The sequence below is a fragment of the Synechococcus sp. MU1643 genome (assembly GCF_020514095.1).
GTDB lineage: Bacteria > Cyanobacteriota > Cyanobacteriia > PCC-6307 > Cyanobiaceae > Parasynechococcus.
This window is the reverse complement of sequence record NZ_VTKY01000002.1, coordinates 56,446-112,624: the sequence shown is the minus strand read 5'-3', so window position 1 is coordinate 112,624 and position 56,179 is coordinate 56,446. Positions and strand designations below refer to the sequence as shown.

At 60.3% G+C, this 56,179-nt stretch carries 56 protein-coding genes (2 of these 56 running past the window's edge); 34 read left to right on the top strand and 22 right to left on the bottom strand.

The genetic code is table 11. The features are described 5' to 3' along the window. Together FZX09_RS04775 and purU are read right to left on the bottom strand one after the other, a co-directional pair. Window positions 1–251: the start of an O-antigen ligase gene (locus FZX09_RS04775; protein ID WP_226400620.1), read on the bottom strand. The gene continues 1,030 nt to the left of window position 1, outside the view; the window shows 251 of its 1,281 coding nt (coding positions 1–251); its start codon is at window positions 249–251; its stop codon lies beyond the left edge, outside the window. Next, window positions 248–1,102 (bottom strand): formyltetrahydrofolate deformylase, encoded by an 855-nt coding sequence (gene purU, locus FZX09_RS04770; protein WP_226400618.1) that lies wholly within the window; start codon window positions 1,100–1,102, stop codon window positions 248–250. Before purU ends, FZX09_RS04775 begins: the two co-directional genes overlap by 4 nt. Before the next feature lie 74 nt (window positions 1,103–1,176). Between purU and psbQ the strand changes: the two genes are divergently transcribed. Next, the gene (gene psbQ / locus FZX09_RS04765; protein WP_226400616.1) at window positions 1,177–1,626 is read left to right on the top strand and encodes a photosystem II protein PsbQ; all 450 of its coding nucleotides are present in this window, start codon (window positions 1,177–1,179) and stop codon (window positions 1,624–1,626) included. A 14-nt stretch (window positions 1,627–1,640) separates the two neighbouring features. Beyond that, window positions 1,641–2,693, top strand: a complete 1,053-nt coding sequence (locus FZX09_RS04760) for an FAD-dependent oxidoreductase (RefSeq protein ID WP_226400614.1) — start codon at window positions 1,641–1,643, stop codon at window positions 2,691–2,693. Window positions 2,694–2,737: 44 nt separating this feature from the next. On the opposite strand, the gene dnaK is transcribed toward FZX09_RS04760, so the two are convergent. After that, entirely contained in the window at window positions 2,738–4,633 is a 1,896-nt protein-coding gene (gene dnaK, locus FZX09_RS04755) for a molecular chaperone DnaK (RefSeq protein ID WP_226400612.1), read from the bottom strand. Between the two features lie 116 nt (window positions 4,634–4,749). On the opposite strand from dnaK, the gene FZX09_RS04750 reads away from it, so the two are divergent. The 4 genes from FZX09_RS04750 (at window position 4,750) to FZX09_RS04735 (ending at window position 6,964) form a co-directional block, all read left to right on the top strand. Then, window positions 4,750–5,619 carry a shikimate dehydrogenase gene (locus FZX09_RS04750; protein WP_226401090.1) on the top strand — a complete coding sequence of 290 codons (870 nt, stop codon included), beginning with the start codon at window positions 4,750–4,752 and terminating at the stop codon, window positions 5,617–5,619. Window positions 5,620–5,644: 25 nt separating this feature from the next. Next, entirely contained in the window at window positions 5,645–6,121 is a 477-nt protein-coding gene (locus FZX09_RS04745; protein ID WP_226400610.1) for a Tic20 family protein, read from the top strand. Window positions 6,122–6,202: 81 nt separating this feature from the next. Further along, window positions 6,203–6,577 (top strand): 30S ribosomal protein S6, encoded by a 375-nt coding sequence (gene rpsF, locus FZX09_RS04740; protein ID WP_226400605.1) that lies wholly within the window; start codon window positions 6,203–6,205, stop codon window positions 6,575–6,577. A 231-nt stretch (window positions 6,578–6,808) separates the two neighbouring features. Further along, complete coding sequence (locus FZX09_RS04735) at window positions 6,809–6,964, top strand: hypothetical protein (RefSeq protein WP_226400604.1); 156 nt, start codon at window positions 6,809–6,811, stop codon at window positions 6,962–6,964. Here FZX09_RS04735 and FZX09_RS04730 read toward each other — a convergent pair. Together FZX09_RS04730 and FZX09_RS04725 are read right to left on the bottom strand one after the other, a co-directional pair. After that, complete coding sequence (locus tag FZX09_RS04730; protein WP_226400603.1) at window positions 6,956–8,167, bottom strand: argininosuccinate synthase; 1,212 nt, start codon at window positions 8,165–8,167, stop codon at window positions 6,956–6,958. The genes FZX09_RS04735 and FZX09_RS04730 overlap by 9 nt on opposite strands. After that, the gene (locus FZX09_RS04725; protein WP_226400602.1) at window positions 8,167–8,307 is read right to left on the bottom strand and encodes a hypothetical protein; all 141 of its coding nucleotides are present in this window, start codon (window positions 8,305–8,307) and stop codon (window positions 8,167–8,169) included. Before FZX09_RS04725 ends, FZX09_RS04730 begins: the two co-directional genes overlap by 1 nt. 152 nt (window positions 8,308–8,459) lie before the next feature. Here FZX09_RS04725 and FZX09_RS04720 point away from each other — a divergent pair, with 152 nt between their 5' ends. The 4 genes from FZX09_RS04720 (at window position 8,460) to FZX09_RS04705 (ending at window position 10,618) form a co-directional block, all read left to right on the top strand. Then, window positions 8,460–8,729: a DUF3134 domain-containing protein gene (locus FZX09_RS04720; protein ID WP_006850710.1), complete on the top strand. Its 270-nt coding sequence runs from the start codon at window positions 8,460–8,462 to the stop codon at window positions 8,727–8,729. A 137-nt stretch (window positions 8,730–8,866) separates the two neighbouring features. After that, window positions 8,867–9,901: a phospho-N-acetylmuramoyl-pentapeptide-transferase gene (gene mraY / locus FZX09_RS04715; RefSeq protein WP_226400600.1), complete on the top strand. Its 1,035-nt coding sequence runs from the start codon at window positions 8,867–8,869 to the stop codon at window positions 9,899–9,901. A 301-nt stretch (window positions 9,902–10,202) separates the two neighbouring features. Next, complete coding sequence (locus FZX09_RS04710) at window positions 10,203–10,451, top strand: hypothetical protein (RefSeq protein ID WP_226400598.1); 249 nt, start codon at window positions 10,203–10,205, stop codon at window positions 10,449–10,451. After that, window positions 10,451–10,618 carry a hypothetical protein gene (locus FZX09_RS04705; RefSeq protein WP_006851462.1) on the top strand — a complete coding sequence of 56 codons (168 nt, stop codon included), beginning with the start codon at window positions 10,451–10,453 and terminating at the stop codon, window positions 10,616–10,618. Before FZX09_RS04710 ends, FZX09_RS04705 begins: the two co-directional genes overlap by 1 nt. A 4-nt stretch (window positions 10,619–10,622) precedes the next feature. Here the strand turns inward: FZX09_RS04705 and FZX09_RS04700 are convergent, their stop codons facing one another. After that, entirely contained in the window at window positions 10,623–11,045 is a 423-nt protein-coding gene (locus FZX09_RS04700) for a M23 family metallopeptidase (RefSeq protein WP_226400596.1), read from the bottom strand. A 228-nt stretch (window positions 11,046–11,273) separates the two neighbouring features. Between FZX09_RS04700 and purT the strand changes: the two genes are divergently transcribed. Beyond that, complete coding sequence (purT, locus tag FZX09_RS04695; RefSeq protein WP_226400594.1) at window positions 11,274–12,452, top strand: formate-dependent phosphoribosylglycinamide formyltransferase; 1,179 nt, start codon at window positions 11,274–11,276, stop codon at window positions 12,450–12,452. Here the strand turns inward: purT and FZX09_RS04690 are convergent. The 4 genes from FZX09_RS04690 to recN all read right to left on the bottom strand — a co-directional run bounded on the left by FZX09_RS04690 (window position 12,438) and on the right by recN (window position 20,232). Beyond that, window positions 12,438–14,561: an HAD family hydrolase gene (locus FZX09_RS04690; protein WP_226401089.1), complete on the bottom strand. Its 2,124-nt coding sequence runs from the start codon at window positions 14,559–14,561 to the stop codon at window positions 12,438–12,440. The two genes, purT and FZX09_RS04690, sit on opposite strands and share 15 nt — an antisense overlap. A 206-nt stretch (window positions 14,562–14,767) precedes the next feature. Continuing rightward, a complete protein-coding gene (locus FZX09_RS04685) occupies window positions 14,768–15,544 on the bottom strand; it encodes a hypothetical protein (RefSeq protein WP_226400592.1) in 777 nt (258 codons plus the stop codon). Further along, on the bottom strand, window positions 15,541–18,504 hold the full coding sequence (gene uvrA, locus FZX09_RS04680; protein WP_226400590.1) for an excinuclease ABC subunit UvrA: 2,964 nt from the start codon (window positions 18,502–18,504) through the stop codon (window positions 15,541–15,543). Before uvrA ends, FZX09_RS04685 begins: the two co-directional genes overlap by 4 nt. 45 nt (window positions 18,505–18,549) lie before the next feature. Beyond that, window positions 18,550–20,232 carry a DNA repair protein RecN gene (gene recN / locus FZX09_RS04675; RefSeq protein WP_226400588.1) on the bottom strand — a complete coding sequence of 561 codons (1,683 nt, stop codon included), beginning with the start codon at window positions 20,230–20,232 and terminating at the stop codon, window positions 18,550–18,552. Between the two features lie 77 nt (window positions 20,233–20,309). Between recN and FZX09_RS04670 the strand changes: the two genes are divergently transcribed. The 7 genes from FZX09_RS04670 to purF all read left to right on the top strand — a co-directional run bounded on the left by FZX09_RS04670 (window position 20,310) and on the right by purF (window position 30,155). After that, on the top strand, window positions 20,310–22,169 hold the full coding sequence (locus FZX09_RS04670; protein ID WP_226400586.1) for an AarF/ABC1/UbiB kinase family protein: 1,860 nt from the start codon (window positions 20,310–20,312) through the stop codon (window positions 22,167–22,169). 24 nt (window positions 22,170–22,193) lie between these two features. Continuing rightward, complete coding sequence (locus tag FZX09_RS04665; RefSeq protein ID WP_226400584.1) at window positions 22,194–22,781, top strand: alpha/beta hydrolase; 588 nt, start codon at window positions 22,194–22,196, stop codon at window positions 22,779–22,781. Between the two features lie 102 nt (window positions 22,782–22,883). Next, window positions 22,884–23,942, top strand: a complete 1,059-nt coding sequence (thrC, locus tag FZX09_RS04660) for a threonine synthase (protein WP_226401088.1) — start codon at window positions 22,884–22,886, stop codon at window positions 23,940–23,942. Between the two features lie 435 nt (window positions 23,943–24,377). Beyond that, on the top strand, window positions 24,378–25,535 hold the full coding sequence (gene dnaN, locus FZX09_RS04655) for a DNA polymerase III subunit beta (RefSeq protein ID WP_226400581.1): 1,158 nt from the start codon (window positions 24,378–24,380) through the stop codon (window positions 25,533–25,535). Between the two features lies 1 nt (window position 25,536). Next, window positions 25,537–26,289 (top strand): RNA methyltransferase, encoded by a 753-nt coding sequence (locus FZX09_RS04650; protein ID WP_226400579.1) that lies wholly within the window; start codon window positions 25,537–25,539, stop codon window positions 26,287–26,289. 40 nt (window positions 26,290–26,329) lie between these two features. Then, window positions 26,330–28,636: a phosphoribosylformylglycinamidine synthase subunit PurL gene (gene purL / locus FZX09_RS04645; RefSeq protein ID WP_226400577.1), complete on the top strand. Its 2,307-nt coding sequence runs from the start codon at window positions 26,330–26,332 to the stop codon at window positions 28,634–28,636. Between the two features lie 61 nt (window positions 28,637–28,697). After that, window positions 28,698–30,155 carry an amidophosphoribosyltransferase gene (purF, locus tag FZX09_RS04640; RefSeq protein WP_226400575.1) on the top strand — a complete coding sequence of 486 codons (1,458 nt, stop codon included), beginning with the start codon at window positions 28,698–28,700 and terminating at the stop codon, window positions 30,153–30,155. Window positions 30,156–30,162: 7 nt separating this feature from the next. On the opposite strand, the gene FZX09_RS04635 is transcribed toward purF, so the two are convergent. Genes FZX09_RS04635 through queG form a run of 3 tightly spaced genes read right to left on the bottom strand, consistent with a single transcriptional unit; the run spans window position 30,163 to window position 34,543 of the window. Then, complete coding sequence (locus FZX09_RS04635) at window positions 30,163–32,631, bottom strand: DNA topoisomerase (ATP-hydrolyzing) subunit A (RefSeq protein WP_226400573.1); 2,469 nt, start codon at window positions 32,629–32,631, stop codon at window positions 30,163–30,165. Between the two features lie 45 nt (window positions 32,632–32,676). Continuing rightward, complete coding sequence (locus tag FZX09_RS04630) at window positions 32,677–33,558, bottom strand: tetratricopeptide repeat protein (RefSeq protein ID WP_226400571.1); 882 nt, start codon at window positions 33,556–33,558, stop codon at window positions 32,677–32,679. A 19-nt stretch (window positions 33,559–33,577) separates the two neighbouring features. Beyond that, complete coding sequence (gene queG / locus FZX09_RS04625) at window positions 33,578–34,543, bottom strand: tRNA epoxyqueuosine(34) reductase QueG (protein ID WP_226400569.1); 966 nt, start codon at window positions 34,541–34,543, stop codon at window positions 33,578–33,580. A 36-nt stretch (window positions 34,544–34,579) separates the two neighbouring features. Between queG and FZX09_RS04620 the strand changes: the two genes are divergently transcribed. The 7 genes from FZX09_RS04620 to FZX09_RS04590 all read left to right on the top strand — a co-directional run bounded on the left by FZX09_RS04620 (window position 34,580) and on the right by FZX09_RS04590 (window position 41,621). Beyond that, a complete protein-coding gene (locus FZX09_RS04620; protein WP_226400567.1) occupies window positions 34,580–35,227 on the top strand; it encodes an HpsJ family protein in 648 nt (215 codons plus the stop codon). A 50-nt stretch (window positions 35,228–35,277) separates the two neighbouring features. Then, window positions 35,278–36,012 (top strand): DUF502 domain-containing protein, encoded by a 735-nt coding sequence (locus FZX09_RS04615; RefSeq protein WP_226400565.1) that lies wholly within the window; start codon window positions 35,278–35,280, stop codon window positions 36,010–36,012. A 3-nt stretch (window positions 36,013–36,015) separates the two neighbouring features. Beyond that, window positions 36,016–36,651 carry a transcription antitermination factor NusB gene (gene nusB, locus FZX09_RS04610; RefSeq protein WP_226400563.1) on the top strand — a complete coding sequence of 212 codons (636 nt, stop codon included), beginning with the start codon at window positions 36,016–36,018 and terminating at the stop codon, window positions 36,649–36,651. After that, window positions 36,651–38,141, top strand: coding sequence for a signal recognition particle-docking protein FtsY (ftsY, locus tag FZX09_RS04605; RefSeq protein WP_226400561.1), 1,491 nt, complete (start codon window positions 36,651–36,653; stop codon window positions 38,139–38,141). The genes nusB and ftsY overlap by 1 nt, the downstream gene beginning before the upstream one ends. Window positions 38,142–38,176: 35 nt before the next feature. After that, window positions 38,177–39,589: a PP2C family protein-serine/threonine phosphatase gene (locus FZX09_RS04600; RefSeq protein ID WP_226400559.1), complete on the top strand. Its 1,413-nt coding sequence runs from the start codon at window positions 38,177–38,179 to the stop codon at window positions 39,587–39,589. A 28-nt stretch (window positions 39,590–39,617) separates the two neighbouring features. Further along, on the top strand, window positions 39,618–41,036 hold the full coding sequence (gene argH, locus FZX09_RS04595) for an argininosuccinate lyase (RefSeq protein WP_226400557.1): 1,419 nt from the start codon (window positions 39,618–39,620) through the stop codon (window positions 41,034–41,036). Between the two features lie 126 nt (window positions 41,037–41,162). Next, entirely contained in the window at window positions 41,163–41,621 is a 459-nt protein-coding gene (locus tag FZX09_RS04590; protein WP_226400555.1) for an RNA-binding protein, read from the top strand. Window positions 41,622–41,634: 13 nt separating this feature from the next. Here the strand turns inward: FZX09_RS04590 and dusA are convergent, their stop codons facing one another. After that, a complete protein-coding gene (gene dusA, locus FZX09_RS04585) occupies window positions 41,635–42,630 on the bottom strand; it encodes a tRNA dihydrouridine(20/20a) synthase DusA (RefSeq protein WP_226400553.1) in 996 nt (331 codons plus the stop codon). A gap of 40 nt (window positions 42,631–42,670) precedes the next feature. On the opposite strand from dusA, the gene msrB reads away from it, so the two are divergent. Both msrB and FZX09_RS04575 read left to right on the top strand, forming a co-directional pair. Next, complete coding sequence (gene msrB, locus FZX09_RS04580) at window positions 42,671–43,174, top strand: peptide-methionine (R)-S-oxide reductase MsrB (protein WP_226400551.1); 504 nt, start codon at window positions 42,671–42,673, stop codon at window positions 43,172–43,174. Continuing rightward, window positions 43,146–44,414, top strand: a complete 1,269-nt coding sequence (locus FZX09_RS04575) for an NAD(P)/FAD-dependent oxidoreductase (protein ID WP_226400549.1) — start codon at window positions 43,146–43,148, stop codon at window positions 44,412–44,414. Before msrB ends, FZX09_RS04575 begins: the two co-directional genes overlap by 29 nt. Here the strand turns inward: FZX09_RS04575 and FZX09_RS04570 are convergent. After that, window positions 44,389–44,556 (bottom strand): general secretion pathway protein GspE, encoded by a 168-nt coding sequence (locus FZX09_RS04570; RefSeq protein WP_226400547.1) that lies wholly within the window; start codon window positions 44,554–44,556, stop codon window positions 44,389–44,391. The genes FZX09_RS04575 and FZX09_RS04570 overlap by 26 nt on opposite strands. Window positions 44,557–44,646: 90 nt before the next feature. Here FZX09_RS04570 and grpE point away from each other — a divergent pair, with 90 nt between their 5' ends. Genes grpE through rsgA form a run of 4 tightly spaced genes read left to right on the top strand, consistent with a single transcriptional unit; the run spans window position 44,647 to window position 47,585 of the window. After that, a complete protein-coding gene (gene grpE, locus FZX09_RS04565; protein ID WP_226400545.1) occupies window positions 44,647–45,318 on the top strand; it encodes a nucleotide exchange factor GrpE in 672 nt (223 codons plus the stop codon). Further along, window positions 45,318–46,454, top strand: coding sequence for a molecular chaperone DnaJ (gene dnaJ / locus FZX09_RS04560; RefSeq protein WP_226400543.1), 1,137 nt, complete (start codon window positions 45,318–45,320; stop codon window positions 46,452–46,454). Before grpE ends, dnaJ begins: the two co-directional genes overlap by 1 nt. After that, the gene (locus FZX09_RS04555; protein ID WP_226400541.1) at window positions 46,451–46,678 is read left to right on the top strand and encodes a sulfurtransferase TusA family protein; all 228 of its coding nucleotides are present in this window, start codon (window positions 46,451–46,453) and stop codon (window positions 46,676–46,678) included. Before dnaJ ends, FZX09_RS04555 begins: the two co-directional genes overlap by 4 nt. Further along, a complete protein-coding gene (gene rsgA, locus FZX09_RS04550; protein WP_370624182.1) occupies window positions 46,671–47,585 on the top strand; it encodes a ribosome small subunit-dependent GTPase A in 915 nt (304 codons plus the stop codon). The genes FZX09_RS04555 and rsgA overlap by 8 nt, the downstream gene beginning before the upstream one ends. Here rsgA and FZX09_RS04545 read toward each other — a convergent pair. The 3 genes from FZX09_RS04545 to murC are packed head-to-tail and all read right to left on the bottom strand — an operon-like array spanning window position 47,560 to window position 50,234. Then, window positions 47,560–47,901 (bottom strand): YbaB/EbfC family nucleoid-associated protein, encoded by a 342-nt coding sequence (locus FZX09_RS04545; protein ID WP_226400539.1) that lies wholly within the window; start codon window positions 47,899–47,901, stop codon window positions 47,560–47,562. The genes rsgA and FZX09_RS04545 overlap by 26 nt on opposite strands. A gap of 24 nt (window positions 47,902–47,925) precedes the next feature. Then, window positions 47,926–48,828: a UDP-N-acetylmuramate dehydrogenase gene (murB, locus tag FZX09_RS04540; RefSeq protein ID WP_226400537.1), complete on the bottom strand. Its 903-nt coding sequence runs from the start codon at window positions 48,826–48,828 to the stop codon at window positions 47,926–47,928. Beyond that, on the bottom strand, window positions 48,825–50,234 hold the full coding sequence (murC, locus tag FZX09_RS04535; protein WP_226400535.1) for a UDP-N-acetylmuramate--L-alanine ligase: 1,410 nt from the start codon (window positions 50,232–50,234) through the stop codon (window positions 48,825–48,827). Before murC ends, murB begins: the two co-directional genes overlap by 4 nt. Before the next feature lie 160 nt (window positions 50,235–50,394). Here murC and gap point away from each other — a divergent pair, with 160 nt between their 5' ends. After that, window positions 50,395–51,420, top strand: a complete 1,026-nt coding sequence (gene gap / locus FZX09_RS04530; RefSeq protein ID WP_226400533.1) for a type I glyceraldehyde-3-phosphate dehydrogenase — start codon at window positions 50,395–50,397, stop codon at window positions 51,418–51,420. Window positions 51,421–51,497: 77 nt separating this feature from the next. On the opposite strand, the gene thiL is transcribed toward gap, so the two are convergent. Both thiL and FZX09_RS04520 read right to left on the bottom strand, forming a co-directional pair. Next, window positions 51,498–52,484 (bottom strand): thiamine-phosphate kinase, encoded by a 987-nt coding sequence (gene thiL / locus FZX09_RS04525; RefSeq protein ID WP_226400530.1) that lies wholly within the window; start codon window positions 52,482–52,484, stop codon window positions 51,498–51,500. After that, entirely contained in the window at window positions 52,481–53,590 is a 1,110-nt protein-coding gene (locus FZX09_RS04520) for a peptidylprolyl isomerase (protein WP_226400528.1), read from the bottom strand. The genes thiL and FZX09_RS04520 overlap by 4 nt, the downstream gene beginning before the upstream one ends. A 32-nt stretch (window positions 53,591–53,622) precedes the next feature. Here FZX09_RS04520 and efp point away from each other — a divergent pair, with 32 nt between their 5' ends. Both efp and accB read left to right on the top strand, forming a co-directional pair. Beyond that, window positions 53,623–54,186 (top strand): elongation factor P, encoded by a 564-nt coding sequence (gene efp / locus FZX09_RS04515; RefSeq protein WP_226400526.1) that lies wholly within the window; start codon window positions 53,623–53,625, stop codon window positions 54,184–54,186. Beyond that, window positions 54,183–54,662 carry an acetyl-CoA carboxylase biotin carboxyl carrier protein gene (gene accB, locus FZX09_RS04510; protein ID WP_226400524.1) on the top strand — a complete coding sequence of 160 codons (480 nt, stop codon included), beginning with the start codon at window positions 54,183–54,185 and terminating at the stop codon, window positions 54,660–54,662. Before efp ends, accB begins: the two co-directional genes overlap by 4 nt. A gap of 1 nt (window position 54,663) precedes the next feature. Here accB and pdxA read toward each other — a convergent pair whose 3' ends face one another. Both pdxA and FZX09_RS04500 read right to left on the bottom strand, forming a co-directional pair. Further along, a complete protein-coding gene (gene pdxA, locus FZX09_RS04505) occupies window positions 54,664–55,680 on the bottom strand; it encodes a 4-hydroxythreonine-4-phosphate dehydrogenase PdxA (protein WP_226401084.1) in 1,017 nt (338 codons plus the stop codon). Window positions 55,681–55,823: 143 nt separating this feature from the next. Further along, window positions 55,824–56,179 carry the 3' portion of an SDR family oxidoreductase gene (locus FZX09_RS04500; RefSeq protein ID WP_226400522.1) on the bottom strand. The gene runs 613 nt beyond the window's last position, so only the last 356 of its 969 coding nucleotides appear in the window; the start codon falls outside the window, past its right edge; it ends in the stop codon at window positions 55,824–55,826.

The window sequence follows — 56,179 nt, the reverse complement described above, 5'->3', positions numbered from 1 at the left end:
GCACGCAAGGCGCTGAAACAGCCGAGAAACATGAACCCGCCAGCCACCAGGAGCGGCCAGTTCCAGCGGTCACGCCAGTAGGCGCACTCACGACGGAGGCTGCCCAGGACCAAAGCCGGCACAAATAGCAAGCTGGCCAGCAACACTGACGAGGGAAGCAACAGCAGTCCGAGCTGAAACAGGCACCAACCCCAGGGGGAAGAGGAGGCCGGACAATCGCCACTCAGCCATGCGTACAGACCTACCGTCATGCAAACACCGCCGTACGCCCGCGATACACCATCACCTGACGGCGCAGATGCAGACGAAGGGCCCTCGCCAAGGCAAGGCGTTCTGTGTCACGGCCCTTACGGATCAAATCCTCCACCTCGTCCCGGTGGCTGACGGGAACGGTGGTTTGCTCAATGATCGGTCCGTCATCCAGATCTTCAGTGACGTAGTGGGCTGTAGCGCCGATGAGCTTGACCCCACGGTCCCAGGCGCGGTGGTACGGCTGGGCGCCCTTGAACGCTGGCAGAAACGAATGGTGAATGTTGATCACCTGGGGGAAACTCTCGAGGAAATCACTGCTCAACACCTGCATGTATTTGGCCAGCACCGCAAGTTCAACCTTGTTCTCTTCAAGCAGCTGAAGCATCCGCTGCTCCGCTTCCGTTTTGGTGTCCCGGCTGACGGGAACACATACAAAAGGAACCTCAAACGACGCACACAGGGGTTCCAGATCCGGATGGTTGGCGATGACCAGGGGAACCTGCATCGGCAGCTCCCCGCTTTGAACCCGCCAGAGCAAATCCTGCAGGCAGTGGCTCTGCTTGCTGGCGAAAATCGCCACGCGGGGCAGGTCGTCTGAGAAGTGGAGCTGCGCCTCCCCACCAAGCCGCTGTCCCAGAGCCTGAGCCGCTTCAGGAAGCACATCCCGGGGTATGCCGAATCCCTGGAGCTGCCACTCAATCCGGCTGAGAAACAACCCAGCTCCAGCGTCCGTGTGGTGATCGGCATGACGAATGCTGCCGCCGTTGGCTGCTACCCAACCCGCCAATTCGCTGACCAGGCCCGGCCGATCGGGGCAGATCATCTGGAGGATGACCGTGGCGTCACTCACAACAACGCTTTGAAAAACAAAATTCTCCCGCGCAGGAGGTGCTGGTTAAAGTCGCAAGGAAATTTCCAATCACCATGCTGAAGGCTCTGAGCCGCCTCGCCGCGTTCTGCCTCTGCGTCGCTTTGAACCTGGGTCTGATGGCCCCGGCTGCTGTCAATGCTGCCGGAATCAGTCCTAACGATCTGGGCGTGATCCGCCGCCAAGCCGCAGCATTTGATGACGCAAAATCCCGTCTCCCTGATCTGGCCCGGCTGGTGAGTGAAAAGGATTGGGTCTTCACCCGAAACCTTCTGCATGGCCCTATGCAGGAAGTGAGCCGGGAAATGCTCTACATCAATCAGCGCCTCGACAAGAGCGAGCGCAAAGAGGCCACCAAGGTGGCCCGCTCCTTGAAAGAAGCTCTGGCTGATCTGGATGAAGCGGCACGCCTGCAGGACTTCAGCCGCATGCAGAAGTCCTACAGCGCAGTAGCTGCCGGATTCGATGCCTACAGCGACCTGATCCCGGCTGAGGCCTTCAGCTGAGCCGCTCCGTTGGTGTGATTGGTGCCGGGGCCATCGGCCTCGGCACCGCCTGGCATCTAGCCCAGCAGGGGCATGCTGTTTCTGTTTACGACCCTCGCCTGAACAAGCCCGTTCATCGCCAGGGATCAGCAAACGATTTGAGTGGAACATCGGCATCCCTCGGAGTGCTGATGGGACACGTCTTTCGCCGCAGCAGCGGACGGGGCTGGAGGCTGCGCCGCCGGAGCATGGAGCTCTGGCCCCAGTGGATCGAAACACTTCAGGCTCACCAGCCTGACCTCAAGCTCCACCAAGGCCTACTGCAAATCGCCGAGGATGAACGAGCGGCTGAGCGAATGGAGTCGCTGGGCGCACAACGCTTTGACCTGGGGCTGCACATGGTGTCCAACGCCGACCTAGCAGCGGTCTGGCCGACGGCCAGCCACGGTGGCCTCTACTCGCGTCACGACGGTCGGGTGGATCCACTGCTGCTGCAACTGGCCCTGCGGCAAGCGCTAGCAGAGCAAAGTGTGGCGCTGATTGCCAAGGCGGTGGTCCGTCTGGAGCGCAACGAAAACCACTGGCATGTGCATCGAGCCGACGGAGACAACTCCGTTCACGACCTTGTGATCCTCTCCACCGCACTGTGCTCGGATGCCTTGCTGAAACCCCTGGGCCATGCCCGAGCGATGAAAGCGGTGTTGGGCCAAGCCCTGTCACTCCAATTGACAACTGGTCCGACGGCGTGGAGCAACTGGCCCTCGGTGCTGGTGGATCAGGGCTTCAACCTGATTCCCACCGAACCCGGACGGTTGCTGCTCGGAGCCACCGTGGAACCAGGCGATCGCGCTTCAAAGGATCCTCTGACCCTGATGCGCAGCCTGAATGAGCGGGCTCCGGAATGGCTGAGCTCAGCCACGGTGGTTAGCCATTGGAGCGGACTGCGAGCCCGGCCCGTGGATCGACCGGCCCCTCTGCTGGAGGAGCTGGAACCTGGGTTGATCCTTGCCAGTGGGCACTACCGCAACGGCGTTCTGCTCACGCCTGGCACCGCAGAGTGGGTCGCAGCTGCCGTTCAACAGGAATAAAAAAAGGGCCCCAAAGGGCCCTAACGCATTGGTGGTTCAACCGATCACTTGGTCTCGGTGAACTCTGCATCGATGACATCGTCGCTGGCATCGCCACCACCGGCGTTGGCACCAGCACCAGGCGCTCCTGCTGCTGCACCTTCCTGCTGGTAGACGGAAGCACCCACGGTGTAGAGCTCCTGCTGCAATTCCTCCAGCAGAGTCTTCATCGCGTCGTAATCGTCCTTCTCGGTGGCTTCCTTGAGCTTGAGGCGCTTCTCCTCCAGCTTCGCCTTGGCATCGGCATCAACCTTGTCGCCCAGTTCGCCCATCTGCTTTTCAGCCTGATAGACGAGGGTTTCGGCCTGATTCTTGAGGTCGATTTTCTCGCGCTTCTCCTTGTCAGCGCTGGCGTTGGCCTCGGCGTCCTTGACCATCTTGTCGACCTCGGAATCCGAGAGGGTCGACGCGCCAGTGATCGAGATGGACTGCTCCTTACCGCTGCCCTTGTCCTTGGCGGTGACGCTGAGGATGCCGTTGGCATCGATGTCGAAGGTCACTTCGATCTGAGGCACGCCCCGAGGAGCGGGAGGAATGCCATCGAGACGGAAGGTTCCGAGCGACTTGTTGTCGGATGCCATCTCGCGCTCGCCCTGAAGCACGTGAATTTCCACATTGGTCTGACCGTCCACAGCCGTGGAATAGGTCTCGGTCTTTTTGGTGGGAACCGTGGTGTTGCGGGTGATCATCCTGGTCATCACACCGCCGAGGGTCTCCACACCCAGGGAGAGAGGCGTGACGTCGAGCAGAAGGATGTCCTTCACCTCGCCGGCCAGCACACCGCCCTGAATCGCAGCACCGACAGCCACCACCTCATCGGGGTTCACCGTCTGGTTGGGGTCTTTGCCGGTGATGCGCTTGACAAGCTCAAGCACAGCCGGGATGCGGGTGGAACCACCCACCATCACGATCTCGTCCAGCTCTCCGGAGGACAACTTGGCGTCCTTGAGCGCCTGCTCCACAGGCATCGCACAGCGGTCGATCAACTTGGAAGCCAGTTCCTCGAACTTGGCGCGGGTGAGGGTGAGGTCCAGGTGCTTGGGACCCTCGGGCGTGGCCGTGATGAACGGCAGGTTGATCTCGCTCTGAGTGGCATTGGACAGCTCGACCTTCGCTTTTTCAGCGGATTCGGTGAGGCGTTGCAGGGCCTGCTTGTCCTGACGCAGATCGATTCCTTCGTTGGATTTGAACGTCTCGGCCAAGTGATCAACGATCACTTTGTCGAAGTCGTCACCGCCGAGGTGCGTATCACCAGCGGTGGACAACACCTCAAACACGCCGTCGCCAACTTCCAGAACGGAGACGTCGAAGGTGCCGCCGCCCAGGTCGAAGACAAGGATGCGCTCGTTGCTCTTCTTGTCGAGGCCGTAGGCCAGAGCCGCAGCGGTGGGCTCGTTGATGATGCGCAGCACTTCAAGGCCAGCGATCTTGCCGGCGTCCTTGGTGGCCTGGCGCTGGGAGTCGTTGAAGTAGGCCGGAACGGTGATCACCGCTTGGCTGACGGTTTCACCGAGGTACTTACCGGCGTCCTCAGCCAGTTTGCGCAGCACCTGGGCGGAAACCTCCTCAGGCGCAAATTGCTTGTCGAGAACAGGGCACTTCACCTTCACGTTGGAGCCGGCCTTCTCAACGCCGTAGCTCACCTCTTTCGACTCCTCATTCACCTCATCAACCCGACGGCCGATGAAACGCTTGACGGAATAGAAGGTGTTGTCTGGATTCATCACCGCCTGACGTTTGGCGATCTGACCCACCAGCTGATCCTGGTTCTTGGTGTAAGCAACCACGGAGGGCGTGGTGCGGAAGCCCTCGGCGTTCGCGATCACGGTGGGCTTGCCGCCCTCCATCACGGAAACACAGCTGTTCGTAGTGCCAAGGTCAATGCCGACAACCTTGCCCATCGGTGCCCACCTCCAGAAATAGTGATTTGAATGGCCACATCCTCCACAGCAGACCCTCTGACAGGCGAGGTGTGGTTCCCGAACAGGCAGGCTGGTGGAGCGATCCGGCCCTGGCAATGATCAACGGCGGCACCAGCCTTGTGGGCCTGCTTGGCAATCCAGTACGCCACTCGCTTTCGCCGGTGATGCAGAACGCCGCCCTCGAAAGCATGGGGCTCAACTGGCGCTACCTGGCCCTGCCCTGCGAAAGCGAAAGTCTTGATCAGGTGTTGAACGGTCTCAGGGCCGTTGGCTGCCAGGGCCTCAACGTCACCATTCCCCACAAACAAGCCATCGCCGAGCTCTGCGAGGAGCTGAGCCCGCTGGCGAAACGGCTCGGTGCCGTCAACACCCTGATCCCAGGAACAGGCGGTGGCTGGTTCGGCACCAACACCGACGTGGAGGGCTTTCTGGCACCCCTCGGTGCCAACGACGCCTGGGCAGGACGCCATGCCGTGGTGATCGGCTGCGGCGGATCAGCTCGAGCAGTGGTCGCCGGTCTGCAGACCCTGGAACTCAGCAGCATCACCATTGTGGGACGGCGAAGCGAGGCACTCCAAGCCTTCATCACAGATCTGCAGCAGAGCCACGCCCCCCTGACGGCCTGTCTCGACAACGCTGTTCAGCTCAACGAAAGCGTGGCTCAAGCGGCTCTCGTAGTGAACACCACCCCGGTGGGCATGGCACAGCACGGTGACCCCAGGGCAATGCCATTGGGGGCCGAACTCTGGTCAGGCCTGAACGGAGAGGCGTTGTTGTACGACCTGATCTACACCCCAAGGCCCACCAGCTGGCTTGCCGCTGGGCAACAACGGGGCCATCGCTGCAGCGATGGCCTCGAGATGCTGGTGCAGCAGGGCGCTGCCTCGCTGCGGCTCTGGTGTGGTCGCAATGACGTTCCTGTCGAGGCGATGCGAAACGCCGCCGCGACTGCTCTTGCGGCCTAAGGTCCAAACAATCCTCAGCTCCAACGTGCAGATTCCCCTCTGGCAGCGGCTGCTTGCACCGCTGGTGTACCTGCTCCCCTGGAGTGACGCCATTCCCTTTGGCCTCGGGGCTGACGGCGTGTTTAACCAGATCCCGTTGCTGAGGCTGCTGATCGTTCCAGCGGTGCCGCTGATCCAATTGGATCGGGGAGTTCCCTTCGGTGGCCTGCTGCTCTTCTTCGTGCTGTTTCTGGCAGTGGTGCGCAATCCAGCCGTTCCCTACTTCCTGCGCTTCAACACCCTGCAGGCCCTACTCACCGACATCGTGATCGTTGTGCTCAGCTTCGCGTTTGGCATCCTGCTGCAACCGATTGCTGGGGGCAGCCTGCTGGTGGGCACCCTGTCCAGCACAATCGTGGTAGCGGTGCTGGCGATCATTCTGTTCGCCCTGTTGGAGTGCTGGCGCGGGCGCGAACCTGATCTGCCCGGAATCAGCCAGGCGGTACGCATGCAGCTCTACTGAAAGTGTGGGGGACACGCCAGGGGATAAGGTGTTGAATCCGTCGCTCACTCCGGTGAGCCTGATGCCCCTTAGGTGCTGGCCATGACGCTCGATCCGTATTACGAAACCATGTACATCCTTCGTCCGGACATTCCGGAGGAGGAAGTTGAAAGCCATCTCACCAAGTACCGCGACATGCTCGTGGAAGCTGGTGCCGACGTTCTGGACAACCAGATGCGTGGCAAGCGCCGTCTGGCCTATCCCATTGCGAAGCACAAGGAAGGCATTTACGTGCAACTGAGCCACAACGGCGATGGCCAGCAAGTTGCTGTTCTCGAAAAGGCGATGCGTCTAAGTGAAGACGTGATCCGCTATCTGACCGTGAAGCAGGAAGGCCCCCTTCCCGCACCTCGGGTGATGCCGGGCAGCGAAGCTGCTCAACAGCAACAAGCCGAAGCCGCTGCATCAGCTGACTGATCAGCATTGTTGGATTCATGGGTGGGCGATACCGTCCGCCCATAGATTCGAAACACGACCAACCTCAGCCAACCGAACCTGTCTGGAACGAGCGTCATGGCGACGCTGAAGTAATTCGATTGCTGAACAAGAGAATTTCAGAACTGAGGCCGAGATCAAGGCCTTCAACAAGCTTCTTGCCGAACTGCCGGTGTTTTTGAACGCCGCTTCCAACAGCGGCTGGAGCCCTTGATGGAGCGTTATCAACTGCTGGCTGAACAGGTTGATCAAGAACAGTTCGAGCGGTCTCAGCCGGCCCTGCCGGGAAGCTCAGAACCGGACAACGTTGTGCGTTTTCCAGGCCTGAGGCTTCCCAAGTTCCTGCAGAAACTGCAGCGCTCAGCTTGAACGGCGCTGGGATGCTGACCAGAGTCGGGTTGGCAGACCCCAGACGTAAATAAAGCCCTCTGCAGCACGGTGATCGAACTGATCCTCACTGCCGTAGGACGCCATTTCTGGGACGTAAAGACTGCTGTCTGCTGAGCCACGTCCGGTGACCGTGGCCGTTCCTTTGTGCAGCCGGAGACGAACAACACCATTGACGGTGGTCTGGGTGCGGTCCATGAAGCCGTCCAAAGCATTCTTGAGGGGGCCAAACCAAAGCCCCTGGTAGACGAGGTCAGCCCACTGCATTTCCAATTGCCGCTTGCTGCGCAGCACATCGGCAGCCAGGGTCAGGCTTTCAAGTTCCTGGTGGGCCTGGATCAGCAACAACAGCCCGGGCGTTTCGTAAATCTCCCGGGATTTGATGCCCACCACCCGGTTCTCGATCATGTCGAGGCGGCCAATGCCATGGGTGCCCGCCAAACGGTTGGCTTCACGGATCAAAGCCACGGGGTCCAACTTCTGACCGTTGATCGCCACAGGATTGCCTGCTTCAAAAGCAATCTCGATCTCTTCGGAGACATCCGGAGCAGCCTCCACCGATCGCGTCATCGCAAACACCTCCTCCGGCGGAGCCACCATCGGGTCTTCGAGGGGTCCTGCCTCGATGCTGCGGCCCAGCAGATTGAGGTCGATCGAGTAAGGGGACTTCTTGCTCACCGGTGCGGGCAGACCACAGCGTTCGCCGTAGGCGATGGTCTCCTCACGGCTCATGCCCCACTCACGGGCTGGGGTGAGCACCTTGAGATCCGGTGCCAACGCAGCGATGGCCACATCGAAACGCACCTGATCGTTGCCCTTGCCTGTGCATCCATGGGCGACAGCATCGGCACCCACTTCCCGGGCTACCTCGACCAAACGCTTGGCGATCAGAGGCCTCGCCAGGGCCGTGGAGAGGGGGTAACGGCCTTCATAGAGGGCGTTGGCACGAATCGCCGGAAAGGCGAAATCCTTAATGAAGGGCTCGATCAGATCTCCCACCAGCGACTGACTGGCACCGGCATCTAGCGCTTTCTGACGAATGGGCTCTAGTTCATCGCCCTGGCCGAGATCAGCGGCAAATGTGATCACATCCTCCACACCCCATTCCTGCTTGAGGTAAGGGATGCAGACACTGGTATCGACTCCCCCGGAATAGGCGAGTACCACCTTCTTGGCGCGGCCCATCAATGGGTCTCCTGCTCACAATCGTCTGATTCTCTCGTCTCGCCGGCCGCCACCTTTGAGAAAGCCACAAGCAACCACCCAGCCACCGCCAGAGCCGGGGAAAAGACCAGCAGCAGCGCCAGCGCCCAAGAGGTCTGCAACGGTTCAGGCCGCTGCAAACCCCACCAATACAGGCCAGCACTGATGATCAGGGCCAGGCCCCACAGAAAAACGAGCAGCGCAGATTTGTTCAGGGGCGGGCCAAAAACAGCACGTGGTTTATCTTGGTTGATTGGCCCGCGTCCCTCCCTGCATGAGCGCTCTGGTTGATTTAAACGCCCTGGACAGCGTCAACCCGTCCCTCACCCGCTATGGGCGCCGCGACCCTGCGCCCGTGCTGCCCCTGCGTGAGGAACCCGACCTCCTGTCCTGGCTCGAAACCAGCGGTCGTCTCGTTGCCGACGAAGAATCCGGATCACCTGAAGTGAGCACCGTCGAAGAGGAAGAACTCTCTGCGCTCATGGGTGAGAAAGAGGATTACAACAAGGATGACGAGCAAAACGAGGAGCAGTGGGAGGACTGACGTCCCCCAAGCACTGACTGGTCGACACTGAGCGACTCACCTAGGGTCCCAGCGACCAGTCCAGTGCCGCTTTGCAATCCACGGATTCAAACCACCGTCCTTGGTGGGAGAACGGCTCATTGAGTGCCAGCTTGCTGATGCTGGTGGTCTTGATGATCAGCTTTGCAGCCGACAAATGGATCACCAATGCGCAACTGAGCCTGCCGCTCTTGATTTCAGCAGTCTGCGCAACAGCGACTGCGGCCTTGGGCATTCCCCTTCTACGTCGCTTGAAGATGGGGCAGTTCATCCGTGAGGAAGGCCCCAAAGCCCATCAGAGCAAGGCGGGAACCCCAACGATGGGTGGACTTCTGGTTGTTCCCGCCGGGGTCATTCTCGGGAGCTTGATCACACGGGACGCCGTGGCGTCGCAACAACTACTCAGCCTGGCAGGACTCACCTTGGCATTCATGCTGATCGGCGGCATCGATGACTGGAGCAGCCTCACCAAACACACCAATACAGGCCTGACGGCACAAGGGAAATTGGTGCTGCAAGCCATGGCGGCCGCAGCCTTTCTGGCCATCGCTGCCTGGCAGGGCTGGATCAGCAGCGGCATTGCTTTGCCCTTTGGCCTTGAACTGCCGTTGGGACTGCTGATCTGGCCGCTGGGGCTGTTTGTCGTTCTGGCGGAGAGCAACGCCACCAACCTCACCGATGGCCTTGATGGCTTGGCCAGCGGCTGCGGAGCACTGGTGTTTACGGGTCTAGCACTTCAACTGATGCTGCGAGGAGACAACGGAGATCCCGCCTTGGCTGGCTTCTGCATGGCCATGGCCGGGACATGGCTTGGGTTTCTCGTGCACAACCGAAACCCTGCTCGGGCCTTCATGGGCGACACAGGATCCTTAGCGATGGGGGCCGCCCTCAGCGGTGTGGCCCTCTTGTCCAACAGCCTTTGGCCCCTGCTGGTGATGGGAGGCGTCTTCGTGGCGGAATCCCTCTCCGTGATCATCCAGGTTTGGGTGTTTAAGGCCACGAAAGGCCCTGATGGGCAAGGGCGACGCGTGTTCCGCATGGCGCCACTCCATCACCATTTTGAGCTGGGGGGCACCGATGAACGAAGCGTGGTGCCTGCGTTCTGGCTTGTCACAGCAGGGCTTGTGCTTCTCGGACTGGTGCTGCGTCCCTAATCTTTGATCCAATCCTGAGAACCATCATTTTGAAGCGATCTCAAAGATGCAGTGATTCAGATCGCCAATGAGATTGAAGCTAGTTTAACAACATACAAAGCCAATATCTTCTGAGAAAGATTGAGCCTGATGCAGAAAATATAACCGATGTTTTCACATTTTGGAATGACCAAAACCAGGTGCCCTGAATGAATGGAGGCCTGAACGACACACCTTGTATTCACGGAATTTTTCATATTCAGAACGAAAGCTTTATGCCGCTCATATCCCTTAAAGTCTTGCTTTGAGGCAGCAGGGCAGGATGACCTACTTCACCTGGCGTGAATCCGGTCTCACAGCTGACTGCTCAAGCCTCGAGGCGATGGCTGCCCGCTTTGAGGAGTCGGCCAGTTTGATGCGGCGCATGTCGAGCGAAGGGTTCCAATTGGAATGCCATGGAAAGGAACAGCGCATCACGCATTCCGATGCCACCGTGTTTGAAGCCTGGGGTTTCGTCAGCGAAGAATCACCGGTCCGCCAACTCACGCTGATCCCCGATCTTCAGAACTGATGGACAACCTGCTTGCCAAAACCGCTGAGCTGCTCGCCAACGCAGCTGCCGATCCTGATCGGGTTCTGCGCTGGGTGCTGATCTATTTCGGTGTTTCGTCGCTTGGATTCATGGGCGTGTGGCTGATCGGAGAAGTGCGCCGTCAGAGCAGCACCGATTCGAACTGAGCCCTCAACGGCTCGCTTCCACCGAGCGCTGACGCCATTGAGGCGTTTTCTCCATCGATTTCAACTGCTCTGCGCTGGGGCTCTCGAGCACATCCAGGAGATGCAGGGGTTCTGCTTCGAAGTGCAGATGAGGACCGGTCGACCAACGGCCCGTATTCCCGCAAAGACCAATGATCTCGCCACGGTCATAGGAGCCTGCTGAGGCACCAGCATTGAGATAGCTGTAACGCGTCTTGACGCCTGCCCCAGCCAGATGAAACGTCCATCCGTGGGTGGCTGTCCAGCGACTTCGACCGACCCCGTCATGAGCGGCACGCACAGGGCGACCAATGCGGCAGGAGATGTCCAAGGCTGGAACGATGCAGCACCAGCTGTTTGGTGGAGCAGGAACGAACAGCAGCAGGCAGCAAGGCCAGCGCCTCCGCATCACTGAGCCAGGGGGCAACCGGTGGAATCGGATCCGCAGACCTTGCCTGGACAGGCCAAAGCTGGAGACAGGCTCCAGCCAAAACCGCCAACAACGTCGCCCGAAGCACTGGACTCAATCAAGAACGCATCCTTGACCTAGCCGGACATCGGGCGCTGCACCCCAGGCTGCGGAAAGTCTCAGGACTTGCGTTGATTGATGATGCTGGCAGGCCGTTCAAGGATCACCATGCCGTCGTTTCCACGCACCGTGATGCTGCTGGGCAGCGGAGAGCTGGGCAAGGAAGTGGCCATTGCTGCCCAACGGCTTGGCTGCCAGGTGATCGCCTGTGATCGCTATTCCGGTGCCCCGGCCATGCAGGTGGCTGACGTGGCCGAAGTGCTGCCGATGACCGATGCCGATGCCTTGCTTGAGGTGGTCAGGCGCCACCAACCCGACGTGGTGATCCCGGAGATCGAAGCACTCGCCGTCCATGCCCTGGCAGAACTCGAACAAGAGGGGATCACCGTGATTCCGACAGCCCGCGCGACGGCCGTCACGATGAACCGAGACCGCATCCGCGACCTGGCGGCCGGCGAACTCGGTCTCCGAACCGCCAGGTTCGCCTATGCCTCCAGTGCTGAGGAACTCATAGCGGTGGCGGAACCTCTGGGCTGGCCCGTCGTGGTGAAACCGGTGATGAGTTCATCCGGCAAAGGCCAGAGCGTGGTGGCCTCTGCGGACGATCTGCCCAAAGCCTGGGAGGCCGCCATGGCCCGCGCACGGGGCACCTCAACCCAAGTGATCGTGGAGGAATTTCTCCATTTTGATCTGGAGATCACCCTGCTCACCATCCGTCAACGCAATGGCGAAACCCTGTTCTGTGCACCGATCGGCCACGAACAGGAAGGAGGGGACTATCAGTGCAGCTGGCAGCCGGCTCAACTGACCGAACAACAACTGCATCAGGCCCAGGCCATGGCCAAGACCGTTACCGACAACCTGGGCGGTGCCGGCCTCTTCGGTGTGGAATTTTTCCTCTGTGGCGATGAGGTGATTTTTTCCGAACTGTCTCCCCGGCCGCACGACACAGGCCTGGTCACCCTGATCAGCCAGAACCTGAGCGAGTTCGAACTGCACCTGCGCGCTGTTCTTGGTCTACCGATCCCCACCATCACAGCAGCTGCTGCCGCCGCAAGCCGAGTGATTTTGGCTCAAACGAATATGGACTCCGTCGCTTTTGAAGGGGTCGAACAAGCGCTCACGGAAGCTGACACCCAATTGCTGCTGTTCGGCAAGCCCACGGCCCGCCCCGGTCGGCGGATGGGTGTGGCCCTGGCAAAAGGAGGAGATCGGAAGGAAGCACAAGCCAAGGCCGACAGGGCAGCCGCCTATGTGACCGTGATCCCGGGATCAACGGCTGCCTGAAAACCGGTAGTGGGTTAAGCCATCCAGCACGGCTCCAACACTGGGGCGTTTCGAGACGTACACCCGCTGCTGAGTCCTTTGACCCATCAGGCAGGGATCGTGATCCGCAGGTACCACCGTGGCGGGCAAACCATCCAGCAACTCTCCATCGCCCTGCTGACTGGCCACCACCAGAACCTGCTCCAGGGGAAGCTCCCAAGACTGGGCCAGAAAACGGATGGCCTCGCTACGGGACGCGCGCTGGGGCAGAACATCCAGGAACCAGTGGCAACGGAGCTGGGGTTCAGCCTGCAAACCATGGCGGCGCAGGCACTGACGGGCCAAACCAATCAGACCGCGGTTGGAAGCACGCAAGAGGTAGCTGACCTTGAAGGGACTCTGATGATCAGAGTCCTGAAGCTGAACGTGTTCCTGGAGTTGCCCCATCGCTGCGAGAACAGCCTCACGATCCCAGGCTTGGCTGATGCGCTGCGCCCAAACGGGATCATCTGCGCGATCCAGCCTGTGGTGAATCTCCGTTCCAGCCCGGCAGATCCAGGCCTTGGGATCGGGAAGATGCAACTCCTGGTAGCGCTGACGCGCCTGATCCAGCGACCGCCCCGTGAGGATCACCAAGCCGGTGGAAGCGGAAAAAGGTTCGGCGTGAAGCCGATCGCGCAGATGCGCCAGGGAGCGTTCCTCCGGCAGCTCCAAACAGCTGTCGAGGTCTAACGCCAACAGCCTGGAGACGGGACTGGGCCGCCGCAATACCGACATCGCACGAACAGGTGAGACGCGGATCTTTTGCTGCATCAGGGCGAGGTACTGACACACATGGGCATCCCAGCTGAAGTGGCGACTGATGGCCTCAACCCCGTTGTCACTCCAACGACGCCAACGGGAGCGATCGCTGCCGGCCAATTCCAAGGCCTCTTGAAGTGCACCAGGATCGGTGACGTCCGCCAGAAGACCGTTGTCGCAGCGGAGTTGGATGTCCCGTGGACCACCATCATCAGTGGCCACCATCGGCAAACCACAGGCCGCGGCCTCCAGAAGAGTGAGTCCGAAGGGTTCGGTCAAAGCCGGGTTCACAAACAGCCCTCCACGACGCGCCGCCCAGCGGTACAGAGCGGGGATCTGGGCACGGCTGTGTTGTTTGGGATAAGCAACCTGGCCATAGAGATCAAACCGATCCACCAGATCGAACACCTGCTGAAGCACATCACGCTGCTGCTTCTCGAGCTGACGCGGGTCATCGCGACAGCCCAGCACAAGCACCAGGTTGTGACGCTGCCGCAGCACCGGCGACTGGCCAAAGGCTTCCACCAGCGCGGGAATGTTCTTGCGCCGCACCGCACGGGAAATCGCAAGCAGAGGCGGACGATCCGGCTCCCTTAGGAAAGGCTGCAACAGACTTTCGAGCGCGGAGCATTCCTGCGATGAACCGTGGGGATGGAACCGGGAAGCATCGACACCTGGGGGCACCACCTCCGCCTGATTCGCCTGAAAGTGGCCGTAGCGGGAGTACTGCTGATCCGCCTCCTGACGGGTGCTGGTGAACACCAGATCCGCCTGGGCCAAAGCACGCTCTTCAGCGTCGATGCGGCGGCTGATGGAATAGGTCTGCTCGATCTGAGAGCGATCCAGGCCACCGGCCAGGAGACGTCGCTGTTTCTCCCGACCGAGGGAATGGCCGGTGAAGACAAGCGGAATCCCCAACCGTTGACTAACCAAAGCACCCACCAGGCCGGCGTCGGCGTAGTGAGCATGAATCCAATCCACCCTCTGGCCGGGCTGGCTCAGATGTTCCACAAGCTGATCAGCCAGCTCCTCGAGATGGGGCCAAAGCAACTCCTTACGCAGATAACGCTTCGGACCAAAGGGAAAGCGCAGGATCCGTGCACCTGGAGCAATGTCTTCAACCCGTTGGCTGTAGTCCAGCTCAACCCGACGGTCCTGAATCAGCCGGGTGACCACATCAACCTGCTCAACCTCGGCCCGCTGGGCCAGGCTGCGCACAAGCTCAAGCACGTACAACGTCTGGCCACCGGTATCAGCATCCCGACCCAGTTCGAGCTCATGGGAACGAAACAGACCGTGAAGATGCAGATGCAACAACCGGATGCCCATTCGCTCCCCCTCAAAAAAAACAACGGGACGCAAATTCGGTGCCGTTGTTTTTCTTTAGAGGCGGAAGAAGAGGTGAAAAATGAAAAAAACCTTAGAAGACCGACAAATCAAACCAAACAAAAAAGCCGAGTCGTGTTGTAGTGCAAGGGATCTGAGCCCAAGGGACAACAGACATACCCTCTGCTTGATGTAACAAGCCAGCAACGTCAGAGGAGCTCACTGACATCGACAAGGCTGCCCTGCTCGTCACCCCAACCTTCAAAGGATTCCGGATCGTCCCAGAGCCCGTGGGAAATCACGACCAAGCGACCATCACCAGGCGCTGCAGGCTGAAGCTTCAGGGGTTTCGACCGGTGGGGCACGGGCACCTGAACAACCTGACGGGACCAACTGGGTCGCAGTGGCCCCCGCAGGGCAGCCGTCACGGATGCGGGCTCAACGGAACGAGCTAGGGCAACCCCCTCCTCAAGATTGGTTTTCAGCCGATTGGCCACCTCAGCGAGACGCGACAGATCGATCGATGCCTGTTCTCCCGGCAACTCCCGCAAAAAACCAAGGATGTTGGGTTGCCCCCGGCGTTCAGCACGAATCAGGGCCTCGGTCAGCATCCGCCCACTCACATCCGGCTCAACTCCTTCAAGAGCCACCACCTGCGTCGCCGCATTGAGGGCCTGCTCCAGCAGCGGCTGACCGGTCGATCCCGCCAGCAACGCCTTGGTTTCCAAGGGCAGTGGCGTAAGGAACACCTGGCGCATCAGCGGCAACAACTTGCCACCACTGGCCAATTCCAGATCCTGCAGATCTGGACTGGCCTGGATCAATTGTTCAGCGGACTCACCGTCATCGAAGTTGATCGTGATCTCCATTTCCAGGAATGGCAGTCGCAACACCAGCCGCTCCAATGCTGAAGCGGGACCCCCGCTGAGGGCCAGCGACATGCCAAAAGCCAGGGCGGTCAGGTGTGTCCGAAATCGAGCCGTCAAGCCGCCAGGGGAACGGGTAGTTCTGGTGGATGCTGCTCCAAAACCCGACTGAGGTAACGGCCGGTGTGACTGGTGGGATGCTGGGCGACCTCCTCTGGAGTGCCGGTGACCAGGATCTCGCCACCCTTGTCACCACCTTCAGGGCCGAGATCGATGATCCAGTCGCTGCAACGGATCACGTCAAGATTGTGCTCGATGCAGATGATCGAGTTGCCCTTGTCCACCAACCGCTGCATCACGTCCATCAGCTTGTGCACGTCGTAAAAGCTGAGGCCGGTCGTGGGCTCATCAATCAGATAGAGCGTCTTGCCGGTGGCCCGCCGTGACAGCTCCGTCGCCAGCTTCACCCGCTGGGCCTCACCCCCCGAAAGGGTTGGCGCCGGCTGGCCGAGCTTGACGTAGCCGAGGCCCACATCAACCAGCGTGCGCAAGCGATCTGCCGCCTGAGGAATCGCATCGAACACTTCAGCGGCCTGCTCCACCGTCATTTGAAGCACATCCGCGATGGTGTAGCCCTTGTATTTCACCTGCAGGGTTTCACGGTTGAATCGAGCGCCCTTGCAGACATCGCACTGGACGTAGACGTCCGGAAGGAAGTTCATCTCAATCACGTTCACGCCCTGACCGCGACAGGCCTCACAGCGGCCACCCTTGACGTTGAAACTGAACTGCCCCACCTGATAACCACGGGCCTTTGCCTCCACCGTGGCAGCAAACACCTGACGGATTGGATCAAAGGCACCGGTGTAAGTGGCTGGGTTGGAGCGGGGAGTCCGTCCGATCGGGCTCTGGTCGATCACGATCACCTTGTCGATCGACTTCAACCCCCGCAGTTCTCCCAACCCTTGAGGGAAGGGAACCTTGAGACCCAGTCCGTTCTCGAGAGCCGGATGCAGGAGCTCGTTCACCAGGGTGCTCTTGCCGCTGCCGCTCACCCCGGTGACCGACACGAGCCGACCCAAGGGGAACTCAACCGAAACGTTCTTGAGGTTGTTGCGGTTGCAATCAATCAACTTCAGTGAGCGTGAACCGCTCTGGCGGCGTTCGGCCGGTGTGGGAATCGAACGCCGGCCGCTCAGGTATGCGCCGGTGATGGATTCGCTGCTCGCCACCAGGTCATCGAAACTTCCCTCCGCAACGATGTGGCCCCCATGGACGCCGGCACCAGGGCCGATGTCCACCACATGATCAGCAGCACGAATGGTGTCTTCATCGTGTTCCACCACCACCAAGGTGTTTCCGAGATCCCTGAGCCGTACCAATGTGTTTAAGAGGCGGTCATTGTCCCGCTGGTGCAAGCCGATGCTCGGCTCATCCAGCACGTAAAGCACCCCGGTGAGACCAGCACCGATCTGAGTGGCCAGGCGAATGCGCTGGGCTTCACCGCCGGAGAGCGTCATCGCCGGTCGATCCAGGCTCAGGTAGTCCAGACCAACATCGAGCAGGAATTTCAGACGCAGGCGGATTTCCCGGAGCACCAGATCACCGATCTGGATCTGACGGGCATTCAGCAGGGGCCCTGAACCCTCATGGGCGCCCACACCCATCAGTTTCTCGATCCGTTCCAGGGTCTGACCAACGCTGACGGCCGTGAGCTCTGGAATCCGATAGGGCCCCACCTTCACCGCTAGGGCTTCGGGGCGGAGCCGCTGACCAGCACAGCTGGCACAGGGAACCAACTCCAAATACTTCTCAAGTTTCTGGCGCTGGGACTCGCCGCTGGCGTCGCGAAGCTGACGCTCAAGAATCGGAAGAATGCCCTCAAACGGGCGGTTGTAGCCGGCTTTGCCCTTGTGGTAGCGGCTATCAGCCTGGATCAGAATCGGTTCGCGGCTTCCATTAAGCAGCACATCCCGCTGTTCATCGGTGAGTTCATTCCATGGGGTCTTTATCTCGAAACCAAAGGCTTCTCCCACCGAGTAGAGCAGTGAGAAGTAATAGCTGTTGTCTTTCTCAGCCCAGGGAGCAACAGCGGAGTACACCGGCTGAGATGGATCCGGGATCACCCGGTCAACAGTGAACTTGCGCAGATGGCCAATACCATGGCAAGCCTCACAGGCGCCGTAAGGGCTGTTGAAAGAAAACAGCCGTGGTGAGAGCTCCTCCATCACAGCCCCATGCACGGGGCAGGCGTAATTCTCGGAATAAAGCTGCTCCCGCTCAACGCCATCAGGAAGCTCCTCACCTTTCTTGGGCACCACCTCCACCAACGCCAGACCATCACCGCGTTTGAGAGCCGTGCGCAGCGAATCGGTTAGCCGCTCCTGAATCCCCTCACGGGCCACAAGGCGATCGACCACCACCTCAATGTTGTGGCTGTGGTTCTTATCGAGCTCGATGTTGTCGGCCAACTCGCGGACCTCACCGTTGATGCGCACCCGCGCGAAACCTTCGGCCGCCAGACCGCTAATCAACTTGGTGTGGGTTCCCTTTTTGCCGCGCACCACGGGCGCCATCAATTGATAGCGGGTTCCCTCCGGCAACAGCAGGATCTGATCGACCATCTCGTCGATGCTCTGCGGCTTGATCGAGCGGCCACATTTGGGGCAGTGGGGTTCACCAGCCCGGCCGAACAGAAGACGCAGATAATCCTGAATCTCGGTGACGGTGCCCACCGTGGAACGAGGGTTGTGACTGGTGGATTTCTGATCAATCGAGATCGCAGGAGACAGGCCCTCGATGGCATCCACATCGGGCTTGTCCACCTGCCCCAGGAACTGGCGGGCATAGGCCGACAGACTTTCGACGTAGCGGCGTTGCCCCTCCGCAAAGATCGTGTCGAAGGCGAGCGAACTCTTGCCGCTTCCGCTCACCCCGGTGAACACCACCAGCTTGTTGCGGGGAATGGTGACGTCGACGTTTTTGAGGTTGTGCTGCCGGGCACCCCTCACACGAATTACATCGTCCTGAGTCGCCAGCGGGCCAGCTGAGTCAGCGATCTTGGCAGCAGCTCGCGCCATCAGGACCCGTTGGAAAGCTCGTGAGCTTAGGAAGAACCGAAGCCTTCAAGCTGTTCGCTGGTCCAGCAGGCTCGCTGCATAGGCATCGGCCTGATCCCCACCAGCGAGGTCTGCCAGCTCTTGGCGGCGTTCCTGAGTGTCCCGCAGTCGGGACACTCGCGAGTGGGTTACGCCGTCTTCCACATTCTTGCTCACCCGGAAATGGTGATCAGCAACCGCTGCCACAAGCGGTTGGTGGGTAACGCAAAACACCTGACGCTGACGGGCCAGGGTCTGAAGGAGATCCGCCATCGCTCCACTGACGCGACCGCTGACACCGGCATCAATCTCATCGAACAACAACGTGCTGGAACCATCCACCGCGGCAAGGTTGGTCTTGAGCGCAAGCAGAAAACGAGACATCTCACCGCCAGACGCCACCTCCGTCAGCGGTGCCATCGGTTGGCCGGGATTGGCGGAAAACAGAAATTGAACAGCATCCGCACCATGCTCAGCCGGATCACAGGCGGTGAGATCCACCTCGAAACGCACGTTGGCCAAGCCCATGGGAGGCAACAGCTCCAGCAACGACGCCTGTAAAGCCTCCGCCGCCTTAGACCGCTCGCGACGCAAGGTGGCATTGGCGTTATCGCGCATCTGGCGACGGTCGTTTGCCTCCTGTTGCAGGCGGTCGAGATCCGCCGCGAAGCCTTCAGATCCCAAACGATGAAGCAGTTCATCGCGACGCTGAATCAAGCCGGCCAGATCAAGGCTGTAACGACGCTGCAGACGTTTTAAAACCGACAAGCGGTCCTGGATTCGCTCCAGATGGTCTGGATCGCTTTCAAGCGCCAGACCGTATTGATCGAGGGAGCGCAACAAACCGTCCACACCAGCCTCGAGATCCAGAGCCTGATCACGGAGGGGCTCAAGCGAACCATCCAGCTGCGCCATGGCCTGCAGCTCCTGAATGCACGCCGCAAAGTGATCCTGCAGCGAAGGCGCCTGATCCACACCATCGCGGATTCGGCCAAACAGCAAGGCCAGACCTTCCAGCAGCCTCACGCCATGGACAAGGCGGTCTTGGTCCTGTTCCAGCCGCTGCTGCTCGTCTGGGTCTTCGAGATCTGCAGCTTGAAGCTGCTCCAGCTGCTCTTCCTGTTCAGCCCGCTCCTGTTCGGAGCGCTGCTGCTCCTGCTCAAGTGCCATCAGGGCATCTGCAGTCTGGCGCCACGCAGTCCAGGCATCAGCCACCTGAGCTTTGACCTCAGCCAATGCAGATCCACCGAGACGGTCAAGCCAAAGCCGTTGCTGCCCCGCCCGCGACAACAGCTGGGTCTGTCCCTGAACAGTGAGATCAATCAACAGCGGCCTGAGCTCAAGCAACTGCTGACGGTTCACCGTGCTGCCGTTCAAACGACATCGACTGGAGTAACGATCACCCTCCTGCCGTTTCCATTCGCGACTGATCAGGAGCTCCTCTTCGGGGTCAAACTCCGCTGCGATCAACCAATGCTCAAGGGCTGGGGTGAGTTGAAACGCAGCCTCAATCTTCGCGCGATCCGAACCAGTCCGAAGCAGACGAATGCCACTGGAACCCTGCGCTCCACCCAGCACGGCATCGAGGGCATCGAGAAGGATCGACTTGCCTGCGCCGGTCTCACCGGTGAGCACCGTAAAACCAGAGCTGAACTCCAGTTCAAGACTCTCAATCAGAGCGATGTTCTGCAGCAGCAGACCGGTGAGCACGTCCAGCCCTGTGATGATGCCGACCGTAGCGGCAGCTCGGTTCGTTTAGAAGGGGTGTCGAACATCCCGATGAATTGATGGCGCAGGAGCTCGGGGATTTCATCGAAGCCGCGGGGTTGCTCGAGTACGACCCCGCCGCCATCACTCGTATTTATGCAGGCCATCCCCAGCGGCTGATCCGCCGGCTCTGGCAAACCCTTGTCCCCATCGGATTGTTGCTTCTGGGCGTCGCCTTCGACTGGATCTTCCAGCTGTTGAAGGATGAGGAACGGGCCCGGAGTCGAGCTCGAGAATGCGCTGAGCTGCTAGTGGATCTCGGCCCCGCGTTCATCAAAGCCGGCCAGGCTCTCTCTACCCGACCAGACATCGTCCCCCCGCTGCTGCTTGAAGAACTGGCCCAGCTGCAAGACCAATTGCCCGGCTTCGACAGCGACCTGGCCATGGCCTGCATCGAAGAGGACTTGGGCGCACCGGTGGATGACATTTTCGAGCAGCTGGACCGGGAACCGATTTCAGCCGCCTCGCTGGGGCAAGTGCACAAGGGAACCCTCAAAGGCGGCGCCAGGGTGGCGGTGAAGGTGCAACGCCCGGGGTTGCGCGAACAGATCACTCTGGATCTGTACATCGTGCGGAACATCGCCGCCTGGTTGAACAGCAACATCGGATTGATCCGAAGCGACCTCGTTGCCCTAATCGACGAGCTGGGAAGACGGGTGTTCGAAGAGATGGACTACATCAACGAGGCCACTAACGCTGAGACTTTCGCTGAGCTGCATCAGCACAACCCTCGAATTGCTGTTCCGACGATCTATCGCAACGCCACCAGTCGCCGCGTGCTGACGATGGAGTGGATCGACGGCGTCAAGCTCACCAACCTTGAAGCGGTTCGCGAGCTGGGTGTAGACCCCGACGACATGGTGGAGGTGGGCGTGAACTGCAGCCTTCAACAATTGCTGGAGCATGGCTTCTTCCATGCCGATCCCCACCCCGGCAATCTTCTGGCCCTGAAGGACGGGCGCCTCTGCTATCTCGACTTCGGGATGATGAGCGAGGTAAGCCGCGAATCACGCACCGGCTTGATTCAGGCGGTGGTTCATCTAGTGAACCGGAACTTCGGGAAGCTCTCCAAGGACTTCGTAACCCTGGGGTTCCTGGCGGAAGACGTGAACCTGGAACCAATTGTTCCCGCTTTTGAGAAGGTCTTCAGCCAGGCCTTGGAAGCCGGCGTCAACCGCATGGATTTCAAAGCGGTCACCGATGACATGTCAGGTGTGATGTACAAATTCCCCTTCCGGGTGCCGCCTTACTACGCCTTGATCATTCGGTCGCTGGTCACCCTGGAGGGCATCGCCCTAAGCGTGGATCCGAACTTCAAGATCCTCGGTGCTGCCTACCCGTACTTTGCCCGGCGGCTGATGGAGGATCCCGATCCACAGCTTCGTCAGAGCCTCAAGGAAATGCTGTTCGACGGGGACGCCTTCCGCTGGACCCGGCTGGAAAATCTGGTGTCGAGCGCTGCCAGCCAAGCCCAGCTGGATCTGGAGGCCTTGCTCGATCAACTGCTCGATTTCCTGTTCTCACCCAAAGCAGGACTGCTTCGGGATCAACTGGTAACCGCCACCGTGGAACGGTTGGACGCCCTGGGTTGGTCAACGATGCAACGCCTGGGTCGACGCCTCCCCAAACGACTGCAACCCTCCGCCGTTACCCAGACACCTCCAGGGCTCTCCGATCCACTGATGCAACTGGAGCCGGTGAGGGAGTTAATTCAGGTGCTGCAGTCGTTGCCTGGATTCACACCCGACCTTCTCCTGCGTCGAATGCCAAGGGTGCTCAACGAACCCAACACCCGCCGCATGGGCTTCAAAGTGGCTCAGGGACTGGCCGAACGTGGAGTTGTCCGCCTGGTACGGGTCGCCGCTGGAGTTCCTGCCTAACTTCCGGGCAACACCTTCTGCGTGATGCTCCCCAGGCCCCTCACCCGTTCCTCTTTGCTGGCCGTTGCGGCAGCGGCAGGTCTTGGACTTAGTTGGAGCTTCGTCATGCAACCCCTGCAGGCCGCCACGGATGTCGCCTTGGTGAGTGGCGCCTTCCGCCGCTCCATTCCCGTCAAGGAAGTTGAGCACCTGGCCGAAACCGGTCAAGCCATCGGCCTTCTGGAGGATCTGCTCGAGATCTCCGGGCAGGAACCCAACGAGGTGTCGCAGATGCTCAACCAGCAGCTCAAGCTTCCCCTGGCGCTCACAAGCCGTCTGATCAACACACGGATCGGTGAGGCCATCCTGAGTCGTGTTGCACGCATCATTTATCCGATCTACTCACCGGAAACTGAAGTGAGTGTTCCGGCGATCCGCGCAGGAGTGATCAGTGGATTGCAGAGTGAAGATGGGCTGAGTGCCGTGAGCTTTTTGAAGGGCTACCCCAATGGCGTGATGGCGGTGAATCTTCCGGCTCTGTTTGATGTGATTGAAAAAGCGGATTCGATCGCCGGCCTGGTGCAGTTTTTCTCCGACTCCCCCTTGGACGGATTGAAGGAAGCGCAACCCTGACCAAGCCCTGAACGGACGCCGCCTAGATTCCGGCAACCCCCCCCATCCCAGCCGGTGTCCCTGTTTCAGAACCTCCGTCGGCGTTTCACTGCCACCCCTGTGATGCAGGACTGGCCTGGACTGATCGAGGCCTATCGCAGCTGGCTTCCCGTCAGCGATGCGACCCCGGTGATCAGCCTGCGCGAAGGCGCCACCCCTCTGATCCCTGTGCCATCGGTTGCGGAACAGATCGGTAAGGGCGTGAAGGTGTTCGTGAAATACGACGGCCTGAACCCCACAGGGTCCTTCAAGGACCGGGGCATGACCATGGCCATCAGCAAAGCGAAGGAAGCCGGTTGTGAAGCGGTGATTTGTGCCAGCACGGGCAACACCAGTGCTGCTGCAGCGGCCTATGCCAGACGGGGAGGGATGCGAGCCTTCGTCTTGATCCCTGACGGCTATGTCGCCCAGGGAAAACTGGCTCAAGCTCTTGTGTACGGAGCTGAGGTCTTGGCGATCCGCGGCAACTTCGACCGCGCCCTCGACATCGTTCGGGAAGCGGCAGAGAAGTATCCCGTCACCCTGGTGAACTCGGTGAATCCCTACCGGCTGCAGGGCCAGAAGACGGCAGCCTTCGAAATCGTGGATGCCCTCGGAGAGGCACCCGACTGGCTGTGCATTCCCATGGGCAACGCAGGGAATATCACCGCCTATTGGATGGGTTTTCAGGAATATCAGCAGGCCGGCCGGAGCCGCAGTCTTCCCCGAATGATGGGATTCCAGGCCAGCGGATCAGCCCCACTGGTGAACGACACCACGGTGACGGACCCCGAAACCATCGCCACCGCCATTCGCATTGGCAACCCGGTGAACCGAGCCAAAGCCCTGGCAGCACGCGAAGCCAGCGACGGTGCGTTCCTGGATGTCACCGATGCGGAGATCATCGCGGCCTACAAGCTTCTGGGCGGCCAAGAGGGAATCTTCTGCGAACCCGCTAGCGCTGCCTCTGTGGCAGGCCTGCTCAAGCGCAAAGATGAAGTGCCAGCCGGCGCCACAGTTGTATGCGTTCTGACCGGCAACGGCCTCAAGGATCCCGACTGCGCCATCAGCAACAACGACGCCTCGTTCCACACCGACCTCAATCCCGATCTAAGCACCGTCGCCAGTGTGATGGGCTTCTGACACCGCCTTACATCGACGCGCTTCAGCCCCCTAACGGGGGCTTTTTTGTGGCCATAAGGCAAAACCAACCGACAAAGCGGCTACGGAAAACGCCCTAAAACCATCCCAACACGCTGTGGAAAACAACCTAAAACAATCCACCCGTTAACCCCATGAGTTTTCCACCCTCCTGTGAAGCGGTGGAAAACGAAGTCTCGTTCCCCATCCCGTGAAAAATTCTCCTCAGCTTTGGTTCATCGAGAGTTCGTGTGAAAGCTGGGTTTTGGGTGCCTTTCCCCCTTTTCCCCAAGCCCTACGACGGCTGTATTTGTTTTTTATTTTTTAAATCCATAAGAACCAAACAGCCGAACAGAGGCTCCCAATGCGCTGGCCATTGCACTTCCCCTCAGCCTGTGAAACCGTGGGACACCTCAGCGCGATCAGGTCGTCAGGACGATGAAGGTGGTCTGTTCTCAGTCCGAACTGAATGGCGCTCTGCAGTTGGTGAGCCGTGCAGTCGCCACACGCCCCACCCATCCGGTTTTGGCGAATGTGTTGCTCACCGCCGATGCTGGCAGCAACCGCCTCAGCCTCACTGGTTTTGACTTAAGCCTCGGAATTCAGACCTCTCTCGCCGCCAGCGTTGAAACCAGCGGTGCCATCACACTTCCAGCCCGGTTGCTGGGAGAGATCGTTTCCCGCTTATCCAGCGACTCTCCGATCACACTCGCCGTTGATGATTCCGGTGAGCAGGTTCAGCTCACCTGCCTCAGCGGCAGCTATCAGATGCGCGGCATGAGCGCCGATGACTATCCCGACCTTCCGATGGTGGAAAGCGGCATGACGCTCAAACTGCAACCTGAACGGTTGGTGCAGGCGCTCAAAGGCACCCTGTTTGCCAGCAGCGCTGACGAAGCGAAGCAACTGCTCACCGGTGTGCATCTCAAGTTCAACCAGCGGGCTCTGGAAGCGGCTGCCACCGATGGTCACCGTCTTGCCGTGCTCAATGTTGATGATGCTCTGCAGGATGCGGCTGTTGTCGACGCTGTAGACGACGAGGGTTTCGCGGTGACGCTCCCATCGCGCTCGCTGCGCGAGGTGGAGCGGCTGATGGCGTCCTGGCGGTCCGATGAACCCGTCAGTTTGTTCTGTGATCGTGGTCAGGTGGTGTTTCTTGCGGCCGACCAGATGGTTACCAGCCGCACCCTGGAAGGCACCTATCCCAACTACGGCCAGCTGATCCCTGATGGTTTCACCCGTACCTTTGGAATGGAGCGTCGCGCTCTGATCGCTGCTTTGGAGCGGATTGCTGTGCTGGCTGATCAACACAACAACGTTGTGAAATTCAGCAGTCAGCCTGAGGACGGTGTTGTCCAGATCAGTGCAGATGCGCAGGATGTGGGCAGTGGCTCTGAGTCGCTTCCCGCCAACCTGGAGGGTGATGCCATGCAGATTGCCTTCAACGTTCGCTATCTGCTGGATGGCCTGAAAGCTATGGGCTCTGATCGGATTGTTCTGCACTGCAACGCGCCCACCACGCCGGCCGTGCTCCGCTCCGATGAAGTGCCTGAAGCTTTCACCTATTTGGTGATGCCCGTTCAGATTCGTTCCTGATGTGTCGCTACCGGATCAGCTGCTTCTCAGTGATCTTCTGAGTCATACGGTCCGTTGTGATCTGGGTCTGGATCACGGGCCTGGGGTCATGGCTTGGATGCATCCGCCGGTGCATCGTCTGCTGGGCTGGGTCAGCCGTCCATCGGCCCTGCGCATGTCGCGGGATGTCTGGCGTTTGAACCAGTGTTGTGGTTTGAGCGATCAACAGGTTTTTGTGCGTGGCGAGCCGGCGGTCACCGATCAGGTGACCTTGGAGCGTTTGCCAACGCTGATGGATGCAGCCTTGCTGGACCGCGACGGTGAGCGTATCGGCAGTGTTGTCGACCTTGATTTTCGAGCGGCCGATGGCTCGATTCTTCATTACCTCATTGCCCGCAGCGACCCGCGTCTGCCGGGGAGTTCTCGATGGCGTTTGGCTCCCGATCGCATCCTTGATCAACAACCGGGTCAGATCCAAACCGGCCTGATGGGACTGGATGATCTGCCGATGGCCCGCGCCAGCGTTCGTCAGGATCTGCTCCAACGCACCCAAAACTGGCGGGACCAGTTGCGTTCCATGGGCGACCGTGCGGGCGATCGCCTGGAGGGTTGGTTGGACGACGCGCCCATTGATGAGCTGCGATCGGAAACCAGGCGTTCTTCGCTTGACGACGAAGAATCAGAGGACGTCTCTGGACCTGAGGTTTGGGACGACGAAAGCTGGGACGAGCCCCCCTCCCGCCGCCGCCGCGAAGACGAAGACCCCTGGGTCTGACGGGCGGTCGGCAACACTGGGGGGAGGTGCTCCGCGATTCGTGGTTTCCTCCCCTGCGTACGAGATAGCTGCAGCCCTGAAGCAGGAAGGGCTCAAGTCCAGTGACTGGGATGAGATCTGTAGGCGGCTTGGTCGCGAGCCGAATCGAGCTGAGCTGGGCATGTTCGGTGTGATGTGGTCCGAACACTGCTGTTATCGCAATTCCCGGCCCTTGCTGAGTGGCTTCCCCACTGAGGGACCACGCATCCTGGTGGGCCCTGGTGAAAACGCCGGTGTGGTCGATCTCGGAGAGGGTCACCGGTTGGCTTTCAAGATCGAAAGCCACAACCACCCTTCCGCCGTCGAACCCTTTCAGGGGGCCGCAACAGGGGTGGGCGGCATCCTGCGTGACATCTTCACGATGGGCGCCCGTCCGATCGCGCTGCTGAACGCCCTGCGCTTCGGTCCCCTTGAGGATCCCGCCAACGTTGGCCTGATGGAAGGCGTTGTGGCCGGCATTGCTCATTACGGCAACTGCGTTGGGGTGCCGACGGTGGGCGGTGAGGTGGCCTTTGATCCCTCCTATTCCGGCAATCCGCTGGTGAATGCCATGGCCCTCGGATTGATGGAGACCGAGGAGATCGTCAAATCTGGCGCGATCGGCGTTGGCAATCCCGTGGTGTATGTGGGAAGCACCACCGGTCGGGATGGCATGGGGGGAGCCAGCTTTGCCAGCGCTGAGCTCAGTGCTGATTCCTTGGATGATCGCCCCGCCGTTCAGGTGGGGGATCCCTTTCTGGAGAAAGGGCTGATCGAAGCCTGTCTTGAAGCCTTCGCCAGTGGTGATGTGGTGGCAGCGCAGGACATGGGCGCCGCTGGTCTGACCTGTAGCTGTTCGGAAATGGCCGCCAAAGGGGGCTTAGGGGTGGAACTGGATCTCGATCGTGTTCCGGCCCGTGAAGCGGGGATGACGGCTTATGAGTTCCTGTTATCCGAGTCCCAGGAACGGATGTTGTTCGTGGTGAAGGCCGGGCGTGAGGACGCTTTGATGCAGCGGTTCCGTCGCTGGGGATTGCAGGCGGCGGTTGTGGGCAAGGTGCTCCAGGAACCGATTGTTCGGGTGTTGCATCACGGTGCCGTTGCCGCTGAGGTGCCGGCCACGGCTCTTGCCGATGACACCCCGATCGAAAAACATGCTCTGTTGCAAGAGCCCCCGGCAGACCTTCAGGCTCTTTGGAGTTGGACCGATCAGGAACTTCCGGAGCTGACCGATGCCACGGCAGCCCTGCTTCAGCTTCTAGATGACCCCACCATTGCAAGCAAGCAGTGGGTTCACCGTCAGTACGACCAGCAGGTGCTGGCCAACACGGTGGTCTCATCCGGTGCCGCTGATGCTGCTGTGGTGCGTCTGAGACCCCAGCAAGGCGATGGATCCATGGCCGCATCCAATCGTGGTGTTGCCGCCACGGTGGATTGCCCCAACCGTTGGGTTGCCCTGGATCCCGAACGCGGCGCTCAGGCGGCCGTCGCAGAAGCGGCACGCAACCTGAGTTGCGTGGGGGCGGAGCCCTTGGCGGTGACCGACAACCTCAATTTCCCGTCACCGGAAACACCCAAGGGGTTCTGGCAGCTGGCCATGGCCTGTCGAGGGATCTCCGATGCCTGCCGCGCCCTCAACACACCCGTTACTGGCGGCAATGTCTCGCTCTACAACGAGACCAAACAGGACGACGGCACCATGCAACCGATCCACCCCACGCCGGTAATCGGCATGGTTGGCAGTGTGGATGACATCAGCCGTGTGACTGGCTTGGCCTGGCAACAGCCCGGCGATGCGATCTTCCTCATCGGTGTTCCTCCCGAGGACGGTGCCAACCCCAGCCTTGGTTTGGCGGGCAGTGCCTATCAGCAGCAGACCCTTGGCTCCTTGGCCGGACGACCGCCAAAGCCCGATCTTGCCGTCGAATCAGCGGTGGGGCGTCTGGTGCGTGAGGCCATTGCTCAAGGTCTGTTGGCCTCCGCCCACGACTGCAGTGATGGCGGCTTGGCAGTGGCGTTGGCTGAAGCCTGCATCGCCTCTGATCTGGGCATCAACGTGACGCTTTCTATAGGATCGGCGCGCCTAGAGCGGGTGCTGTTCGCCGAAGGCGGCAGCCGGGTGATTGTGTCGGTGAAGGCAGCTCGTCTCCCTGCATGGGAGCAGTTGATCGGATCCAATCCAGCGCTCTGCGTTACCCCGCTGGGCAGTGTTACGGCGCAGGCTCGATTGGTGATTCGATCCGAATCTGCTGTTCAGCTCGATCTTGAGGTGCAACGCTGTGCTGCTGTTTTCCGTGATGCGTTGTCCCGACGGATGCATTCGGAGTGATTGAGTCAGGCGTTGCCTGACGGTCGTTTCTCTTCCTTATCTAGCTGACTTCGGATTCATCATGTGCGGCATTATCGGAATGTTCTGTGTTGACTCAGTCAACCAACAGATTTACGACAATCTTCTTCTGCTTCAGCACCGTGGTCAGGACTCAGCAGGGATTGTCACGATGGACAATCACACCTTCCATGTGCATAAACAAAGGGGACGTGTGCGTGAAGCTTTTCGCACCCGAGATATGCGAAAGCTGTTGGGGAATGCCGGGATCGGTCACGTTCGCTATGCCACCCGTGGCGCTGCTGCGTCAGAAGAGGAAGTTCAGCCGTTCTATGTGAATGCCCCCTATGGCATCACTTTTGTGCATAACGGCAATCTCACCAACACCCATCAGCTTGAGCAGGATCTTTTCAAGATTGATCGTCGTCATACCAATTCGAGCAGCGATACGGAGATGCTGGTCAATGTGTTGGCCACGGAGATTCAATCTCAACTCACAGGCGGTGATTTGACACCGGATCAGTTGTTTGATGCGGTGGTGTCACTGCATCACCGCGTTCAGGGGTCCTATGCAGCGATCGCTTTGATTGCGGGCCACGGAATGCTGGCCTTCCGGGATCCCTACGGAATTCGGCCTTTGATTCTCGGCAGGCGATTGTCTGAACAGGGTCGTGAGGAGTGGATTGTCGCCAGTGAATCGTTGGTGATTGAAAACAGCGGCTACGAGATCGTTCGCGATGTTGACCCTGGCGAGGCGGTGTTTATTGACGTTGATTTGAACCTGCACCAGCGTCAGTGTGCCGAGTCTCCTCGGTTGATTCCCTGTGCTTTTGAGTACGTGTATTTGGCGCGGCCAGATTCCCTCATGAACGGTATTTCGGTTTATGAGTCGCGGCTGCGAATGGGTGATCGTTTGGCTCAAACTATTGCCGCAACGTTACCGGCTGGTGATATCGATGTTGTGATGCCGATTCCTGATTCGGCAAGGCCTTCGGCGATGCAGGTGGCCAAGCAATTGGGCATTGAGTATCGCGAAGGTTTTTACAAGAACCGCTATGTCGGCCGCACATTTATCATGCCGGGTCAAGCGGAGCGAAAGAAATCCGTGCGGCAAAAACTCAACGCTCTCGGCACTGAATTTGCCGGCAAGAATGTCTTGATCGTCGACGATTCAATTGTTCGTGGTACAACTTCTCGCGAGATTGTTCAGATGGCACGCAGCGCTGGTGCCAACCAGGTGACCTTTACGTCTGCTGCCCCGCCAGTTCGCTATCCAAATGTTTATGGGATCAACATGCCGACTCGGGCGGAACTACTTGCCCACGGACGAACCAGTGATGAGATTTCAGATGTTCTCGGTGCTGATTATGTTGTTTATCAGACCGTTGAGAACTTGTTAGAAAGCATTGTTGAGAAAACTGAGATCAAAGATCTCGAGATGTCTTGTTTTGATGGCCACTATGTGACCGGTGGAATCGACGAAGATTATTTCCAATGGTTAGAGCAGAATTGCAGCTCTTGATCGTGGGTTAGGGATTCGGTTGAATGGCGTTGATCACTTTAACGATGGTTTCTCCGTCCTGAAGAGACGTCTGTTCTGTCAGTTTCTCTCCGGGGTTTGAGATGTTGATGTCGTCCGGATCCAAGCGTCCGTGACGGTCTTTGCTGGTGCGCACACCGACAAGTCCTGTTCCAGCGCTGATACCGACCAAGCGATCAGATTCAGCATCAACCTGTATGGCCATGCTGCCGAGATCGCCCCGTTGGTTGTAGCGCAGGCCTGAACAGTCGATTCTCGCGACCAATCCCCGTTGGCTGAGCAGCATTAGTGGTGTCTGTTCCGTGCAGATGGCTCCGACGATCTGTTCCTCGGGGAGCAATCGCATGGTCATGGGTCCCTGCGCCAATCGACCCATCAACGGAAGCGAATCCTCAGTGACTTGCAGTCGCAGCAGGCGACCGATGTCGCTCATCAGCATCAGTGTTCCTTGGTCGCGACAGATAACTGCACTATTGAGCTCTACGCCCTCTTTCAATTTGAGAACGCTGGTAGCCCGACCGGACAGGTCCACCACTTCGCTGAGGGGAAGTCGCTTGAAACGACCATCGCTGCTCAGCAAGCCCAGACTCAACGCATCGATGTTTTGGCTGGGCAACGACAGCAGCGAAACGATCGTGTCTCCGTCGAGGCCGGTGGGAAGGAAACGCTCGATTGGGCCTGGCTGTTGTCCTGCAAACTCCCAGCGCACTTGGGCAATGCGTCCGCTTGCACTCACGGCCAGCAGCCGCGGTGGTGGTTCGATTGGCAAGATCACCTGCGCTGGAGATGGTGCATCACCAATGGGGCAAGGATCATTGAGGTGCAGCCGGCCCAGCACCTGAGGGGTGATGATTTTCACTTGTCCATCGGCCTGGATCAGCACCCGACCATCTCCGGGCAATGCGGCCAGGGCCTGCTGACGCAGCAGTTCTGTGTTCGGGCGTTGGCTGGCTGCCCGTTCGGCTATCAGGGCATCACCGCCCTCCACCAGGCGGGTTCGACGCGGGGTGCTGAAGCGTTTTTTCAATGCTTTGAGCTCTGTCACCATCGCGTCCAGCAGTTGATCCCGGTTGTCCAAGAGCAACTTGAGTCGTTGACGTTCCGCTTGAAGCTCGTCCAGCTCCTGGCGCAGGCTTTCCTGTTCCAGTCCAGTCAGACGCCTCAGGGGCATGGCCAACACAGCATCCGCCTGCCGTTCGCTGAGGTCGAGTCGCACCATCAGGCTGGCGCGGGCTGAGGCGGCGTCATTCGCTTCCTGAATCATGGCGATCACGGCCTGAAGATTGTTCAGGGCTGTGATCAGTCCTTCCACAACCTCAAGCCGGTCTTCGGTTTTGCGCAGGGCATGACTGGTGCGCCGGATCAGGGTCAATTCCCTGAAATCGAGGAAGGTCTGGAGCAGTTGGCGTAGAGACAGCTGCTGGGGGTGTCCATCCACCAGGGCCAGCAAGATCGATCCGAAGTTGCTTTGCAGCGCTGTTCGACGCTGCAGATCCTTCAGCACCTTCTCCGGATCCGCATCGCGGCGCAGCTCCACGACCACGCGCATGCCTTCGCGGTCGCTTTCGTCCCGGATGTCGGCGATTCCGCCGATTTTTCCGTCGTTGACAGATTCAGCCAGTTTTTCAATCCAGCCGGCCTTGCTGAGCTGGTAGGGCAGTTCCGTGACCACAACGGCATTGCGTTTATGGCGCCCCTTGCCGAGTTGCACTTCTTCGGTGTGGGCGACCCCGCGCATCGGGATGCTGCCGCGGCCGTGCAGATAGGTGTCTCGCAGGCCTGAGCTGATCAGTACTTCACCACCTGTGGGGAAGTCGGGCCCCGGGACCAGTTCCAGAAGTTTGTCGTCACTCAGCTCCGGCTTGTGGATCAAGGCGATCAGGCCATCCACCACCTCTCCCAGATTGTGCGGGGGAATGCTGGTGGCCATGCCGACGGCGATGCCGGAGCAACCGTTCAGCAGCAGGAAGGGAAGCTGGGCCGGAAGAACGGTGGGTTCCTGTTGGGATCCATCGAAGTTCGGCGCAAAATCAACGGTGTCTTCACCGATCTCCTCAAGCATCGCCTGATGGGAGATCGGCGCGAGGCGGGTTTCGGTGTACCGCATCGCCGCCGGTGGGTCGTCGTCCACCGAGCCGAAATTGCCGTGGCCGTCTAGCAGGGGATGACGGCTGGAGAAGGTCTGAACAAGCCGCACTAGGGCGTCATAGACCGCTTGATCCCCGTGAGGGTGGTATTTGCCCAGCACGTCACCGACGACCCTCGCGCACTTGCGGTAAGGACGGTCTGGGGTAAGACCCAGTTCTTGCATCGCGTAGAGGATGCGTCGCTGTACAGGCTTGAGACCATCTCGGGCATCGGGCAACGCCCGACCCACGATCACGCTCATCGCGTATTCGAGGTAGGAGCGCTGCATCTCCTGATGCAGGGCGATCGGTTGAACGCGCTCCTCAGCCATTCGGTCTATCGCTCTCCGACCGGAAGGCGCTCAGCCTACAGATAGTCAATGTCTGTTCTTCCACGTTGCGTTGGCTTGGGCCCGTTCCACGCTGTTGGTGAGCTCCGTCTCGCTCAGCAATTGTGCCGTCGCCTCACGGATGCGCACCCCCCAAAGCTGTTCGGTTTGATGCAGGGGCAAGACGTAGTTGGGGTTCTGGGCCAACGCTCTGGAAGCCAGCTGGATTGCCTCGGTCTGCTCACCTTGTTGATGCAGCGCTGCGGCCAGAGCCAGCATCGGTTCCGCGTTGGGCTCCAGCTTCAACACCCGGCGCCAACGCCTCACGGCTTCCTGACGCTGGCCCATCTCATAAAGCACCAGGGCTTGGTTGTTAAGGGCTTCCCAGAACTCCGGCTTCAGAGCGGTGGCTTTTTCGAACGACTTCAGTGCCAGAGGGAGTACGCCCTGCATGATTCTGGCGTTGCCAAGGTCGAAATAGGCCGCAGCGTTGTTCGGATCCAATTGGAGTCCGCGGGAAATTAAGAGAACGGCATTGTTCGGTCGCTCTGCCCGAAGGGCGATCGCTGCTTCGGCGAACCACAGGCCGGCTTTTTCAGGATTCAGCTGCTTGGCGCGGGCTAGAGACCGGCTTGCGTCCTTGAGGTTGTTGTTGCGGAGTTGAGCCTCCGCCAGGATCGACCAGAACCGTTCGTCATTTGGGTTTAGCCGCACCGCCAGAGCCGCGCGTCGTGCTGCTTCCTTGGCTTGCCCCAGCTGCAGCAGCTGGGCAGCGGTCCGTCCGATGCCGATCGATGAGCCCTTGAGCTCCTTCTCGGTGGGCAGGTAGACGTAGGGGATCAGGGCGTTGGCTGCTGGGGTGCCGAACCAACCCCCCAGAACGACCAGCGCAGCCGCCAGCGTTCGACGGAAGCCAATTCGACGCAGCACTGGAGCGAGGGGGGAGTAGTTAAAGCGTAGGTGTGGAATCCGGTTGTGCTGCAGCGGCGTTGCGTCGCCACATCCAGGGTTTAACCCGTCGCAACGCCGACCCCCGCAGGTTTTTGTCCCAGATGCTGTCATCCCAGTTCTGGATCTGCTGCTTGTCCAGATTCAGCAACCATGGGCGTGGCTGCATGTCGGGATCGCTGCTCTGGGTCAAGCTTCGATGGTTCCAGGGGCAGACGTCCTGGCAGATGTCGCACCCGGCTACCCATGGTCCAAGGGCAGCGCGAATGTTTTCAGGTAGGTCGTCCTCACGGTTTTCGATTGTGTGAAAGGCCAGGCAATGCCTTGCATCCACAACAAAAGGTTCATGAATCGCATCCGTGGGGCAGGCATCGATGCAGGCGCTGCAGCGTCCACAGAGGCTGCGGGCTGGTGGATCGGCGTCCAAAGGCTCTGTGGTCAGCAGATGGCCAATCACCATCCACGAGCCCCTTTCGGGGTGAATCAGATTGCTGTGCTTGCCGATCCAGCCCAGGCCGGCTTCCTCAGCCCAGGCCTTGTCCAGCAGAGGTGTTGCGTCAACACAGGCGCGCCAGCCGCAATCTGGCCGTTGTTCCGAAAGCCAGCGGCCGATCCGTCGCAGCCGTTGATCCACAACCCGGTGATAGTCCCGTCCCCAGCCATAGCGTGCGACCTTGAGGGAGCCGGGGGAGGGTTGGGCGTCGACGTAATAGTTGAGGCCAACGGCGAGCACGCTGTTGGCTCCGTCCAACAGCAGCCTGGGGTCTCGCCGTCGGGGGGCCGCCATCCAGGCCATGTCGGCTTGATGGCCATGGTCCAACCAGCGCTGCAGGGCTTGCGTGCGCAGCTGCAGCCGTGGACTTCCTGGGATCCTGGCAATGCCAACGGGGTTGAAGCCCTCCTCACCGGCGCGGTGCTTTAGAGCCTGACTCAACAGCGTTTGTTGATCGGTGACATGCCCTTTCATCGACCTTAGGGTTGAGCGCTCATCAGCATCTTCTCTGTGACCGGGACTGAGACAGGACGTCTTGCACCTTTGCTGCGCTGGCTGGGCTTGACCCTCGTGGTGATTCTCGTCCTGCAGATGCTGGCTGTTCTTGTTGGCGTCGACTGGAGTGCGGATGCTCCTCGCCCGCAGGTCACCGGTCCGCTCGTGGCTTTGGCTCCTCTGGGGTTTGCCGGTTTGTTGATCTGCCTGATTGGATCAAGGCTGGATCACCCTCAGCAGCAGCTCAGTCCTCTGCGCCTCCTGATCGCTGTCCTTTCAGGGCTGTTGGCCTTCGGCATGGTGGTTGCCGTGCCGATGTCCCTGGATAGGGGTGCGGGTGACATTGCTCTCCAGCGCAATCTGGAACAGGGTCGCGAAGCCTTGAAGGATGCCCGAGCATTCCGCGCCGATCCCGCGCAGGTCACCTCCTTGGGTGAGCAGCTTGCCCAGGCCGGTCAACTCGCTGCCGATGCCACCGAGGACGACAAGCTGCGGGCTGCCGAAAAGATGGTGGACGATCAGATTGCCCAGATAGAGGCCCAATTCAAGACTGTTGAGGCCGGTCAGGCCCGTGAATCTCAGCAGCGGTTTATCGGTGGAACCATAACGGCTGTGGTTCTTGCGATTGCGTTTGTGCTCCTCGCGTTCACGGCAGTGCTCTGACCGCTGGTTAGGTTGGTCAGAACTAACTCAAAGCTGGGCGCAGTAGCTCCTTGGTCCAGTCCAATCCCAGACCTGATCTGCCGCTCTCCGCAAGGCTTCGGCAGGATCTAAAAAACGACCTGATTGCAGGGCTGCTGGTGGTCATTCCATTGGCGACCACGATTTGGCTGTCAACGATTGTCAGTCGCTTTGTTCTGGCCTTCCTGACCTCGATACCGAAGCAGTTCAATCCGTTTATCACCCTGAATCCACTGCTTCAGGATCTGATCAATCTGGCTCTCGGTCTCACGGTGCCTCTGATGGGCATCCTTCTGATCGGTTTGATGGCCCGAAACATTGTGGGTCGCTGGCTGTTGGAGTTCGGTGAAGGCACCTTGAGCCGGATTCCCCTGGCTGGATCGGTTTACAAGACTCTGAAGCAGCTGCTTGAGACCTTTTTCCGCGACAACTCCACTCGCTTCCGTCGCGTTGTTCTCGTCGAGTACCCCCGGGAGGGATTGTTCAGCGTTGGTTTTGTGACCGGGGAAGTGGGTCCTTCACTTCAATCTGATCTGAAGGAGCCCCTGTTGAGTGTGTTCATCCCCACCGCTCCGAATCCCACCACCGGTTGGTACACCCTTGTTCCAGAGGGGTCCGTCCGAGAGCTTGAGATCAGCGTTGAAGAAGCCTTCCGAACGATCATTTCGGCCGGAATCGTCAACCCCGATGATCGTGAAGCTCCTGTGAATCGGAGTTTTTCAAGCCTCATGGCCCAGTTACGGGCTTCTGCATCTCCTTCCAGCTGAGTCATGGCGATACGATCCCTTACACGAGAGCTGGCCTTGCTGGTGCTTGGTCAGGTGCCGGAACAGAAGTCAGCTTCAGTCGCTGACCTGGCCCTTGATTTGATCCTGGACCAGGCCCTCGACACCCTCACCCAGCACTGGCGTGAGTCGCTTGATACCAGTGCTGCAGAGCTCGATCAGGCGCAGCAGTCCCTGCTGGATAGCGAGTTGCAGCAGGGTGAAACCGGAACCCATGACACCGTCCGCACCCATCTGCGCGAATCGTTGAGTTCCGCTGAACAGGTGCTGAATGGATTGTCCGCCAGTCTTGATTTGCCTCGGCTGTTGTTGCTTGGCGACCAGGAGCAGATTCGCCGCGGCGCCATGGATCGGGTTCAGAAGGTGCTCACCCAGCGCGAGGGCATCGACAAACGGCTCGATCAGGTGATGGAGGGCTGGAGACTGACCCGACTGCCGCGGATCGATCGCGACATTCTCCGGTTGGCTGTCGTTGACCTGGAAAGCCTGCGCACTCCTGCTCCAGTGGCGTTTAACGAGGCGGTTGAGCTGGCCAACCGTTATAGCGATGAGCAGGGTCGCCGGATGATTAATGGCGTGTTGCGCCGCTTCCATGACGCTCAATCGAAAGCATCGGCCTGATGGTGTTCAACTGGTTCGAACGACAGGCTGAGGAGTCGCCGACGCCACCCCCCGCTCCGAAGCCGGAACCGACGGCTGGTGGGATTGATGCTCCCGTTTCAGCAGCGCCGGAGCCCACTCCAGCTCCTGCAGCCAGTGAGGAAGAAGACGAAGCCCTGGTTTGGGCCCGTGAAGCCTATGCCCGCCTGAAGGCTCAGCAACAGGCAGCGTCTCCTGTTGCTGAATCGGCCCCCAAGCCCACCCCTGCGCCCAGTCCAGAACCAGAACCCTCACTTTCACTTTCACCAACGCCAGGTCCGGCACCTTTACCGACACCTTCTCCAGTACCAGCCCCCGGACTGTCGCTGCTGGAGCAGGCCGCGGCTCAGCGCCAGCAGCGACAGCAGGATCTGGATGACAGGGCTCTTGAGGCTCCCCCTGCACCCACGCTGGCTTCTACCCCTGCGCCAGCTCTCGACTCAGAAGAGCCGCAGCTGGGTGACTTTGATCAGGATTTCACCTGGTCTGCCGAGGTGCTTGCGGCCCAGGGCCGTCGGGTCGATCAGGTTTCCCTCGAGGAAATCGATTGGTTGGGCCGGCTCCGCCGCGGCCTTGAAAAGACCCGTCAGGGTTTTGTTACAAGCCTTTTGGAGAATCTCGGTGACGACCCGTTAACACCGGAGGTTCTCGATGATCTCGAAACTCTCTTGCTGAGAGCGGATGCTGGCGTCCAGGCCACCGATCAGGTGCTGGATGCCCTCCGTCAACGGATGAATGAGGAGGTCGTTGATCCTGCGGAAGGGATTCGCTTCCTCAAGGAACAGCTGCGTGGCCTGTTGGACGAGCCGATCCAGGCCAGTGGTGTTCATCTTCTGGCGCCGGAACGGGATCGCCTCAATATCTGGTTGATGGTGGGGGTGAATGGGGTTGGTAAGACAACCACCCTGGGAAAACTTGCCAATCTGGCTGTTCGCAGTGGCTATTCGGCTCTGATTGCTGCTGCAGACACCTTCCGTGCTGCAGCCGTGCAGCAGGTTGAGGTTTGGGGAGAGCGCAGTGATGTTCCTGTGGTGTCAAACCCCAGCAGCAATGCCGACCCTGCTGCCGTTGTTTTCGATGCAATTGGCGCCGCTCGTTCGCGCAAGTCTGATCTGCTGTTGGTGGATACCGCCGGACGGTTGCAAACCAAGCACAACTTGATGGAGGAACTCCAAAAAGTCAGAAAGATCATCGACCGTTTGGCGCCGGAGGCGAAGGTCGAATCCTTGCTGGTTCTTGATGCAAGTCAGGGTCAGAACGGGCTTCGCCAGGCCATGGCCTTTGCCAAGGCGGCCGGCCTCACCGGCGTTGTAATCACCAAACTCGACGGCACAGCTCGTGGCGGCGTCGCCCTGGCGGTGTCGTCTGAGGCAGGATTGCCGATTCGTTTCATCGGCGCTGGGGAAGGAATCCGCGATCTGCGCCCCTTCAACAGTTTTGAATTCGTTGAGGCTCTGCTGACTGGACGTTGAAGCGTTGCTACCTTGCGGACCCTAAGGGTGCGAGGTTGAGCAGCAAGCCGCCCGGACGTCACCCCAGCTCTGCGCAGCGGACTGGACACCCCTCGCCCGAGGCCATGGCTTCGTTGCGTCAGCTGTTTGACAGCCTCAGCGGCGAACAGCTCCGCAATCAGGATCTGTTGGTCTCCCTGGGGTTTGCCCTCCGCAGCTTCACCAACCTTCAGCGATTTCTTGAGCTTGTGCCCGTCGTGGCCTCACGCCTGGTGGGTGTTGAGGGGGCCTTGCTTGTTCCGTTTCAGATGGATGGTCGCCTCTGGCGTGATCAGTTGCAGGGGAGTCCAGCTGAGCCGTCCCAGGATCTGCTGCAGCGCTTAGCCGCCTTTGAACCTGGATCTGCCGTGGGTTTTGGCAGTGACGATCAGCAGCTGTTGGCGCTCGACCGTCTGGTTCAACGCTGCCTGCCCAAAGCGGCTTTGTTCGCGACGTGTGTGACGGCCCGTGGTCGGACGCGTGGCCGTCTTTATGTCTATGCCCGCAACGGCTCTTTGGTTTGGACCGAGGTGCATCGTCGGCACGTTCAGTTGGTGGCGGATCTTGCTGGTGTTGCGATCGAAAACGATCAGATGCTTCAGGACGCCCGTCGGTATGAGCGGGTGGATCGACAACTCAGTATTGGTGCAGAGATTCAGGCGCAGTTGTTGCCGGATCGTTGCCCTGTGATCGAGGGCGTTGATCTGGCTGCGCGCTGTCGGCCTGCTTTTCAGGTGGGCGGTGACTACTACGACTTCATTCCCACCCGTCCGGAACTCATTGGCCGACGCCGTGAGCGGGGTCGCTGGGCGCTGGTGATGGGTGATGTCATGGGCAAAGGCGTTCCTGCTGGGCTGTTGATGACGATGTTGCGCGGGATGCTGCGCGCTGAGGTTCTCAGTGGTCTGCCACCGGATCGGATTCTCCACGACCTCAACCAGCTGGCGCAGGAAGACCTTGCGCAGTCGCACCGGTTTGTGACGCTGTTTTATTCCGATCTGGATCCGCGTACGCTGCGGTTGCGTTATGCCAATGCGGCCCACAACCCGCCCCTGCTTTGGCGCGCCGAGCGACGGGTGATCATGCGGCTCGATGCCGCTGGGCTTCTGATCGGTCTCCAACCTGAAGCTGAGTTCGCCCTTGGCGAGGTTCGCCTTGAACCGGGAGACGTTTTGCTGTACTACACCGATGGTGTGACCGAAGCATCGGGGATCACCGGCGATCGTTTCGACGAGGCGCGGCTGATTCGTGCCCTTGAAACGGCCTGTCGAAGTGGTCAGGGAGCGCAGGGAATTCTTGAAAGCCTGTTTGAACGCTTGGACCGTTTTGTTGGTCCGGATCGTCAGCTGGAGGATGACGCCTCGCTTGTGGTGTTGAAAGTTCCGGAAGCAGTCACGTTGCCGAGTGTGCAGGGACGGCCAATCGCCTGACAAGCTGAGGAAATCGACGGATGAATTGATGGCTGGTGGGGTGACCGGTGGTGCTGCAGGCACCTGGAGCGATCGTTTTGAGCAGGGTCTGCATCCTTTCATCGAGGCGTTTAATGCCTCCATCGGTTTTGACCTGACCCTTCTTCAGGAGGATCTCGATGGTTCTATCGCCCATGCCCAGATGCTGGCCGGCGTGGGAGTGATCACGGAGGCGGAAGCTGAGCAGTTGGTGAAGGGCCTGGAGACGGTTCGTGCTGAGGCGGCATCCGGCAGTTTCCAGCCGGGTTTGGCTGATGAAGATGTTCACTTCGCTGTGGAACGCCGGCTGATTGCTTTGCTTGGTCCGGTGGGCAAGAAGTTGCACACCGGACGCAGCCGCAATGATCAGGTTGGGACTGACCTACGCCTCTGGCTGCGACGACGGCTGGATGGCCTGGATCAGGATCTGCAGCGGTTGCAGGGGGCACTGCTGACCCAGGCGGAGTGTCATCGCCGCACCATGATTCCCGGGTACACCCACCTGCAGCGGGCCCAGCCGCTCTGTCTCGCCCATCATCTTCTCGCTTATGTCGAGATGTTGGAGCGCGACCGCGAGCGTCTTCAGGATGTGCGGAAACGCGTGAATATTTGCCCGCTCGGTGCTGCTGCCCTGGCGGGCACGCCGGTACCGATTGATCGTCAGCACACTGCGAAGGAGCTGGGTTTTTCAGCGGTTTATGCCAACAGCCTCGATGCGGTCAGCGACCGTGATTTCTGCGTTGAGTTCTCCGCTGCCGCATCCTTGGTGATGGTGCACCTCAGCCGTCTCGCCGAAGAGGTGATCTCCTGGGCGTCCGAGGAATTCGGCTTCGTGCGGCTCAGCGACCGCTGTGCCACGGGCAGCAGCCTCATGCCTCAGAAGAAGAATCCCGATGTACCTGAGTTGGTTCGGGGCAAGACCGGGCGAGTCTTCGGACATCTCCAGGGATTACTGACCATGATTAAGGGTCTTCCACTGGCCTACAACAAGGATTTTCAGGAAGACAAGGAGGCGCTGTTTGATGCCTTCCGCACAACACGTGATTGTGTTGAGGCGATGGCGATTTTGTTTGAGGAAGGCCTTGATTTCAGAGTCGAGCGCCTCAATGAAGCCGTGGAGCAGGATTTCTCTAATGCAACGGATGTGGCCGACTATCTGGTGTCTCGCGGTGTTCCATTTCGCGAGGCTTATCAATTGGTCGGCGCTGTCGTCCGGCGCTGTCTCGAGCAGGGTTGTCTGTTGCGGGACCTTGATCTGACTGCTTGGAAGGAACTTCATCCGGCCTTTGAGGCGGATTTGCATGACGCCCTGGCTCCCCGCGCCGTTGTGGCCGCCCGTCGCAGTGAAGGTGGAACGGGATTTGAGCGTGTTGATGAACAGCTTCAGCGCTGGTTACAGCGTTTCAACGGAACTCAACCGGTGGGATGACTCACACCCATAACCGGGTCTACGCTTAATCAGCCAGAGCTATGTCACTTCGTTCCGGAGTCATAGCCCGATGGCAATGTTCAAGGCCTCATCGGTCCACTGTTTCGTACCCGGTCCACGCAAAACGTGAGCATTTTTGTCGGCAACCTTCCCTTCCGCGCTGAGCAGGAAGATGTGATCGAGCTGTTTGCCCAGTTCGGTGAAGTGACCAACTGTGCGCTGCCCCTCGAGCGGGACACAGGTCGCAAGCGTGGTTTTGCCTTCGTTGAGATGGCTGATGAGTCCACCGAAGAAGCAGCCATTGAAGGCCTGCAGGGTGCAGAACTGATGGGCCGTCCTCTCCGGATCAACAAAGCGGAGCCCCGCGGTAGTGCCCCCCGTCGTGGCGGCGGTGGTGGCGGTGGTGGATACGGCGGCGGTGGTGATCGCCCCTCTGGTGCAAGGGGATGGGAAGATCGCAGCTATGGCGCCCGAGATAACGCTGGCGAGGGCAACGCCTACGACGAGGGTCGTAGCCGTCGTCGCCGTGGATCCTCCAGCGGCGGTGGCGATGACTTTTCCGGTTACGGGGGAGCTGAGGGCTGACCTCAGCCGTTGATCAGAGTCCTGCGTCCTTAAGTTGCTGTCCGGCTTGGAGCAGCACATCCAGATCCGCTCCGGGGCGCTGGGCTTTCTCCCCCAGCTCCCGCCGCCAGTGCCTTGCACCACGGACACCTTCTACGAGTTGCACTAAGTGACGGCAGAGGTCCCACAGCCGGCCCCCTCGCTCGAGATGAGCCTCTGCATGGGGAAGTAGACCCTCCACAACATCTGACGCCAGGATTTGGCGTGACTCCTCCCCGAAAATCAAGGCATCGATGTTGGTCCAGCGCAGGGGATGGCTGTAGGCCGCCCGTCCCACCATGGCGCCATCGCACCCTTCCAGTGCCTCAAGGCAGTCTTTAGGGGATTCCAGCCCTCCGTTGAGTTCAATCACCAGATCGGGGCGGCGTTGTTTGAGAGCCACCACGCGGTCATGCTGCAGCGGAGGAATCGTTCGGTTCTGCTTGGGATCCAGGCCCTCCAGCCAGGCTTTACGGGCGTGAACAGCGAAGCGGCTGGCCCCTGCTAGAGCCACTCGATCCACGAAGTTCGTCAGCAGGGCATCGCTGTCGAGATCGTCAATGCCGATCCGATGTTTCACGGTCACAGGGAGCTCCCCTGAGTCCACCATGGCCTCCACACAGCGGGCGACCAGATCCGGCTCCGCCATGAGGCAAGCCCCGAAATTCCCGGCCTGCACCTTCTGGCTGGGGCAACCCACATTGAGGTTGATTTCGTCGTAGCCCCAGTCCTGCGCCAGTCGTGCCGCCTCGGCCAGCAGGGCTGGATCGTCTCCCCCCACCTGCAGGGCGATGGGATGTTCCACCGGATCGAAATCCAGCAACTTGTTGCGTCGTTTGCTGTGGTGCAGCGCCTGGGCCACCACCATTTCGCTGTAGAGCATGGCTCTACGGCTGATCTGGCGCATCAGCACCCGGAAATGGCGGTCGGTGCAATCCAGCATCGGCGCCACACTGAAGCGGTAGGCAGCGGTGGATCCGGCGGCAGTCATCAATCCATTAGAACCGCCCGTGATTCCCGCTTCAGCGTCGATGAGCTTGAGTGCCGCCGTTCTGTCCCGTCGATCGCTGTTGTTGGCGGCAATGGCAGGGGTGTTTGGCAGTCTCTGGAGACCTCAGCCTGTTTTGGCGGCGTCCAACGCTGGCGATCCCTCTTGGGATCTCAATCCCGAGCAGTGGCGTGAGCGTTTGTCTCCCCAGGCCTATGACGTGTTGCGCAATGAGGGAACGGAACGTCCCTTCACGAGTCCGCTTAATGGAGAGAAGCGTTCCGGCACTTATCACTGCGCCGGTTGTGATGCAGCGTTGTTTTCGTCGGAGGCCAAATTCGACAGCGGCACCGGCTGGCCCAGCTTCTGGCAGCCCCTGGATGGTGCCGTCGCCACGAAAGTAGATTTCAAATTGATTCTGCCGCGCACGGAATACCACTGCAGCCGTTGTGGTGGGCACCAGGGCCACGTTTTCAATGACGGACCACGACCCACCGGCAAGCGCTACTGCAACAACGGTGTCGCCCTCCGCTTTCAGCCCGCTTGATCTGATCGTTGTTGGTGGTGGTCCTGCCGGGTACATGGCAGCAATCAGTGCAGCCGAGCAGGGAGTTCGGCATGTGCTGGTGCTGGAAGGCACCCCTGAGCCCCTCCAGAAGGTACGAATCAGCGGTGGCGGTCGCTGCAATGTGACCCATGCCTGTTGGGATCCCCGTGAACTGGCCACCCATTACCCCCGTGGTAGTCGACCCTTGCGGGGGCCCTTCAGTCGCTTTGCCTGTGGCGATGCGATTGCCTGGTTTGACGAGCACGGGCTCACCCTGGTGGAGGAACCCGATGGACGGATGTTTCCGCAGCAGAACCGTTCTGAGGCCGTGATTCAGTGCCTGCAGAAGGCGGCAAGGGCCTCAGGTGTCGAGCTGCGCACGAAGGCCATGGTCCAGCAGGTGCGCGTTCACTCCGAGGGGGGGTTTGTGCTCGAGGGCCGCGGCCTTGAGCCTTTGCATGGGCGCTGTTTGATGCTGGCCACGGGGGGGCATCCCAGTGGCCGAAAACTGGCGGAAGCCCTTGGTCACCAGGTGGTGCCGCCGGTGCCATCGCTGTTCAGCCTCACGCTGAAGGCACCGGCTCTGACGGCCTGCAGTGGCATTGCCATCGACGATGTGGGCCTTGATTTGAAACTGGGCAACCAGCGCTTCCGCCAGACCGGGCGGGTGCTGATCACTCACCGCGGTCTGAGTGGTCCGGCCACGCTGCGGCTCTCAGCCTTTGCCGCCAGGGCCCTGCATCAGAACCGCTATCAGGGCGAGCTGAAGCTGGACTGGAGTGCTGGGTTGGGTCGTTCGGGGCTGACCGAGCGATTGCAGCAATGGCGGCAGGAGCAGGCGCGGCGAACTCTTTCAGCAGCGAAGCCGTTCGAGCATTTGCCGCGGCGGTTGTGGCAGATCTTTTTGACCATCGCTGGGGTGGAGCCAGAACGCCGTTGGGCCGATCTGCCGATCAAGGCGGAGCGTCGATTGGTAGAGCTGCTCTGCGCGCAGAGTGTGCCGATCCAGGGACGTGGACCGTTCGGGGAGGAGTTCGTTACCGCCGGCGGTGTCGCCCTGGGGGACGTCAACCTGGCCACGATGGAGAGCCGCCGCTGCCCCGGTCTTTACTTGGCCGGAGAACTGCTGGATGTGGATGGTGTAACCGGCGGTTTTAACTTTCAGGCCTGCTGGAGCGGCGGTTGGTTAGCGGGCCAGGCCATCGCTGCAGTGCTCAGTGGATCTGATCAAACACGGTGAACATCGGCAGGTACATCGCCAGCAGGTAGCGGTTTGCCAGCAGCTGGTCCGGCCCTGGAACCCGCTGTTGCAACAGCAATTCAAGGGCGAAACGCTGCCGCGCCGCGTTGCCGGCATCGGGGGTGGGCAGCGTCAGAGTCATGGGTTGCGACCGAGGTGCGGGCTTCCGCAGCTTGTGGGAGGTGAGCGTTGCCCTTCAACATGTCTAGACAGCAATCCCTGAGCGGTCAGCATGAGCGGCGACGCCTCCACCCCAGAGCAGGACCAAACTGTTGAGTCCGGTGCTGTTCCAGCACCGCCGGAGCCCGCTCCTGATGCGCCAGAGGCGACGTCCGAACAGGCTCCTGCAGCTGTGGATCCTGCGGATCGGATGCAGCAACTCGAGCAGGAGTTGAGTTCGCTAAAGCAGGAGCACGAGACGCTCAACAGCCAATACATGCGTATTGCGGCGGATTTCGACAACTTCCGCAAGCGCCAGAGCCGCGACCAGGACGACATGCGTCAGCAACTGGTCTGCTCGACCCTCACCGAAATCCTTCCGGTGGTCGATAACTTCGAGCGGGCCCGTCAGCAGCTCAATCCCGAAGGGGAAGAAGCCCAGGCGCTGCATCGCAGTTATCAGGGTCTCTACAAGCAATTGGTGGAGGTGCTGAAGCAGCAGGGGGTAGCCCGGATGGAGGTGGTCGGTCAGGAGTTCGACCCGAACCTGCATGAGGCCGTGTTGCGCGAGGAAAGCAGCGAGTTCGCTGAGGATGTGGTGTGTGAGGAGCTTCAGCGGGGCTACCACCGCGATGGTCGTGTGTTGCGCCACGCCATGGTGAAGGTGTCGATGGGTCCAGGACCATCCGATCCAGCCTCAGCGCCTGCTGAGGCAGCACCGGATCAGACGGTGGAGGAGGCCTGATGGCCGACTTCTACGACCTGCTCGGCGTCAGCCGAGATGTGGATCCCGACAGCCTCAAGCAGGCTTATCGGCGCATGGCGCGTCAGTACCACCCCGATATCAATAAGGATCCCGGCGCTGAAGACCGTTTTAAGGAAATTGGCCGCGCCTACGAGGTGCTCAGTGATCCCCAGACACGGGCCCGTTACGACCAGTTCGGTGAAGCCGGTCTTGGTGGTGCGGCCGGTGCTCAGGACATGGGCGACATGGGCGGATTCGCGGATCTGTTCGAGACGTTTTTCCAGGGCTTCGGTGGACCCGGCGGTGCCGGGGGTGGGCGGCCGCGGCGTCAGGGCCCCCAGCAGGGGGATGACCTTCGTTACGACCTGACGATCGATTTCGAGCAGGCGGTGTTCGGTCAGGAGCAGGAGATCAAGATCCCGCATCTGGAGACCTGCGACACCTGCGGCGGCAGCGGTGCCAAAGCGGGAAGTGGGCCCACTACCTGCGGCACCTGTGGCGGCGCGGGGCAGGTGCGCCGTGCTACGCGGACTCCCTTCGGCAGCTTCACTCAGGTCGCCGAGTGCCCCACCTGTGGGGGCACTGGCCAGGTGATTTCGGATCCCTGCGGGTCCTGTGGAGGTCAGGGTGTCAAACAGGTGCGCAAGAAGCTGCGGATCAACATTCCTGCTGGAGTGGACACCGGAACACGGCTTCGCGTGACTGGCGAAGGCAACGCGGGACCCCGGGGAGGCCCGTCCGGTGACCTTTACGTCTTCCTCACCGTTCGAAATCACCCGCGCTTGCAGCGGGATGGTCTGAACATCTTTTCGGAGGTCAAGGTCAGCTACCTCCAGGCGATTCTTGGCGACACCATCGAGGTGGAAACGGTGGACGGCAGTAAGGAGCTGGACATCCCTGCCGGCACCCAGCCCGGCACGGTGCTCACCTTGTCGAACCTGGGCATTCCCAAGCTCGGGAATCCGGTGGCACGGGGTGATCAGCGCGTGACGGTCACCGTGGACTTGCCTAAGCGGATCAGCGATGTGGAGCGCGAGCTCCTAGAGCAGTTGGCGGGTCACCATTCCGCCCGCGGCAAGCAACACCACCACCACAACAGTGGTCTGTTCGCCAGCTTGTTCGGTCAGAAGAGATGAGCAGGCGTTCCCTGGATCTGCGGGGAACGCCCTGTCCGGTGAATTTCATTCGCTGCAAGCTCACCCTCGAGCAGATGAGCAGCGGTGACTGTCTGGAGGTCTGTCTCGATCGGGGGGAGCCTGAGGCCATGGTGCTTCCAGGCCTGAGGGATGCAGGCCATCGTGTTGAGTGCATTGATCAGACGCCGGATTCCGTCACCATTGAGGTGATCTGCGGTGGCTGACACCGTCAGTTCGGTGGCTTCCGGGATGGTGGTGGCGCTACAGGCCAACTACTTGGAGGTTGAGCTGGATGCCGCACCTGACGGATGTCCAGTTCGGCTGCTCTGCACACGCCGCACTCGGCTCAGCCATCGGGGTGAAGCCGTTTACGTGGGGGATCGGGTTTGCGTCGAGGCGATTGATCCAGGCCAAGGGCGGGCTGTGGTGGCTGACGTCGAGCCACGCCACAGCTTTCTCATACGCCCACCGGTGGCCAACGTCTCCTTGGTGGCTGTGGTGTTAGCGGTGGAACAGCCCAGCTTTGACCCTGATCAGGCAAGTCGCTTCCTTTTGACGGCGGAACGGACGGGGCTGGAGGTGATCCTTCTGCTGACCAAGACAGACCTCATCTCAGCCGCAGCGCTTGAGAGTCTTGTGGCCCGGTTGCAGGGGTGGGGTTATGACCCGCTGGTGCTTTCGAGTGAAGCTGGAACGGGCATCGACGCTCTAAGGCAGCGCTTGGCTGGTGCGCAGCTGTCGGTGCTGTGTGGACCTTCCGGGGTGGGCAAGAGCAGCCTGCTGAATCAGCTGCGTCCTGATCTTCAACTGCGTACTGCTGCGGTGTCCGGTCGACTGCAGCGCGGGCGTCATACCACCCGCCACGTGGAGCTCTTTCCCCTGGGTCTGAGCGCGAGGGTGGCTGACACCCCCGGCTTCAACCGTCCAGATTTGCCAGATGACCCCCAGGAATTGGGGGTGCTTTTCCCGGAGCTCCGGCAGCAGCTTGATCCCTGGCCCTGTCGGTTCCGCGACTGCCTGCATCGTGGTGAGCCCGGCTGCGGTGTGTCCAGTGACTGGGAACGCTACGCCCTTTACAAGGCCGCATTGATCGAGCTGAGCGGCCTCAGCCGCCCATTCCGGGGAGGTTGAGGTTCAGGCCACCGGTGAGTTCTTCCATGCGGCCCTTCATCGTGGCTGTGGATTGCTCGTAGGCCGCTTGCAGGGCTTCCAGCGTGGCCGTTTCGCTGGCCTGTTGGCCCTCTTGCAGCAGGGCTGGGTCCAACCGCACCCGGAGGGGTTGCTGGTTGCCCGACAGCCAAACGCTGGCACGGCCATCGCTGCTGTTGCCTTCGATCTCCATCCCATCAAGTTCGTTCTGCAGGGCCTGAGCGTTCTGCTGAATCTCCTGGGCCTTCTTGAAGGCTTCGGTGAGCTGGCCGAAATTGGGGAGTCCGAACCCTGCCATGGCGATCCTGTGGGAGCCGGAAGGTTAAGCCGCCGAAGAGAATCCCAGCCGCTTCACTTCGGGGTGCAGACGGATTCCGTGCTCGGCTTCGACGCGGTCCTGCACCAGGTGGATCAGCTGGGCGATGTCCTTTGCCTGGGCATGACCGGTGTTGACGATGAAATTGGCATGCACGTTTGAGATTTCAGCGCCGCCGATCCGGGTTCCCTTAAGCCCCTGCTCTTCGATCAGCCGTCCGGCCTTGAGCGGTTCGGGATTGCGGAAGACACTGCCGCAGCTGGGTTGTTGATAGGGCTGCGTGGTGGTGCGGTGGCTGAGGTTCGCGCTGGTGACCCGCTTGAGTTCATCCGGATCGTGACCGGGCTCCAAGCGGAACCGTGCGGACAACACCACGAGGTTGCCCTCTTGGAGACGGCTATGCCGGTAGGCGAAGTCCAGTTGATCCCGCTGCAGCTCAAAGCAGTCGCCCCCCTCTAGGGGCATGACCCGCACCGACTCCAACCATTCCGCTGTGCAGCCTCCCTGGGCTCCTGCATTCATCACAGCCGCACCGCCAGCGGTCCCCGGGATGCCAACCGACCACTCCAGACCATGCAAACCAGCTCGTGCAACGCGTCTTGCCAATGATGGGATCGGTTCGCCGGCAAGCACTTCCACGGTCCCAGTGGTTGCATCAAGCTGGAGCCCCTGAAGTTTGCGCAGACAGAGCGAAAGCCCGCGTAGGCCATCATCGTGAATCAGCAGATTCGACCCAGCGCCCATGACGCGGCAGGGCATGCCTTGGTGAGCGGCCCATTCGATCCAAGCCTGGGCTTCCTCAAGGCTGGCGGGTTCCGCAAGCCATTCGGCGGCTCCTCCCACACGCCAGGTGGTGTAGTCCGCCAGGTTGACTCCGGCCTGGGGCAGGCGGGCATCGCCCTGGGTCATGACGTCAGCTTTGACCACAGTCCATTCACATCGCCAGCACCCATGGCCAGAACAAGATCGTTCTCGCGGCTGTGCTGGATCACCAGGTCGGTGAGTTGGTCGAGGTTGTCTGCGACGGCGATCTCAAGATCCGGTTTCAGGCTGCGTACCCGATCCGCCAGAGCGTTGCTGCAGATGCCCTGCAGCGGTTGCTCTCCTGCGGAATAGACGGGAGCCAGCAGCAGCAGATCACAGTTCTGCAGGGCCTGGGCGAAGCCATCGAGGAACTGCTGGGTGCGGCTGTAACGGTGCGGCTGGAACACCGCTAGGAGCCGTTCTGGTGCTGTGGGAAGCGGGCTGCGACCACTCCTCACCATCAGGCGTGCCATCTCCAGGGTTGCCTTCACCTCACTGGGATGGTGGGCGTAGTCATCAACGATTTGACGGCCCTTCCAGGTGCCCCGAAGATCAAAGCGCCGCCGCGGTGCCTTCAGGCCAACGAGGCCTTCCACCAACTGGTCAAAGGGGAGATCTTCCATCCGGCAGGCGGCCAAGGCCCCTGTTGCGTTGCTGAGGTTGTGCAGCCCGGCCATCGGCAGGGTGAAGTCACCGACGGGGTGGCCAGCTTCGTAGAAACGGGCCAAGCAGCGATCGCCCTCAAGGCTCAGAGGCAGGGCGGCGAAGTCAACGGATTCGGCGCTTTGGTTGGACCACCAGGCCGTTGGCTGGAAGTGTTCCTGCAGGATCGGGTCGTCGTGATTGGCCAGCACGCGATCGCAACCCCCTGCGAAGCGTTGCAGGGTGGAGATCAGGTCGTCGAGGCTGGAGTAGTGATCGGTGTGATCCAGCTCCAGGTTGGTGATCACCCCCAGGCTTGGACTGAACTTCACCAGGGACCCATCGGATTCATCCGCCTCGGCCACGAGCAGCTTTCCCTGGCCAGCGTGACCATTGCTGCCGAGGCTGGGAACGATGCCTCCAATCACAGCGGTTGGGTCTTGATTCGCCTCCAGCAGCAAGGTGGTGATCAAGGTGCTGGTGGTGGTCTTGCCGTGGCTGCCGGCAACTGCAATGGAGGGTTGCTGCTCGATCAGAGCCGCCAGAAGATCGGAGCGATGCCAGATCTCCAGCCCCTGCTGTCGGGCCCGCTGCAGTTCTGGATTGTTCTCGGGGATGGCTGTGCTGATTACCACCACCGGTGAACAAGCGTCTTTCGCTGCTGAGACAGCGTCAATGCAGGTTGCATCCTGCTGGTGGAAGACCTTCACCCCGAGGGTCTTCAACTGTTGTGTTGTCGCATTGTCACGCGGGTCCGAGCCGCTGACCGGGTGACCGCGGTCAACGAGAATCCGAGCCAAAGCCGACATGCCAATTCCGCCGACACCGATGAAGTGGACTGGTGTCTGACGGTCGAGCAGGCGCGGCAACGTAGGGCTTCAGTCTGGGGAAAGATAAGTCAGTTGCCGCTGCTTGTCTGCCGTGCTGAGGGCCGGATCGAGCTGATTGATGCAGGGTCGAACGAGGTATTTCTGCTGATTTCTGTATGATCGGCGGCCAAAACCCCTGCGCGGCTTTGCCGCTTCTTCCATGACCCTGCGCGTTGCGATCAATGGATTCGGCCGGATCGGTCGCAATGTTCTGCGGGGATGGATCAGCCGGGGCGCTGACACTGGCCTGGAAATCGTGGGGATGAACTCCACCTCCGACCCCGCCACCAGCGCTCACCTGCTCACCTACGACTCCATCCTTGGACGCCTTGATCCCTCCGTGGACATCAAGACCACGGACAGCTCGATGTTCGTCAACGGCAAGGAGATCAAGTTCTTCGCCGACCGCAACCCCCTCAACTGCCCTTGGAAAGAGTGGGGCGTTGACCTGGTGATCGAGTCCACCGGTGTTTTCAACACCGATGAGAAGGCCAGCATGCACATCCAGGCTGGTGCCAAGAAGGTGATCCTCACCGCTCCTGGGAAGGGTGACGGCGTCGGCACCTTCGTGGTGGGCGTCAACGACGACCAGTACCGCCACGAAGACTGGGACATCCTCAGCAACGCCAGCTGCACCACCAACTGCCTTGCCCCGATAGTCAAGGTTCTGGACCAGAACTTCGGCCTGGACTGGGGTCTGATGACCACCATTCACAGCTACACCGGCGACCAGCGGATCCTGGACAACAGCCACCGTGACCTGCGCCGCGCCCGTGCTGCAGCCCTGAACATGGTCCCCACCACCACCGGTGCGGCCAAGGCTGTGGCATTGGTTTATCCCGAGGTGAAAGGCAAGCTCACCGGCTTTGCCATGCGCGTTCCCACCCCGAACGTCTCCGCTGTTGACCTCACCTTCGGCCCGTCCCGCGGCGCCAGCGTTGATGACATTAAGGCCGCGATCAAGTCGGCTTCCGAGAACGGCATGAAGGGGATCATCAAGTACAGCGACCTGCCCCTGGTGTCCACCGACTACGCCGGCACCAACGAGTCCACCATCTTCGATGCCGACCTCACTTATGCGATGGGTGACAAGGCTGTGAAGATCCTGGCCTGGTACGACAACGAGTGGGGCTACAGCCAGCGTGTTGTCGACCTTGCCGAGGTAGTGGCCAAGAACTGGAAGTGATCCTCAGCTGATCGCTCTTCAAATCCCTCCCGGCCTGGGGGGGATTTTTTTGCTCAGGCTCCGTCTCTTTGGGCTGCTCAGGGCTGGCCGAAGTGATCAAATCCGCTTGTGTCCACTGGCTTGTGGTTGTGGCCCCAGCGGATGACGCCCGCTTCAGCATTGATCTGACCTATGCGCTGACTTTCGGGGATGCATTGCTGCCAGACATCGGCCCAGGCTTTGGGAAGGCTCAGCACCAACTCAAAGTCCTCTCCTCCGGAGAGGCACCAATCCATCCATGGCGCTCCATCAGGCCAGCCTTCGGCCGTTGGAAGCTGATCCTTCCGCAGCACCGCTCCACAGCCGCTGCTGATGCAAAGGCCTGCGACAGCAGGGAGCAGTCCGTCGCTGCTGTCGGTTCCTCCGGCCCGCCAGGGCAGATGCTTCGGTTTGCAGGCCAGCAGCTGCTGGACTTCCTTCAGCCGAGGTGTCGGTCGTTGGTGGCGTGCGATCGCTTGGTCCCGCAAAGTTGAGCGCAAAGCGATGTCACGCACGCTTGGGTCGTCCTGCAGCAGCGCGAGGCCCATTCGGCTGAGCCCATGGGGCCCACTTGTGACCAAGACATCGCCAGGGCGGGCTGCATTGCGATGCAGACGCAGGGGTCCGAGACGGCCGAGCGCTGTGATCGATAGCAATCTCTGCTCTCCTTTGGAGCAGTCACCCCCCAGCAGAACGCCGCCGTACTGCCCCAAGGCGGCACTGATGCCTTGATACACCCCGTCCACCCAGTCCCAACTGGTGTGACCTGGGGCAACGAGGGCCACCGTGATCCCGTCGATGTCGACAGCACCACTGGCGGCCAAGTCGGACAGGTTGGCGGCAACGGCGCGCCATCCCACATCCACGGACGTTGTGGTGGCATCGCTGAAATGGACGCCATCCACGAGAACGTCGGTGTTGATCAGCAGCGGCCGGGCGTCTGCGGCCAGGGCTGCGGTGTCGTCACTGAGCTGATTGGGCGGAGCGAAGCGAGCCAGCCGCCTGAGCAGCTCCGCTTCAGTTAGCTCCGCCAGGGTTGGGCTCATGCGTGGGCTTTGAGTTGCTTCGCTCCCTCAATCACCTTCACGGCGGTGATCCGGTCATCGACGCCCAATTCCTCCAGAACATCGAATCCATCCACCACGTAGCCGAAGGCTGCATTGCGGCCATCCACGAGGTTCAGACCAGCCGGGGTGAGCTCCGCCTCGTAGAGAAACATGAAGAACTGCGAGGATCCGTCGTCGAGGGCCTGGTCTGAATGGGCCCAGCCAAGAGTGCCCAGGGTGGCGAAAGGAAGGGTTGGTGTGGCCATGAATAAGCCCACGTCTTCAAAGGTTTGGTTGTAGATCGTGTCGTCTTCGCTCGGCACGCGTATCTCAAGGGGGACGTGGCGCTCTTGCTTGGTCTTCGGATCCACATAGCCGATCTCCGGCCCTTCAGGATCACCGCTCTGGAGCACATAGAAGTCCTCGGCTCGGATAAAAGGCAGTCCGTCGTAGAAACCCTTGAGGGCGAGATCGACGAAGGCACCTCCGGTGAGTGGGGCGTTGAAGCCATCCACCACGGTGGTTAGCTCCCCCTGGGTGGTGCTCACGCTGAGGGTGGCTCTTCCCTGCAGCCGTGGCAGGGCATCGAATTCTGCGGGGATCTCCCGTTCAAAGCCGTCGGGCACCAGTAGGGCTTCCACATCACCGATGGAGCGCAACGTCCGGCGTCGGTCGGCGATGAACCCTGGTTTGTCAGTGGCTTTGACCTTCTCTTTGAGGTCTTCGAGCCCCTGATCCACGCTCTCAAAAAGCGCTTTAGCCGTACCGCGCTTGGTTTCAGGGACCGCGTTCAAGATGGTGTCGCGGCGCGTGTTGAGCAGCGCTTCAGTGCGTGACACCGTCTTGCCAAGAGCTGTCCAGCGTTTGGCCCGCAGATCGTCACTGGTGAGTTCCAGCCGATGCTGCAGTTCCCGGATGTCGTCCTGATCAAAGGGAAGCGCGTCCCGAAGAATCGCAGCTGGGTCCTTCACAGCATTGCCCTGGGGCAAGGCGGCCCAGGCAGGGGCGGGGACTGTGATCAGAGCAATGCTGATCAGAGCAGCAAGGATGGCGTTTAAACGCTGATGAACCAAGGGGGAACCCCAGTGCTGACGGGACTTTGGCACAGCCGTATAGTCCGTTGAACCGTTCGGTGGGAATGATCTCCAGTAACGACTTCCGCACCGGCACCACGATTGAAATCGATGGGGCCGTTTGGCGCGTTGTCGAGTTCTTACACGTCAAGCCCGGCAAGGGATCTGCCTTCGTGCGCACCAAGCTCAAGGCCGTGAAGTCCGGCAACGTGGTGGAGAAAACCTTCCGCGCTGGGGAAATGCTTCCCCAGGCGATGTTGGAGAAATCCTCTCTTCAGCACACCTACATGGAAGGTGAGGACTACGTCTTTATGGACATGGGTACCTACGAGGAGACCCGCCTCAGTGCTGCCCAGATCGGAGAGAGCCGCAAGTACCTCAAGGAAGGCATGGAGGTGAATGTGGTGTCCTGGAACGACAAACCCCTCGAGGTTGAACTTCCCAACTCCGTTGTTCTGGAGATCAAAGAAACTGACCCTGGCGTCAAGGGCGACACCGCCACGGGTGGCACCAAGCCCGCCATTCTTGAGACCGGTGCACAAGTGATGGTTCCGCTCTTTCTTTCTGTGGGAGAAAAGATCAAAGTGGATACCCGCAACGACAGTTACCTCGGGCGCGAAAACGGATGACCATGCAGCTGGATCACGAACAACTGCACCGCTTGCTGGAGGCGCTCGGCGAGAGCGACATCCAGGAATTCCGGTTGGAGGGAGATGACTTCCGTCTGGAAGTCCGTCGCAACTTGCCGGCCCAGGCCGTCATGGCTCCCGTCATGCCCGCTCCCGTTGCTGCTGCAGCACCAGCTCCAGTTGCGCCCGCCGAGCCCGCATCTGCGCCGCCCGCATCCACCGCAACGCGCAGCGACCTGCTCGAAGTCACGGCCCCCATGGTGGGCACCTTCTATCGTGCTCCCGCGCCGGGCGAACCCTCTTTTGTTGAAGTGGGCAGTCGGATCAATGTCGGCCAGACCGTCTGCATCCTTGAGGCGATGAAGCTGATGAACGAGCTGGAGTCGGAGGTTGGCGGTGAAGTGGTGGAGATCCTGGTTGACAACGGCACGCCCGTTGAATTCGGTCAGGTGCTGATGCGGGTCAAGCCGGCCTGAGTCAGCTCAGGTCCCAGGCGGCTTGAATCGCTGCCGTCGTGCTCTCAGGGCTGGCGATGCCTTCGGCAGCGATGTCGAAGGCGGTGCCGTGGTCGGGGGAGGTGCGTAGGAACGGCAGTTCCAAGGTGGTGTTCACCGCAGCGTCGAAGGCCAGCAGCTTCACTGGAATAAGCCCCTGGTCGTGATACAAGGCCAAAATCCCGTCAGGACCTGGCTCGTTTGGGGTCTGCCAAGCGCGAGCAGCGCTGATCCAGCAGGTGTCGGGAGGAACGGGACCATCCAGCTGCACTTGAGGATGGTCCTTTTGCCATTGATCCAGCAGTGGCAGCAGCCATTCGGCTTCTTCGCGGCCCAGCTGACCGGCTTCGCCGGCATGGGGATTGAGCCCGGCGATGCGCAGATGTGGTTTGGTTGTGAATCGTCGACAGAAGCCTTCCAGCACGTTCAGTTTGTGGTGCACCAGGTCTGGGGTCAGCGCCTCAGGGATCTGGCCCAGGGGGATGTGGGTGGTGGCCAGCAAGGTGTTCAGTCGCCAACCGCTGGTTGGAGAGACGGCGGTGAACAGCATTGAGGAGCGCTGTCGTCCAGCCAACTCAGCCAGCCGTTCGGTCTGCCCGGGATAGCGATGGCCGGCCGCATGCCAGAGATGTTTGGCGATGGGGGCGGTGACCAGGGCGCGGGACCCCCGTTCCTGCAGCAGTTCGACGGCGCGGGTGAGCCAGCGAAACCCCGCATCGGCTCCGCTGGGGGTGGGTTCTCCTGGATGAACACTGGCCTCCAGCGGTTGGTCGTCGATCCTGAGTGCTGCAGGGTCGGCAAGGGGGTGGCTCGTTTGCCGCTGCAGCCGCGCGTGGGTGCTGATCAGCGTGCGTCTGCAACCCACCAGCAGCGGTTGAAGCTCTTGGGGGAGCGTGGGTGAGGCGAGGGCCTTCAGCACCACTTCCATGCCGATGCCCGCGGGATCGCCGAGAGCGATCACCAGCTCATGCCTAGGGTTCGTGGAATCGTGGGGGCCCATCGCTGTGCTGCGCTTGCTGTTGCTGGGGTGACTGTTGGTGGGATTGGCCTCTGGCTTGAGCAATGGCTGGATCGAACTGAACCTCTCCCGTTTCCTTGAGGATGTCGGGCTTTCCCAGCCTGAGGAAGACGAGGACTTCGATTTCAACCGTTGGCTGATCGAGGGGAAGAACGCAGGTCAGATGGAGTGAGTTTGTCTTGGTTCAAGCAATCCTGCAGCCCGACGCGGAAGTTCGGATGCAGCAACGCGTAACCGAGCTCGTGGCAGAGCTTGTGGTTACTGACGCGGCGGTTCTCGCTCCAGAACGACTGAGCCATCGGACTCATGCTGTCCACGATCTGGGCGAACGGCTCCAGTGGCGGCAGGGCACAACCCAATAGGGCTGCCGCATGTCGCATCAGCTCGGCTGTGGGAGCCGGGAGGTCATCCACCACATTCACGACGGCTCTGTTCAACTCAGTCCTGTCGCCCACGGTCGCTGGAGCTCCCTGCTCAGCGC

Excerpts from the sequence above, each read along its gene's own strand:
- psbQ (WP_226400616.1), top strand. The coding sequence starts at position 1,177 with ATGCTGAAGGCTCTGAGCCGCCTCGCCGCGTTCTGCCTCTGCGTCGCT.
- dnaK (WP_226400612.1), bottom strand. The coding sequence starts at position 4,633 with ATGGGCAAGGTTGTCGGCATTGACCTTGGCACTACGAACAGCTGTGTT.
- FZX09_RS04750 (WP_226401090.1), top strand. The coding sequence starts at position 4,750 with ATGATCAACGGCGGCACCAGCCTTGTGGGCCTGCTTGGCAATCCAGTA.
- rpsF (WP_226400605.1), top strand. The coding sequence starts at position 6,203 with ATGACGCTCGATCCGTATTACGAAACCATGTACATCCTTCGTCCGGAC.
- FZX09_RS04735 (WP_226400604.1), top strand. The coding sequence starts at position 6,809 with ATGGAGCGTTATCAACTGCTGGCTGAACAGGTTGATCAAGAACAGTTC.
- FZX09_RS04730 (WP_226400603.1), bottom strand. The coding sequence starts at position 8,167 with ATGGGCCGCGCCAAGAAGGTGGTACTCGCCTATTCCGGGGGAGTCGAT.
- FZX09_RS04720 (WP_006850710.1), top strand. The coding sequence starts at position 8,460 with ATGAGCGCTCTGGTTGATTTAAACGCCCTGGACAGCGTCAACCCGTCC.
- mraY (WP_226400600.1), top strand. The coding sequence starts at position 8,867 with ATGCTGGTGGTCTTGATGATCAGCTTTGCAGCCGACAAATGGATCACC.
- FZX09_RS04710 (WP_226400598.1), top strand. The coding sequence starts at position 10,203 with ATGACCTACTTCACCTGGCGTGAATCCGGTCTCACAGCTGACTGCTCA.
- FZX09_RS04705 (WP_006851462.1), top strand. The coding sequence starts at position 10,451 with ATGGACAACCTGCTTGCCAAAACCGCTGAGCTGCTCGCCAACGCAGCT.
- FZX09_RS04700 (WP_226400596.1), bottom strand. The coding sequence starts at position 11,045 with ATGCGGAGGCGCTGGCCTTGCTGCCTGCTGCTGTTCGTTCCTGCTCCA.
- purT (WP_226400594.1), top strand. The coding sequence starts at position 11,274 with ATGCCGTCGTTTCCACGCACCGTGATGCTGCTGGGCAGCGGAGAGCTG.
- FZX09_RS04690 (WP_226401089.1), bottom strand. The coding sequence starts at position 14,561 with ATGGGCATCCGGTTGTTGCATCTGCATCTTCACGGTCTGTTTCGTTCC.
- uvrA (WP_226400590.1), bottom strand. The coding sequence starts at position 18,504 with ATGGCGCGAGCTGCTGCCAAGATCGCTGACTCAGCTGGCCCGCTGGCG.
- FZX09_RS04670 (WP_226400586.1), top strand. The coding sequence starts at position 20,310 with ATGGCGCAGGAGCTCGGGGATTTCATCGAAGCCGCGGGGTTGCTCGAG.
- FZX09_RS04665 (WP_226400584.1), top strand. The coding sequence starts at position 22,194 with ATGCTCCCCAGGCCCCTCACCCGTTCCTCTTTGCTGGCCGTTGCGGCA.
- thrC (WP_226401088.1), top strand. The coding sequence starts at position 22,884 with ATGCAGGACTGGCCTGGACTGATCGAGGCCTATCGCAGCTGGCTTCCC.
- dnaN (WP_226400581.1), top strand. The coding sequence starts at position 24,378 with ATGAAGGTGGTCTGTTCTCAGTCCGAACTGAATGGCGCTCTGCAGTTG.
- purF (WP_226400575.1), top strand. The coding sequence starts at position 28,698 with ATGTGCGGCATTATCGGAATGTTCTGTGTTGACTCAGTCAACCAACAG.
- FZX09_RS04635 (WP_226400573.1), bottom strand. The coding sequence starts at position 32,631 with ATGGCTGAGGAGCGCGTTCAACCGATCGCCCTGCATCAGGAGATGCAG.
- queG (WP_226400569.1), bottom strand. The coding sequence starts at position 34,543 with ATGAAAGGGCATGTCACCGATCAACAAACGCTGTTGAGTCAGGCTCTA.
- nusB (WP_226400563.1), top strand. The coding sequence starts at position 36,016 with ATGGCGATACGATCCCTTACACGAGAGCTGGCCTTGCTGGTGCTTGGT.
- ftsY (WP_226400561.1), top strand. The coding sequence starts at position 36,651 with ATGGTGTTCAACTGGTTCGAACGACAGGCTGAGGAGTCGCCGACGCCA.
- argH (WP_226400557.1), top strand. The coding sequence starts at position 39,618 with ATGGCTGGTGGGGTGACCGGTGGTGCTGCAGGCACCTGGAGCGATCGT.
- dusA (WP_226400553.1), bottom strand. The coding sequence starts at position 42,630 with ATGACTGCCGCCGGATCCACCGCTGCCTACCGCTTCAGTGTGGCGCCG.
- msrB (WP_226400551.1), top strand. The coding sequence starts at position 42,671 with ATGAGCTTGAGTGCCGCCGTTCTGTCCCGTCGATCGCTGTTGTTGGCG.
- FZX09_RS04570 (WP_226400547.1), bottom strand. The coding sequence starts at position 44,556 with ATGACTCTGACGCTGCCCACCCCCGATGCCGGCAACGCGGCGCGGCAG.
- grpE (WP_226400545.1), top strand. The coding sequence starts at position 44,647 with ATGAGCGGCGACGCCTCCACCCCAGAGCAGGACCAAACTGTTGAGTCC.
- dnaJ (WP_226400543.1), top strand. The coding sequence starts at position 45,318 with ATGGCCGACTTCTACGACCTGCTCGGCGTCAGCCGAGATGTGGATCCC.
- FZX09_RS04555 (WP_226400541.1), top strand. The coding sequence starts at position 46,451 with ATGAGCAGGCGTTCCCTGGATCTGCGGGGAACGCCCTGTCCGGTGAAT.
- FZX09_RS04545 (WP_226400539.1), bottom strand. The coding sequence starts at position 47,901 with ATGGCAGGGTTCGGACTCCCCAATTTCGGCCAGCTCACCGAAGCCTTC.
- murB (WP_226400537.1), bottom strand. The coding sequence starts at position 48,828 with ATGACCCAGGGCGATGCCCGCCTGCCCCAGGCCGGAGTCAACCTGGCG.
- gap (WP_226400533.1), top strand. The coding sequence starts at position 50,395 with ATGACCCTGCGCGTTGCGATCAATGGATTCGGCCGGATCGGTCGCAAT.
- thiL (WP_226400530.1), bottom strand. The coding sequence starts at position 52,484 with ATGAGCCCAACCCTGGCGGAGCTAACTGAAGCGGAGCTGCTCAGGCGG.
- efp (WP_226400526.1), top strand. The coding sequence starts at position 53,623 with ATGATCTCCAGTAACGACTTCCGCACCGGCACCACGATTGAAATCGAT.
- accB (WP_226400524.1), top strand. The coding sequence starts at position 54,183 with ATGACCATGCAGCTGGATCACGAACAACTGCACCGCTTGCTGGAGGCG.
- pdxA (WP_226401084.1), bottom strand. The coding sequence starts at position 55,680 with ATGGGCCCCCACGATTCCACGAACCCTAGGCATGAGCTGGTGATCGCT.